The following is a 56079-nucleotide window of genomic DNA, read 5'->3' on the forward strand; positions in this document are numbered from 1 at the left end:
GTCAGTGTTGGGCCGTTGTAACGCTGGAACGGAGTGTCAAAAATTGGCCAAAATGCCATTGTTGTTTATGTTGTTTCTCATACTTTCAGGCTGCAACACCCACGTCAGAGACTCTTCCCCCAGTCTTTTAAAGGAGGGTGTCCAACTTCAGCAAAAAACGGTAACGCCAGATGCACAACACGCCAAAGTCATCATGAACTCGACAGGCTACACATACCCTGTCGAGTTCTCGGTTCGCCGGGCTTCAGATCCCGATCAACGAATGGAAGTGCTGGGTACTGTGGTGGATTCCGGGCGAGGCAAGGTGTTCGGCTGGATCGCCAAGCTTAACGAAGCGGCCAATAGCGCCACGTTCAAGCACTTCCCTCAGCTGGAAACTCAAGCCAATGCTGACGAACCCTTTGAGGTGTCGGGGCGCTCCAACGGCATGGGCACTGGCAATACATACAGCTGCGGGCCGCTGATCAGTACCTTTACGCCGGAACGAAGCAAGGTCTACCTGGTCGAGTTTCAGTTTGTCGGGCAGGGTTGCGAGCAGCATGTTTACGATGTTAGCCGGCCGGATCAACGTGTTCTCATCGGAGCCCCACCCGTTTGAAATTAACCATAGATTTCCCTGAAAACCTGATCACTTATGATTTGCTCAAACAGCGACGAATTCCGTGCCTTTGCAAAGTTTCAACGCAATTCGAAATCTCCTTCTCGGATACAGTTCCTGAATCGTCCGGGGATCGTATCTGGCTGGAATCGTGAGGAGCTGGAACGACATGCGGTCGCCGGGGCGGGTGGTCAATACACTCACTATGCCAATAGTCTGATTACCTTGAGCAAAATTGGCGAAGGCCTTTACCAGATCATTGATCTTGAAATGTTCTGCCCAAGTTTTGGTTGGTGCGCCGTTTTCCGAGATGGACAATATGCGCCTGCCGGAAATTTTTGGGACGATGAGCCACGTAAAACTAAAACGCCCCGAACTCTCCCGGGGCGTTTTCATTTACCGGGCTGAACCAGCCATGTGTTTACCGAAACGCCGGCACCACATCCCTGATAAACAACTCCAGCGATTTCTTCTTCTCCGCATGCGGCAAACTGTTGTCACACCAGAAACTGAACTCATCCACCCCCAATTCCTGGTAGTACTTGATCCGCGGAATAATCTCTTCCGGCGTACCAATCATCGCCGTCTGGTGCAAACTCTCTAGCTCAAACTCCGGGCGGCCAGCAAACTTCTCTTCCGGGCTCGGAGCCAGGAAGCCGTTGACCGGTACTTCCTTGTTGCCGAACCACGCATCGAAGGTGCGGTAGAAGCGTGAGATCGCCTTGGCGCCGACTTTCCAGCCGTCCGGGTCATCAGCGGTGTGCACGTGGGTGTGGCGCAGCACCATCAGTTGCGGGCGCGGCACATCCGGGTTGTTGTCGAGTGCGGTCTGGAACTTGTTTTTCAGGTCGACGACTTCTTCGTCGCCCTTCATCAATGGCGTGACCATCACGTTGCAGCCGTTGGCTACGGCGAAGTTGTGCGAGTCCGGATCGCGGGCGGCGATCCACATCGGTGGGTTGGGCTTCTGAATCGGCTTCGGCACGCTGGTCGAGGTCGGGAATTTCCAGATGTCGCCGTCGTGGGCGTAGTCGCCTTGCCACAGGGCGCGGACTACCGGAACCATTTCGCGCAGGGCCTGGCCGCCGCTGGAGGCGGGCATGCCGCCGGCCATACGATCGAATTCAACCTGATAGGCGCCACGCGCCAGGCCGACTTCCATGCGTCCGTTGCTGATGACGTCGAGCAGTGCGCATTCACCGGCAACGCGCAGCGGGTGCCAGAACGGCGCGATGATGGTGCCGGCGCCGAGGTGAATGGTGGTGGTTTTGGCGGCGAGGTAGGCCAGCAGCGGCATCGGGCTGGGCGAGATGGTGTATTCCATCGCGTGGTGTTCGCCGATCCACACGGTGCTGAAACCACCGGCCTCGGCCATCAGGGTCAGTTCGGTCAGGTCTTCGAACAGTTGGCGATGGCTGACGCTTTCGTCCCAGCGTTCCATGTGGATGAACAGGGAAAATTTCATGACGCTTCCTCGGATCTTTTATTGTTGAGGCTACAAAACCTGTAGGAGTGAGCCTGCTCGCGATAGCGCTGTGTCAGCAAACACATCGACATCTGATAAACCGCTATCGCGAGCAGGCTCACTCCTACAGTTATTCCGTTCAGGCCAGAACGGGCAGGGCGCCCATCTTGCCGTGGCAATACACCAGCGGCCCGGTGTGCTGCTCCGGGACGATCAGATTCTTCACCGCGCCGACCATGATCGCGTGGTCGCCACCTTCGTATTCGCGCCACAACTCACACTCGATGATAGCCGTCGCGTTGGCCAGGATCGGGTTGCCCAGCTCGCTCAACGTCCACTCGATGCCTTGTGCCTTGTCCTTGCCTTTACGGGCGAAGGCGTAGGCTTCGCTCTGTTGGCCACCGGACAGGACGTGGATCGCGAAGCGCTTGTTCTTGATCAGCACAGGGTAGGAGTCGGAACTGTAGTTGGGGCAGAACAGCACCAGCGCCGGGTCCATCGACAGTGAACTGAAGGCGCTGGCGGTGAGGCCGACGATCTGGCCGTCATCGTCCAGCGTGGTGATAACAGTGACGCCGGACGGAAACGAGCCCATGACTTGTTTGTAGATGGCAGCATCGATCATTGGACGGTCCTCGGGTGTTGTGACGCGATTTTTATGTATTTGTTGGTCTGATGGTATACCAGTATTTTTTCTTTGCAAGGGCTTTTAGGCTGAACCGATAAACGTGGTGCTTTCGTCGGAAACTCAGCGTTTATTGGGCTTTAGGCTGGCCTGCAGGCCGCAGTATCAGTGAGGATGGCGGATCAGATCGCGCCGCAAACTACGGATCAGTCTTGTGAAATGTTTGGAATACCATAATATGGTCTGCATCTGAGGGGCGGCCACAGAGTCCCCCCGGTTTGGCTTCATACAAAGATAAGAACAGACAAACTCGAGTTCATGCATATGTCCCAGATGTCCTGGCAAGATCCGTTGATCGAGAATCACACGGTCGACTACGTCCCACTCGCGGAACGCCACGGGAAGGCCCGCGACCTTTTCACCTTATGGTTCAGCACCAACATCGCGCCACTGCCCATCGTCACCGGCGCCATGGTGGTTCAGGTGTTCCATCTCGACTTGCTCTGGGGGCTGCTGGCCATTGCGCTGGGGCACCTGATCGGCGGGGTGGTGATCGCTCTGGCGTCGGCGCAAGGTCCGCGCATGGGCATTCCGCAAATGGTTCAGAGTCGTGGCCAATTCGGGCGTTACGGCGCACTGCTGATCGTGTTCTTCGCGGCGCTGATCTACATCGGTTTTTTCATTTCCAACATCGTGCTTGCCGGTAAATCGATTGTCGGCATCGCACCGTCGGTACCGGCACCGCTGAGCATTCTGATCGGCGCACTGGCGGCCACGGCGATTGGCGTGATCGGCTACAACTTCATCCACACGCTGAACCGCATCGGCACCTGGGTGATGGGCAGTGCGTTGCTCGCCGGTTTCATCTACATCTTCGCCCACGACTTGCCGGTGGACTTCCTGACGCGCGGCAGCTTCAACCTGTCGGGCTGGCTGGCGACGGTGTCGCTGGGAATCATCTGGCAGATCAGCTTCTCGCCGTACGTGTCCGATTATTCGCGTTACCTGCCGGCGGATATCGGCATCGCCAAACCGTTCTGGGCCACTTATCTGGGCGCGACGCTGGGGACGATTCTGTCGTTCAGCTTTGGCGCCGTGGCGGTGCTGGCGACCCCGGAAGGCACCGAGGCGATGGCGGCGGTCAGGCAGTCCACCGGGTGGCTGGGGCCGATTCTGATGGTGCTGTTTTTGCTCAACATCATCAGCCATAACGCGCTGAATCTGTATGGCGCGGTGCTGTCGATCATCACCTCGATCCAGACATTCGCCAGTCAATGGACGCCGAGCATCAAGGTGCGTGTGCTGTTGTCGAGCGTGGTGCTGGCAGGTTGCTGCGTGGTGGCGCTGGGTGCCTCGGCAGATTTCATTTCGCAGTTCATCGGACTGATTCTGGCGTTGCTGCTGGTACTGGTGCCGTGGGCGTCGATCAATCTGATCGACTTCTACCTGATCAAGCGCGGCGCGTATGACATCAGCTCGATTTTCCGCGCGGACGGCGGCATTTACGGGCGCTTCAATCTGCACGCGATCATTGCCTACTTCATCGGGATCATTGTGCAACTGCCGTTCGCCAATACATCGCTGTACGTCGGGCCGTACGCCAATCTGGTCGACGGCGCCGATCTGTCGTGGCTGTTCGGCCTGGTGGTGACGGTGCCGTTGTATTACTGCCTCGCCACACGCGGGCAGACCCGGCAGAGCAGGGCGGCGCGGTTGAGTTATACCGACTGACTGATCATCAATAAAACCGTGGCGAGGGAGCTTGCTCCCGCTGGACTGCGGCAGCAGGCCTCTGCTTTTTTGAATCGAAGAGCGAGGTCCGCTGCGCGGCCCGGCGGGAGCAAGCTCCCTTGCCACAAGTGATGTTCGCCAAGCCCTTGTGCATTCCAGTGGTCATTCAAATTGGCCATTTCGATCCCCTTTTGGCCCATCCCCCACTGTGCCGCGACCGCGCGGTCGGCAAGAATCAAAGTCATAACGAAACGCTGGACTTTGCTTGCCCTTGGCTACCTTTACAGCCGCTGCCGTGTACAGAACATAAAAACCATCGATCTCACGTCGCAATCCGGGGAAACAACCATGGTCACGATGAAACGCATTCTGGGTGCCACCGTGTGTGGGCTGACGCTGCTGGCCAGCGCGGTACACGCCGAACAGCGCGAGCTGCGGGTGTACAACTGGGCGGATTACATTCTGCCGTCGGTGCCCAAGGATTTCGCCGCAAAGACCGGCATCAAAGTGACCTGGGACACCTTCGACACCAATGAATCGCTGGAAGCCAAGTTGCTCACCGGCAACTCCGGCTACGACCTGGTAGTACCGTCGAACCAGTTCATCGACACCCAGATCAAGGCCGGGGTGTTCCAGAAACTCGACAAGTCGAAACTGCCGAACTGGAGTCATCAGGATCCGGCGCTGCTCAAACTGCTCGACGCCAACGACCCCGGTAACCAGTACGGCGTGCCCTACATGTACGGCACGGTACTGATCGGTTTCAACCCGGCCAAAGTCAAGGCAGCGCTCGGCGACAACGCGCCGGTCGACAGCTGGGATCTGGTGTTCAAGCCGGAGAACATGGAGAAGCTCAAATCCTGCGGCGTAGCGATGCTCGATTCGCCGTCGGAAATTCTGCCGCTGGCCCTGCATTACCTCGGCCTCGACCCGAACAGCCAGAATCCGGCCGACTATGAAAAGGCCAAGGACCTGATGCTGAAGATTCGTCCGTACGTGACCTACTTCAACTCGGCCAAGTACATGACCGACATCGCCAATGGCGACATCTGCGTGGCCATCGGTTACTCCGGCAGCTTCTATCAGTTTGGCAACCGTGCGAAAGAAGCGGGCAACGGTGTGGTGGTCGACTGGCGTTTGCCGAAGGAAGGCGCGCCGATCTGGTTCGATACCTTCGCCATTCCGAAGAGCGCGAAGAATGTCGAAGAGGCCCACGAATTCCTCAACACCTTGCTCGATCCGAAAGTCATTGCGCCGATCAGCGACTTCCTTGGTTATCCGAACGTGAACAAGGACTCGATGCCGCTGGTGAACAAAGACATCACCGGCAACCCGAACCTGACGCCAACGCCTGAAGCCCTGAAAACCCTCTACGTCGTCCAGCCACTACCGCAGAAACTCGAACGCGTGCGCACTCGAGTGTGGACCAGCATCAAGTCCGACAAGTAACCGCACCCCCCTGTAGGAGCTGCCGAAGGCTGCGATCTGTTGATCTTGTTTTTCAGGATGCAAAGTCAAAAGATCGCAGCCTGCGGCCGCTCCTACAGGGATTGGGTTTGGTCTTCCTTGCGGGTGACGATCAGACTCAACACCACCGACCCCAGAATCACCCCGCCGACCACCGCCAGCGACCACTCCACCGGCATGTGAAACCACGGCATCAGCGTCATCTTGCCGCCGATGAATACCAGCACGATCGCCAGTCCGTACTTGAGTAGATGAAAGCGGTCGGCCATGTCTGCCAGCAGGAAGTACAGCGCCCGCAGGCCCATGATCGCGAAGATGTTCGAAGTGAAGACAATGAACGGATCGGTGGTGACTGCGAAGATCGCCGGGATGCTATCGACCGCAAACATCAGGTCGCTGGCCTCGATCAGCACCAATACCAGGAACATCGGCGTGGCCCAGCGCACGCCGTTCTGCAGCACGAAAAAGCGCTCGCCGTGAAATCCCTGAGTGATCCGCATGTGCCCGCGCACCCAGCGCAGCAGCGGGTTTTTGTCGAGGTCCGGTTGCTGCTCGGCGAACATCAGCATCTTGATCCCGGTGATGATCAGGAACACCCCGAAGGCATACAACAACCACTCGAACTGCGACACTAGCCACACCCCGGCGAAGATCATCGCCGCGCGCATCACGATCGCCCCGAGTACGCCGTACAGCAGCACCCGGCGCTGTAATTCCGGTGGCACGGCGAAGTAGCTGAAGATCATCACGAAGACGAACATGTTGTCGATCGACAGTGACTGCTCGATCAGATAACCGGTGAGGAACTCCAGCGTCTTGCGTTGGGCAATTTCGGCGCCGAACTCGCCGTGCAAATACCACCAGAGCAATCCGGCGAACGCCATGGCCAGTGCGCACCAGGCGATCACCCAACAGGACGCTTCCCGCACTGAAACACGGTGCGCCTTGCGTCCGCCGAAGACGAACAGGTCCAGTGCAAGCATGGCGAGAACGAAGACGATAAACGCGCCCCACATCCATGGTTCGCCGATATTGATGTTGGTGGTTGGCATGGCTGGCTCCCTGGCTTTTATTGAATTAGGGTCAGGCAGGGCCATGCTATCGGCGATTTTGGTTGTAAGAAAAATCGCTTATTTCTGAGAGACAGTTCGGGAATAACGAAGTGTCGCGATCAGGGAGGGGGGCAGCCACGACGGGCATTGAGACCTTTTGCGGTCTCAACCCCGCCGTTCCGATTACTTGCCGGCAGTCAACGCCGGAGTACGCGGCGGCACCTGACGCTTCGAACCGGTGGCTTCAAACGCCGAGGCCAGACGCAACAGGTTTGAGTCATCGTAGGCGCGACCGGCGAAGGTCAGGCCAACCGGCATGCCGATGTCGGCCATGATCCCCATCGGTACGGTGACAGTCGGCACGCCGAGGTGCCGGATCGCCAGGTTGCCGTTGGCGACCCAGATGCCATTGCTCCAGGCGATGTCTGCCGATTCCGGATTGATATCGGCATCTGCCGGGCCGACGTCGGCGTTGGTCGGGAACAGCACCGCGTCGAGTTTCAGCGTATCCATCCAGTCTTCGAGGTCGAGCTTGCGGGTCTTTTCCAGGCCGCGCAGGCCGTCCGGCAGGGTCGGGATCTGATCCCACGGGGTGATGCCGCGCTCGGCCATGCGCACGTATTCGTCCATGCCGGCGGCCAGATCACCTTCACGGTTGGGCAGGGTGCCCGGGTCGTGCGGGAAGATCTTCGGCCCGTCGACGTCGGCCAGTCGATTGAGCTTCGGATCGCCGTTGGCGCGCAGGAAATCGTCGAAGGCCCAGGCCGACAGATCCCACAGTTCGTGGTGCAGAAATTCCTTGGAGACGATGCCGCGATTGAACACGGTCGGTGCGCCGGGGCGGTCGCCCTCGCAGTTGGAGACCAGCGGGAAATCCACTTCGATGACTTCGGCGCCGGCCGCTTCCAGAGCGGCGCGGGCCTGTTTCCACAAATCGACCACCGAGGGGCGGGTGTTGATGCGCTGCCCGGTCGGGCCGCCGATACCCGGTGCTTCACTGGTGCCGGCTGCGGGGTCGGCGTTGATGTACATCTTCGGCACACCGAGGCGTTTGCCGGCCAGTGCATTGGGTTTCGCAGCCAGTTCGGCGTAGGAGGCCGGGCGCACCGAGGCAACGCTCGGGATCGGTACCCACGGCTGCAGGCGCCACAGATCGCCACGGGTGTCGGGGTCTTCGGCAACCACCACGTCGAGCACTTCGAGCAGGTCGGCCATGGTGCGGGCGTACGGCACCACCACGTCCATGGTCGGCGTCAGCGGCCAGTTGCCGCGCACCGAAATTACCCCGCGCGACGGCGTGTAGGCGCACAAACCGTTGTTCGACGCCGGGCCGCGACCGCTTGACCAGGTCTCCTCTGCCAGACCGAAGGCCGAGAAGCTCGCGGCGGTGGCGGTGCCGGCACCGTTGGACGAGCCGGAAGCAAACGGTGCAGTCAGATAAGCAGCGTTGTACGGGCTCTCGGCGCGACCATAGACGCCGCGCTGCATGCCGCCATTGGCCATCGGCGGCATGTTGGTCTTGCCCAGACAGATGGCCCCGGCAGCGCGCAGGCGTTCGATGGTGAAGGCGTCGCGATGCGCCACCAGATCGGCGAAGGCCGGGCTGCCCGAGGCGGCGGTCAGACCCTTGACCAGATAGCTGTCCTTGGCGGTGTAAGGGATACCATCGAGCGGGCCGAGGGTTTCGCCCTTGGCCCGGCGCGCGTCGGACGCCTGCGCTTCGGCCAGTGCTTGGGGATTGCGCACCACCACGGCATTCAATGCGGTGGCGGTGTTCGGGCCGTCGTAGGCGTCGATCCGGGCCAGATAGGCCTGCACCAGTTCAACCGCGGTGGTCTGGCCGGCGTCGAGCGCCGCGCGTAATTGAGCAATGGAGACTTCAGTGACTTCGATCATGCTGTTACCGCCGACAGGTTCGCTAAAGGGGTGGGTCATTATGGTTATCGTCGAAACGTGTGAAGAATTACCGATGGGCGAAACTCTACCCTGAACTTAGTCGAATGGCATGTTCTAATTCGATAAATATCGACAAAATTCAACGAAAAAACTCGCCCGGGGTCTCGCCAAACTGTTGCCGGAATGCCGCGATGAACGCCGAGGTCGAGTCATAACCGCAGGCCAGAGCCACGTCGGTGACCCGTTCGCCGCGTTCCAGCGGGGTCAGCGCACCCAACAGACGCAAGCGCTGGCGCCAGGCGCGGAAGGTCAGCCCGGTGTCGCGTAGAAACAGGCGGCTGAGGGTTTTCTCGGTGACACCGAATTTTTCGCTCCAGTGCTGCAGAGTCGTCTGCTGTTCCGGATGTTGCTCCAGGCTTTGATAGATCTGCCGCAGACGGCTGTCCTGCGGCAGCGGCAGCATCAGGTCGATCTGCGGCGCGTCGGCCAATTGATCGAGGATCACCTGGGCCAACCGGCCATGCGCGCCGCTCTCGTTGTATTCCACCGGAACCAGACTGAACGCGCGGATCAGCTCGCGCAACAGGTCGCTGACGCCCAGCACATGACAGCGCTCAAGCGCCCAGCCGGCCACGCTGCAATCGATATACAAACTGCGCATTTCGGTGTGTGGCGAGCTGAACACTCGGTGCGGCACGCCCGCCGGAATCCACACTGCGCGCTCCGGTGGCGCGACGAAACGTCCGGCGCTGGTCTGTACTTCGAGCACGCCTTGAATCGCGTACGACAATTGCACCCACGGGTGGCTGTGACGCCGGGTCAGTGCGCGATTGGGCAGCGATTCGGTGCGCCCGTACAGCGGACGCGGCAGGCTGGGTAGCCCGGGAATGCTGCGCCGGAAGCTTTTCTCATGTCCTTTGGGCGGCATCTGTTGGCTCTTCGGCGTTAGTCGGTAATTTCTACTCACGTTAGAGTCGCAATCACGTACTGGCAACCCCGGATGAGCAAACCCATGACCCGCCCAAGATTCCTGCCCGATAACTTCACCCTGACCCTGATCGGCGTCGTGCTGCTGGCCAGTTTTCTGCCGGCCAGCGGGCAGGTCGCGGTCGGGTTCGGCTGGCTGACCAACATCGCCATCGCGCTGCTGTTCTTCCTCCACGGCGCCAAACTGTCGCGTGAATCGATCATCGCCGGCGCCGGGCACTGGCGCCTGCACCTGTTGGTGTTCGGCCTGACCTTTGTGCTGTTCCCGATCCTTGGGCTGGCGCTGAAACCGCTGCTGTCGCCGCTGATTGGCGACAAGCTGTACATGGGCATGCTGTATCTCTGCGCGCTGCCGGCCACCGTGCAGTCGGCGATTGCCTTCACCTCGCTGGCCCGAGGCAATATCCCGGCGGCGATCTGCAGTGCGGCGGCGTCGAGTCTGTTCGGGATTTTCCTCACGCCGTTGCTGGTGACGCTGCTGTTGGATGTGCACGGTGACGGCGGTTCGACCCTCGATGCGATTGTGAAGATCAGTGTGCAATTGCTGCTGCCGTTCATTGCCGGACAGATCGCTCGGCGCTGGATCGGCGCGTGGGTGGGGCGCAACAAGAACTGGTTGAAGTTTGTCGATCAGGGTTCGATTCTGCTGGTGGTGTACGGCGCGTTCAGCGAGGCGGTCAACGAGAGCATCTGGCATCAGATTCCAGTCGTTGATCTGCTGGGGCTGGTGGTGGTCTGCTGCATCCTGCTGGCGCTGGTGCTGTTGGCGTCGACCTTGCTCGGTAAGGCGTTTGGCTTCAGCCAGGAAGACCGCATTACCATTCTGTTCTGCGGCTCGAAGAAGAGCCTGGCCACCGGCGTGCCGATGGCGCAGGTGCTGTTTGCAGGCGGCACGATTGGCGTGTTGATCTTGCCGCTGATGCTGTTCCATCAGATTCAATTGATGGTCTGTGCGGTGCTGGCGCAGCGTTATGCCAAGCGTCCGGAATCGGTGCCGGAGTTGATGGCGCAGGTAGATCCATAAACACCGCATTCCCTGTAGGAGCTGCCGCAGGCTGCGATCTTTTGATCTTGAAAGATCGCAGCCTGCGGCAGCTCCTACAGGGGATGTGTCAATCCTGCGTAACGTGTTTCGGGCCGGCCAGTGCCCAGGCAATCAGGCCAAACAGCGGCAGGAACACGATGGCGATAATCCATACGCCTTTGTTGCTGCCTTTGCCTGCGCTCTTGCGCACGCGGTTGATCGCCCACAATTCGATGATCACAAGAACGACGGCGAGTACGATCCAGACGGGTTCAATTTGCATGGGCTACCTCCTGATGGTCTTTCAGTTAGGTGAGCCCAAGCGCGCAGGGTTCATTTAAATTGCGCCACTGCCTCCCGAATATTTCACCGCAGCGGCCGCCCGCGACGGCACATTGAGCGTGCGCAGCAACGACGACACATGGATGCGCACGGTGAACGGCGAAATATCCAGTTCCCGGGCAATCTCTTTGTTGGTCTTGCCTTGGGCGATCAGCCGCAACACATCCTGCTGACGCGGTGTGAGGGCGGTGCCGGTCTCCAGCGGCAGCAGCCCGGAAGGGGCGAACCTGACCAGCACTTCGCCTTCGCGGATCGCCAGAATCGCCTCGCCGATCTCATCCGGGGCGATGTTCTTGCCGATGAAACCATCGATGCCGGCCGCCATCACTTCGCCGATCAACGCCTCGTCGTCGACCATCGACACCACAATCAGCGTGGTGCGCGGCAGTTTTCGGCGCAGCTCGGCGAGTTGGCTGATGCAGGTCAGGCCGGGAAAGCGCAGGTCGAGAATCAGCGTGTCCGGCTCGCTGCCGTCGGGCAGCAAGGCCAGCACGGCGTCGAGCTCGCCGGCCTCCTCGATGGTCGCCTCGGGCAGCAGGCGCTGTACGGTGCGCAGCATGGCCTCGCGAAACAGCGGGTGATCGTCGGCTATGATGATGCGGCATGTCATGACGTGATCCTCCCTGGATCAGCGTGGCTTACGGCATGCACCTTAGCACCGCAAACGCAGATTGCCTGCCGACCGTTGCTGAATCTGACGACTGTCGCACAAGGACGTTGCCCATGAAGTTCGAGAAAAACACCGAGCTGGATCAGGCCAATCTGCGCATCATCATCGCCAGCATTGCCATGGTTTACATCTGCGTGCTCGGTGTCTTGCCGGGGCAGCGCTTCGATACGTATCTGCCGGTGGTGGTCTACATCGCGCTGTTTCTGTTGGCGTCGATTGTCTTGCGCCAGGCCATCGCGCGCTGGCCCGGGCATTACCCGGCGCGGCGGATTTTCGCGATGATCCACGATTACACCGGCACCTGTTTCGGCCTGGTGCTCGGCGGTGAGGCGGCGTTGCCGCTGTACGCGGTGATCATCTGGGTCAACCTGGGCAACGGCATGCGCTATGGCTCGCGCTATCTGGCGATTGCCACCGGGTTGGCGCTGCTGGCGTTGCTGGCGGTGTATCGGTTGACGCCGGTGTGGCAGGCGCAACCGTATATGGTGCTGATGTTGATGCTCACCAGCACGGTGATTCCGTTCTACGCGCATTTGCTGCTGGAGCGCACGCGCAAGGCCTCTGAGGAGGCGGTTGCGGCCAATCTGGAGAAATCGCGGTTTCTCGCCCAGGCCAGCCATGATCTGCGCCAGCCGATTCACTCCATCGGTCTGTTCACGGCGTGCCTGCGTGAGTCGCGGCTGGGCGAGCAGGAGCGGCAACTGGTCGACAACATTGACCGTTCGCTGCTCAACGTCTCGCAGTTGTTCCGTTCGATTCTTGATCTCTACACCCTCGACAACGGGCGCATCCTGCCCAGATTGCAAGTGTTCAATCTCGGCGAGTGGCTGGCCGACCTGATCCGCCAGAACGCCGAGGCGGCGCGCTGGGCTGGCGTGGAGTTGCGTCTGCGCCCTTGCCGGCACTGGGTGCAAAGCGATCCGGCGTTGCTCGCGACCATGGTGCAGAACGTGCTTTCCAACTGCTTCAAGTACGGCGCGCAACGCCCGGTGCTGATCGGCGTGCGCAGACGCGGTACTGGGCTGGCCATCGTGATTTATGACCGCGGCAACGGCATTGCCGAGGAGCATTTGCCGAAGGTCTTCGAGGAGTTTTATCGGGTGCGTCAGGTGCGCGACAAGGACGTGGAAGGCGTCGGCCTCGGTTTGTCGATCGTCAAGCGTCTGGGGCAGTTGATCGGCGTCCATGTTGCGTTGCGCTCGCAGCTTGGGCGCGGCACGGCGGTCACGCTGTATGGCTTGCCGGTGGCCGTGGCGCCGCAGGTGCCGGCCATGCGTGACGATGTGCGGCAGGCCGGCCTGTTGACCGGACTGAAGGTGTGCCTGGTGGAGGATGATCGCAACGTCTTGCTGGCAACGTCGGCGCTGCTCGAGCGCTGGGGCTGCGTGGTGCAGGGCGAGTTGAGCGGGCAGGGTCTGGTCACCGATTGCGACATCATCGTCGCCGATTACGATCTGGGTACGCATTCCACGGGCATCGAGTGCATTGACGAGGTGCGGCGCCAGCGTGGTTTTGCGGTGCCGGCGATGATCATCACCGGGCATGACATGGAAAAAATACAGGCGGCCTTGCACGACCGCCAAATTGCCATCCTGTCCAAACCGGTACGCCCGGCCGAGCTGCGCGCGACCTTGCGCAGCCTGCGCGACCGGCAAACCGAGCCGGCCGAGCAGGTTTGACTCAACGCTTGCAGAGGTAGTCTTGAGTGATGGTGGTTTGCAGGCAGTTGTACTGGCCCATGGTGCGGCAGATGTTTTTCTCGGAGCCGGTCACCTCGGCATTCTTGTAGCCCCAGGTCTTGCAGCGCTCTGAGGCGACGGTCAGGCCTTGTGCGGCGCTGGTCTGGCCGCTTTCAAACTGGCCCAGTTCATACGAGACCTGAACCACGCCGTCGTTCTTGCTGCCACCGGTGGCTTCCCACTGTTTGGGCGTGGCGCAGCCCGTCAGGGCGAGGGCGGTGAGGGTGAGAGTTGCGAGCAGGGTTTTCATGATGAAACGTCGTCCTTTACCGGAGAAAATCAATTACTGAACGGGGATCGGTGAGGCGCCTTTGGGCAGGCACGACAGCGGCGGGGTCATGATGCCCATGCTCGCCACGGCGATAATCGCGCCGCTGGGCAACTCGCAGTTGTACTCGCCGGCCGGGGTGTACGCGGTGTAGTAGGTGAGGGTGCTGTCGCTGCGGATGTTGTCGATTTTCGACACCGGCTTGCCGATGACTGTCTGGGCGCGTTCTTTCATGCTGGCTTCGGTGGGTTTGGCGGTCTGGCAGCCGCTGGCGCCAAGCAGCAGAGCGCTGACGATGGCCACTTTGCACAGGTTGGAATGCAGTTTCATGGTGTTTCTTCCTTGGTGTTGTTCTGATTTCCAGGCACAACGATCCCGCGCACTGCACAGCGGCAATGTTGGGGAGCATCGGGGGTTGCGAGGGAATATAACGCCGGGTGGCAGGGCGGTCGATTAGCACAAATGTGCTAGTGCGGCGGAGAGAGAGGCGACCCAGTGGGTCGCCCCGCGCCGATTACTGAGGGGAGTTGAACTGGTCGGAATAGCTGCCGGTCATCAGCGCCGAAGCGACGCGATCAGAACCGACGCCGACGCGTGAGTAGGCATAGCGATTGGCGCCGACCTTGTCGGTGCCATCGGAAGCGACGGTATTGGCGCCGACGTGATCGGAGCCATCGGAGGCGACTGCACCAGCGCCGACGTGATCGGAGCCATCGGAGGCGACTGCGCCAGCGCCAACGTGATCGGAGCCATCGGAGGCGACTGCGCCAGCGCCGACGTGATCGGAGCCATCGGAAGCGACTGCACCAGCGCCGACGTGATCAGAGCCATCAGAGGCGACTGCACCAGCACCAACGTGATCCGAACCGTCCGAGGCCACAGCGCCGGCTCCGACATGATCCGAACCATCAGAGGCCACCGCCTGCGGCTGCGCTGCCCAAACCGTTGGCAACATCACGGTCGCCGCGACCACAAGGATGGCGCCTGATAAAAGCGTGTGTTTCATGATTTTCTCCACGACCCATCAGCCACACAGCATTCCGTTGGCCCGGGGTTGACCTGATTGGCGATTGGCACGGGCGCACGGTAACGCGCACGGGTGTCGACGTATTGCATGAAATCGCGAAAGCGAGCTGAAAAGTATAGATCGTCAAACACGGGCCATGGGTGGCCGGGGGAGCAAGCGATAGTCGGTTAACTTCCTTGCGCAGGGTCGCTAGAAGAAAATCAGTCTAAAAACACCGCCCGGGGCTCGACGGCTTTTGCTAGCCTCAAAGGTGTAGGCGAAGACGCAGACTGATGCGCAAGCGGATAGCAAGGGGACGTGGGGCGCGTTCCGAAGGGTACACGGTTAGAAAGATCTCCGCGCTGAGATCCAGCCCTTATGCCGTGTGAGGCAGCAAAGCACCGCTCTTTTTCCATGGTTGCTTTTGTACTGTGAGAGGCCCGATAAACCTTGTAAGCCAGAGACCAGCACTGGCCGCCTGCACGAACACCAAAGCCCGCATTGCTGCGGGCTTTGTCGTTGTTGCAGGATCAGATTTTCGTCAGCGCGTACGCCAGATCGGCGCGCAGGTCTTCGAGGTCTTCGACCCCCACCGACAGACGCACCAGGCCATCGCCGATGCCCAGTTTGGCGCGGGTTTCAGCTGGAATGGTCGCGTGGGTCATGATCGCCGGGTGCTCGATCAGGCTTTCGACGCCGCCCAGGCTTTCGGCCAGGGCAAAGATCTTCACGTTTTCCAGAAAGCGTCGTGCGCCCTCCAGATCACTGTTCAGATCCACCGAGATCATCCCGCCAAAACCATGCATCTGCCGCTTGGCCAGCTCATGCTGCGGATGCGACGGCAGGCCCGGATAGTAGACGCGTTTGACCTGCGGTTGCTGCTCCAGCCACTTGGCCAGCTCCAGCGCGTTGCTGCAATGACGCTCCATGCGCAGCGCCAGGGTTTTCACCCCGCGCAACGTCAGGAACGCATCGAACGGGCCGGAAATCGCACCGACCGCGTTCTGCAGGAAACCGAGTTTGTCCGCCAGTTCAGGGTTCTGCCCAACCACCGCGATCCCACCGATCACGTCGGAGTGACCGTTCAGGTACTTGGTGGTCGAGTGCAGCACGATGTCGAAACCCAGCTCCAGCGGCCGCTGAATGTACGGACTGGCAAAGGTGTTGTCGGCGACGCTGATGATCCCGTGTGCGCGGCAGATGCGCGCAATCGCGGCCAGATCCGACAGGCTCAGCAGCGGGTTGGTCGGCGACTCGACAATCACCAGGCGAGTGTCGTCCTGCAGCGCCGCTTCGAACGCCGACAGGTCAGTCAGATCGACGTAGCTGAAACGATGCCCGGCACTGCGTTGACGGACCTTGTCGAACAGGCGGAACGTGCCGCCGTACAGGTCATTGCCGGAGATCACGTGCGAACCGGCATCGATCAGTTCGAGCACGGTGGAAATCGTCGCCAGCCCGGAAGCGAAGGCGAATGCGCGGGTGCCACCTTCCAGATCCGCCACGCAACGCTCCAGCGCAAAACGCGTCGGGTTGTGCGAGCGCCCGTAGTCAAAGCCCTTGTGCACGCCGGGGCTGTCTTGCAGGTAAGTCGAGTTGGCGTAGATCGGCGGCATCAGCGCGCCAGTGGTTGGATCAGGCTCTTGCCCGGCGTGGATCACCCGGGTCGCGAAGCCTTGGGAATTCTTGTCGTGCTGACTCATGCGAGGGATCTCCGTAATTGGTTGAGCATGTCGGTGCGGGTGATCAGGCCGTGGAAGCCCGAGGCGTCGGCGATGATCGCCACGAGGCCGCGACTGAGCACCGCTTCCAGCTCGACGAGGTTGGCACCGGGGGCGAGGGTTTGCAGCTTGTCGGTCATCACGCTGGAGACCGATTGACTGAAGCGTGCGGCGTCTTCGTGCACCGCCAGCAGGATGTCGGATTCGTCGATCACACCGACCAGTTGTTTGCCTTCCACCAGCACCGGCAGTTGCGAGACATCGGCCAGGCGCATGCGCTGGAACGCGGTCAGCAGGGTGTCGTCGGGGCCGACGCTGATCACGCGGCCATCTTCGAAACGCCGGGCGATCAGGTCGCGCAGGTCGCCATAGCGTTTGCGCTGCAACAGGCCCTGATCGGTCATCCACTGGTCGTTGTAGACCTTCGACAGATAGCGCGTACCGGTGTCGCAGACGAAGCTGACCACGCGTTTCGGCTCGGTCTGTTCGCGGCAGTAACGCAGCGCGGCGGCGAGCAGGGTGCCGGTCGACGAGCCACCGAGAATGCCTTCGGCGCGCAGCAACTGGCGGGCGTGGTCGAAGCTTTCTTCGTCGCTGATCGAGTAGGCGTGGCGCACGCTGCTGAGGTCGGTGATCGATGGAATGAAATCTTCGCCGATGCCTTCCACCGCCCACGAACCGGGCGTCGGCATCGTGCCGTCGCGGCTGTACTGAGCCATCACCGAACCCACCGGGTCGGCGAGGATCATTTGCAGATCCGGCTGTACGCGTTTGAAGAAGCGGCTCAGCCCGGTCAGGGTGCCGGCGGAACCGACGCCGACCACGATCGCGTCCAGATCATGTTCGGTCTGCGCCCAGATCTCCGGCGCGGTGCTGCACTCGTGTGCCAGCGGGTTGGCGGGGTTGTTGAACTGGTCGGCGAAGAACGCGCCGGGAATGTCTTTCGCCAGTCGTGCGGCCACGTCCTGGTAATATTCGGGGTGACCCTTGCCGACATCGGAGCGGGTGATGTGCACTTCGGCGCCCATGGCTTTCAAGTGCAGGACTTTCTCGGTGGACATCTTGTCCGGGACTACCAGCACCACGCGGTAGCCTTTGGCGCGACCGACCAGCGCCAGGCCCAGACCGGTGTTGCCGGCGGTGGCCTCGACGATGGTGCCACCCGGTTGCAGGCGGCCATCGCGTTCAGCGGCATCGATCATCGCCAGACCGACGCGGTCCTTGATCGAGCCGCCGGGGTTTTGTGATTCCAGTTTGAGAAACAGTGTGCAGAGGCCGGTATCGAAGCGGGTAACTTGTACCAGCGGCGTATTGCCGATCAGCCCAAGTACGGCAGGGCGTGAATCCTTTGACATTTCTTCACCTCTTGTAGTGGTGTTGATCGCGTTCCATTCGCGGGGAAAAGCTCGCGTGCAACATAGGCTCAGACCTGATCCGTCGCAACCTTTAGTCGGCCGCAGATACAGCCATTTCGATCTAACCATAGAACAGAATCGCAGACTGCAAGGGCCCGGTTTCAGAGGGTTTACATCAAGGCGCCATTGAGTATTCAAAGGGCGTCGCAAGCGCCCCTCACCGCTTGATCTGCGGATGAATATCCTGCAGGGCAAACGGTGTTTTCAGCGGGCATACAGCTGACATCTGATCATGAGGAAAATTTGTGATCATCAAGATCAAAATGAGTTTGTCTCACTAGCGCTCGATCCCGACAATGGCCGCCATCAACAAGACATTGGAGTTGTTTGTCATGGCACTGGCCCATTCCCTCGGATTTCCGCGCATCGGTCGCGACCGCGAACTGAAAAAAGCGCAAGAGGCGTTCTGGAAAGGAGAGCTGAACGAGGCCGGCCTGCGTGATGTTGGCCGCGAGCTGCGCAAGGCTCACTGGGCGCTGCAGAAGGACGCCGGCATCGAGCTGCTGCCGGTGGGCGATTTCGCCTGGTATGACCAGGTGCTGACCCACTCGCTGATGTTCGGGGTGACCCCCGAGCGTTTCCGTCCGCAAGACGGCAAAGCCAGCCTGCAGACCCTGTTCGGCATGGCCCGTGGCGTCAGCGACAGCTGTTGCGGCGGTGCGCACGCCCAGGAAATGACCAAGTGGTTTGACACCAACTACCACTACCTGGTCCCGGAATTCAGCGTTGATCAACAGTTCCAGCTCGGTTGGGAACAGTTGTTCGAAGAAGTCGAAGAAGCCCGCGCTCTGGGGCATAACGTCAAACCGGTGATCATTGGCCCACTGACTTATCTGTGGCTGGGCAAGGCCAAAGGTGCCGAGTTCGACAAGCTGGAACTGCTTGATCGCCTGCTGCCGCTGTACGGGCAGATCTTCGCGCGGCTTGCCGCCCTTGGCGTGGAATGGGTACAGATCGACGAGCCGATTCTGGTGCTCGACCTGCCGCAGGAATGGAAGAACGCTTTCGAGCGTGCCTACAACCAGATCCAGCGCGATCCGCTGAAGAAACTGCTCGCCACCTACTTCGGTGGTCTGGAAGAAAACCTCGGGCTGGCCGCCAATCTGCCGGTCGACGGTTTGCACATCGATCTGGTGCGCGCAGCGGAACAGTACCCGACCATCCTTGATCGCCTGCCGGCCTACAAAGTGCTGTCGCTGGGTGTGGTCAATGGCCGCAATGTCTGGCGCTGCGATCTGGAAAACGCGCTGGCGACGTTGCAGCATGCGCATGAACGTCTGGGTGATCGGCTGTGGGTCGCGCCGTCCTGCTCGCTGCTGCACAGCCCGGTGGATCTGAACCGCGAAGACCAGCTCGATGCCGAGCTGAAAAGCTGGTTGGCGTTTGCCGTGCAGAAGTGCGAAGAAGTCGCCGTGCTGGCTCAGGCCGTTAATCACCCGGAGGCGCCGAAAGTGTTGCGGGCCTTGACCCAAAGTCGCTCGGTACAGACCAGCCGTGCCGCCTCGCCACGTATTCACAAACCGGCAGTGCAGGCTCGTGTGGCGGCCATTAACGCGCAGGACAGCCAGCGCCAGTCGCTGTTTACCCAACGTATCGCCAAACAGCGCGCCGGCCTCGATCTGCCACTGTTCCCGACCACCACGATCGGTTCGTTTCCGCAAACTGCGTCGATCCGGCTGGCGCGTCAGTCGTTCAAGCAAGGCAAACTGAGCGAGGCCGAATACACCGAAGCCATGTACAGCGAAATCCGTCACGCCGTGCACATCCAGGAGCAACTGGGTCTTGATGTGTTGGTGCACGGAGAAGCCGAGCGCAACGACATGGTCGAGTACTTCGCCGAGCAACTCGACGGCTACGTGTTTACCCGTTTCGGTTGGGTGCAGAGCTACGGTTCGCGCTGCGTGAAACCGGCGGTGATCTTCGGTGATTTGAGTCGTCCGCAAGCCATGACCGTGGACTGGATTCGCTACGCGCAAGGCCTGACCGACAAGGTGATGAAAGGCATGCTGACCGGCCCGGTGACCATGCTGATGTGGTCGTTCCCCCGCGAAGACGTCTCCCGTGAAGTGCAGGCGCGGCAACTGGCGCTGGCGATCCGTGATGAAGTGGTGGATCTGGAAGCCGCCGGGATCAGGATCGTGCAGATCGACGAGGCCGCATTCCGTGAAGGCTTGCCGCTGCGCCGCGCGCAATGGCAGCACTATCTGGACTGGGCCACTGAAGTGTTCCGCCTGTGCGCCTGCGGTGTGCGTGACGAAACCCAGATCCACACCCACATGTGCTACAGCGAGTTCAACGATGTGATCGAGTCCATCGCGGCGATGGATGCCGACGTGATCACCATCGAAACCTCGCGCTCGGACATGGAACTGCTCGATGCCTTCGAAGCCTTCGACTACCCGAACGAGATCGGCCCTGGCGTCTACGACATCCACTCGCAGCGGGTGCCGGATGCTTCGGAGATGGCCAACTTGCTGCGCAAGGCCGCCCAGCGGATTCCGCCAGAGCGGTTGTGGGTCAACCCGGATTGCGGACTGAAAACCCGTGGTTGGCCGGAGACTGAAGCGGCGCTGGTGCACATGGTTGCCGCTGCCCGGCAACTGCGCAAAGAACTGGCCTGAGAAGATAACTCAAAACCCGGTGGGAGCGAGCCTGCTCGCGAAGGCGGCGTGTCAGTCGAATAATGTTTCTCTGATACACCGCTTTCGCGAGCAGGCTCGCTCCCACAATGGGTTCAGTGATCGGTCAGTGACGGCTCATCAGTCCATGCAGCACGCCTAAGCGCAAACCCGGTTCCGACGGCACCATCTGCGAAATGCCGAACACCTTGAACGCCGCCAGCATCAACACCAAACCGCCGGGCAAAATGCTCTGGCGGTGTGGCTGCAAGCCTGCGAGCTTCAATTGCTGAACGTTCTTCACCTTCAGCAGCAACAGCGACAGACGCAACAGTCCGCCATAGGTAATGCCGTCCTGGCCGAAATCGTTCAAGCGATTGGCCTTGAGCACTTTCGCCAGCATCCGCGCCGTGCCGGAGGATCCGATGGTCTGTTGCCAGCCCTGCGCGCGATAGCGGCGGGCGACTTTCTCGAATTGCAGGATCGCCACGCGCTCGGCTTCCTGTAGTGCACCGGGAGCAATGTGCCCGTCGGAGAAGTAGCGCGCGCCCAGCGTACCGCTGCCGATGGCGATGCTTTCGGTGAGCAGTGGCTGCGAACCCTGGCCCAGAATCAGCTCGGTGGAACCACCGCCGATGTCGACCACCAGCCGCATGTCCTCCGCGCTCGGCAGAGAATGGGCGACGCCGGCATACACCAGTTGCGCCTCCTCATGGCCGGAGATGACGTCGATGCGAAACCCCAGATGGCGTTCGGCACTGTGCAGAAACAACTGCGCATTGTCGGCCTCGCGCACCGCGCTGGTCGCCACTGCCCGCACCTTGCCGGCCTCGAACCCGCGCAGTTTCCTGCCGAACCGCGCCAGCGCCTGCCAGCCTCGATCCAGCGCCATTTCGTCAAGAGCACCGCCGTCGAAGCCCTCGGCCAGACGCACCGGTTCACGCAGGGTTTGGACTTCCTGAATCATGAAGCCTTTTCGACTGCGAACCGACTGGCCGATCATCAGGCGAAACGCATTCGAGCCCAGGTCGATGGCGGCAAACAGCGAGGCGTCTACTTTCATGGGGATCCCTGCAAAACATCCGTCGAAGGCTCAAGACGGTTTGCGAGGATTCTGCGATGCGGTTGATGACATCCTGATGACGGGGCAGGGGAGGTTCAGTGAATTGTCGGCTGTCATGACACTGTCATTATTCGACGTCTATCCTGAACCCAATACATCGCGTGTTCTTAAAGTTTTTGCTGCCTCTTTTGGCAGCTTTTTTTTGCCTGAAATTCGGCATGCCCCCCCAAACCAACACCACATCCTGTAGGAGCTGCCGCAGGCTGCGATCTTTTGATTTTGTTTTTGAAGATCAAAAGATCGCAGCCTGCGGCAGCTCCTACAGGGTTATGTGAGTAGGTTTGCGGAGTGTATTTGCAATTCTTAGTGAGGGTTGGCTAATATACGATCCATATACACTTCGTATCGGATTCGCATATGGGTATCGTAAAAATTTCAGAAGACATGCACGAGAACCTGCGCATCTCCAGCAATGCACTCAGTCGCTCGATCAACGCGCAGGCCGAGCACTGGATGCGCATCGGCATGCTCGCCGAGCTGCACCCCAACCTCGACCACAGTGCCATTTGCCGCTTGCTGATCCGCGCCGAACAGAACGGCGGGCTGGATCTGCATCAACTGACTCAGGAAGCCGTCAGCGCATGAGAAACCAGATCAAGATAAACACCCCCGGCGAAATCGCCCAGTCCCGTGCTGCCGGCAAGCTGGCCGCCGAAGTGCTGGCAATGCTGGTGCCGCATGTGAAGGCCGGGGTGACTACCGATGAGCTGGATCGGTTGTGCAACGATTACATCGTCAACGTGCAGAAAGCCATTCCGGCCAACGTCGGTTATCACGGGTTTCCGAAAACCGTCTGCGCTTCGGTCAACGACGTGGTGTGCCACGGCATCCCGTCGGGCACACCGCTGAAAGACGGCGACATCGTCAACCTCGACATCGCGGTGATCAAGGACGGCTGGTTCGGCGACACCAGCCGCATGTACGTGGTCGGTGAGGCGACGCCTGAGGCACAGCACCTGATCAAGACCACCTACGATGCGATGTGTGCCGGCATTCGCACGGTGCGTCCGGGCGCGACACTGGGTGATATCGGCCATGCGATCCAGAGCCTGGCGGAGAAGGAAGGTTTCAGCGTGGTGCGTGAGTATTGCGGGCATGGCATCGGCAAGGTTTACCACGATGAACCGCAGATCCTGCATTACGGTTTTCCCAATCAGGGCATGAAGCTCAAGGCGGGGATGATCTTCACCGTCGAGCCGATGCTCAATGCCGGCAAACGCCATGTGAAGAACATGCCGGATGGCTGGACCGTGCTGACCAAGGATGGCTCGCTGTCGGCGCAATGGGAGCATATGGTCGCGGTGACCGACACCGGTTTCGAAATCCTCACCGCCTGGCCGGACGAGATCGAAGGTTTCACCCCGATCGTCTAGCGCCACCAAACCTCTGTGGGAGCGAGCCTGCTCGCGAAGAGGCCATGTCAGTCAACATCAACATTGAACGACACACCGCATTCGCGAGCAGGCTCGCTCCCACCGTTGAAATGCAATCTCATGCAGCCTGCGGCAGCGCCTACAAGGGTTCTCAGTGGGAACCGGCGGCTTTGTTAAGGTCGCTTTCAGCCCATTCGGTGTAGACGCAGGCATCCGCCGTAGCCCAGCGCACTCGCACCGGGTCGCCAGCCTTGAGCGGCATTCCCGCCGCCGACAGCGCTTTCACCGTCATCGAAGTACCGCCCGAAGTCACCACGCTGCAGGTCAGGCTCTCGCCAAGAAACAACACCTCCACCACCTGCGCCGACACCTCGTTCCAGCCCGCTGCCAGCGGCTCGTCGTTCGCCTGCTGCACGCTCAACGCTACAGCCTTTTCCGGCCGCACCATCAGCAGCACGTCCTGATCGGGGTGCAAGCTGGCGGTCAGGCGAATCGACAACGACTGCCCCTCGAAACTCGCCGCCGCATTGCCTTGGGCCTTGAGCTTGAGGAAGTTCGAATTGCCGAGGAACGACGCGACAAACGCGTTCGGCGGATTCTGATACAGGTCATAACCGCTGCCCAGACCGACAATCTTGCCGTGACTGAAAATCGCGATGCGCTGCGACAGGCGCATGGCTTCTTCCTGATCGTGGGTCACGTAGACGATGGTGATGCCCAGGCGCCGATGCAGTTGGCGCAGTTCATCCTGCAGGTCTTCACGCAGTTTTTTGTCCAGTGCACCGAGGGGTTCGTCCATCAACAGGATGCGTGGCTCATAGACCAGCGCCCGGGCGATGGCAACGCGTTGCTGCTGGCCGCCAGAGAGTTGCGAAGGGCGGCGATGAGCGAATTGTTCGAGCTGCACCAGTTTCAGCATCGCATCGACACGCTTGTCACGTTCGGCGGCGGCGAGTTTGCGGATCGCCAGCGGGAAGGCGATGTTGTCGCGCACCGACAAATGCGGGAACAACGAATAACGCTGGAACACCATGCCGATGTCGCGCTTGTGCGGCGGCACGTTGACCAGCGACTGACCGTTGACCAGGATCTCGCCGCTGCTTGGGGTTTCGAACCCGGCGAGCATCGACAGCGTGGTGCTTTTGCCCGAGCCGCTGGAGCCGAGGAAGGTCATGAACTCGCCGTCCTTGATGTCCAGCGAGATGTTGTCGACGGCGGCAAAGTCGCCGTAGTGCTTGTTCAGATTGCGCAGGCTGACCAGGGGTTTGTCGTTCTGCTGGGATGCGTCTTTGATCACGGCACTCATGTCGTACTCCTGGGCGCTCAGGCGCTGATTTCGTTGCGCCGGCGCAGCGCGGCGGCGATCACCATGACCAATACCGACAGGCCGATCAGCAGCGTCGAAGCGACGGCGATCACCGGGGTCAGGTCCTGGCGCAGGGTGGTCCACATTTTCACGGGAAGGGTTTGCAGGGTCGGGCTGGCCATCATCACGCTCAGCACCACTTCGTCCCACGAAACCAGAAAGGCGAAGAGGGCGCCGGCAACCATGCCCGGACGGATCGCCGGGAACGTCACCTTGAACACCGCTTGCAGGCGTGAGGCGCCGCAGATCACCGCCGCGTCTTCAATCGACTGATCGAACAGCTTCAGCGAGTTGATGATCGAGATGATGGTGAACGGCAACGCGACGATCACATGGCTGACCACAAACGCGAACATGGTCCCGGTGTAACCGAGCTTGAGAAACAGCGCGTACACCGCCACCGCGATGATCACCAGCGGCACGATCATCGGCAGGGTGAACAGGCCGTAGAGCATTTCCCGACCGGGGAAGCGCCCGCGCACCAGGGCGAAGGCAGTGGGCAAACCAAGGGCCACTGCGCAGATCGTGGTCAGCACGGCGACCTTGAGGCTGGCCGCGGCAGCGTTCATCCAGTCGGCGTTGGAGAAAAACTGGCCGTACCATTTCAGTGTCCAGCCCGGCGGCGGGAACACCAGCCACTGCGACGAACCGAACGACAACAGCACGATGAAGACGATCGGCAACAGCAGGAACAGGCCGATCAAACCGGTGGTGGCGTAGAGCCCGAAACGCATCCGCCGGCTCATGGCATTGGGAGTCAGGAGCATCTCGGCTTACCTCGCATTGCTGGCGCCAACCGGGGATTCCGGCTGAAGCTTCAGGTAGAAGTAGAACAGCACCAGCGTGATCGCGATCAGCAACGCGGCGCCGGCACTGGCCAGGCCCCAGTTGAGGAACGATTGCACCTGCTGAATGATGAACTCCGGCAGCATCATGTTCTGCGCCCCGCCGAGCAGCGCCGGGGTGACGTAGTAACCGAGCGACATCACGAACACCATCAACCCGCCGGACGCCAGGCCCGGCCGGCACAGCGGCAGGAACACCCGGAAGAAGTTGGTCCACGGGCTGGCGCCGCAGATCGAGCCGGCCTGCAGGATCATCGGGTCGATGGCCTGCATGGTCGCCTGCAACGGCAGCACGATGAACGGGATCATGATGTAGCTCATGCCGATCACCACGCCGGTCAGGTTGTGCACCATTTCCAGTGGCTGATCGATGATCCCCAGCGCCATCAGCGCCTTGTTGATCACCCCCGAGGCCTGCAGCAATACCAGCCACGAATAGGTGCGGGCGAGCAGGCTGGTCCACATCGACAGCAGCACGATGTTGAGGATCCAGCGGCCCCAGCCGCGCGGCACCAGAGTGATCGCCCAGGCCAGCGGAAAGCCCAGCAACAGGCTGAAAATCGTCACCAGCCCGGCCACCGAAAAGGTGTTGAGCAGCACCCGTGCATACGCCGAGTTGGCGAACAGTTGTTCATAGTTGCCAAGGCCCGGGGTCGGTTCGAGCACGCCGCGCAACAGCAGGCCAATCAACGGCGCGAGAAAGAACAGGCCGAGGAACAGCAGTGCCGGGACCAGGTTGCCGGCGCCGCGCCAGCGTTGTCTGAAGGTGGGGGTCGAGCCGGCAGCGCCCGTGGCGCTCCCGGTCACCGTTGCAGGACGGGGCGCAGCGGCCGCCATTTTCATTTGACCAGCCATTCGTTCCACCGTGTCGCGATGGCTTGACCGTTCTTGGCCCAGTACGCGAAATCAAGAGTGATCTGATCCTTGGCGTAGGCCGTCGGCAGGTTCGGGGCCAGCACCGAGTCCAGGCGCGCCACGCTGTCGACGTTGACCGGGGCGTAGGCAGTCAGGTTGGAGAAGTCGGCCTGGCCTTTGGCACTGCTGGCGTTGGCCAGGAACTTCATCGCCGCGTCCTTGTTTTTCGAGCCCTTTGGAATCACCAGGATGTCGGCCATGACCAGGTTCTGTTTCCAGCTCACGCCGACTGGCGCGCCGTCTTCCTGCAGGGCGTGAATCCGGCCGTTCCAGAACTGGCCCATGCTCGCTTCACCGGAGGCCAGCAGTTGCTGCGACTGCGCGCCGCCGCCCCACCAGACGATGTCTTTCTTGATGGTGTCGAGTTTCTTGAAGGCGCGATCCAGATCCAGCGGGTAGAGCTTGTCAGCCGCTACGCCGTCGGCCAGCAGCGCCAGTTCGAGCACGCCGGGGCTTGGCCATTTGTACAGGGCGCGTTTGCCAGGGTAGGTCTTGGTGTCGAACAGCGCGGTCCAGTCTTGCGGCTTGGCAGCGCCGAGCTTGCCTTCGTTGTAGCCGAGGACGAAGGAGAAGAAGAACGAGCCGACGCCGTAATCGCTGACGAAACGCGGGTCGATCTTGTCGCGCTGGATGACGTTGAAGTCGAGGGGTTCGAGCAGACCCTCGGCGGCGGCGCGCAGGGCGAAATCGGCTTCAACATCGACCACGTCCCACTGCACGTTGCCGCTTTCGACCATGGCCTTGAGTTTGCCGTAGTCGGTCGGGCCGTCCTGCACCACAGTGATGCCGCTGGCCTTGCTGAACGGATCGGCCCAGGCCTGTTTCTGTGCATCCTGGGTGCTACCGCCCCAGCTGACGAAGTTCACGCTTTCGGCGGCCATTGCAGCCTGGCCGGTCACGCTCAGCAGTCCCGCAAAAAGGATTGCGGTTGCAGCTTTGTTCAACACCATTTTTACGCCCTCATTGTTGTGTTTTTGAGCGGGCTTGCGTTGTTGCCCGCCTGTCGGGAGCAGTAGCCGGAAGGTTTTTCAGGTCGTCCGGTCTATGGAATATCATATTATGGTATTCCAAGCTTTGTGCAAGCACTTTGCCTTACCGGTTATCTGGCGAACGTGCTTTTTGTGAGCTCGGGTGAATCAATTTGAAGTGCAAAACCCTGTAGGAGTGAGCCTGCTCGCGATAGCGGTGTGACGTTCAGCGATGATGTTGGCTGATCCACCGCTATCGCGAGCAGGCTCACTCCTACAGTTGGAATTGTGGTTGGCGTGGGTTATTCGCTGAAGGGAATGCTCTCGACCACCTCCAGGTCATACCCGGTCAACCCCGCATATTTGAGCGGCGGCCCCAGATGCCGCAGCTTGCCCACCCCCAGGTTCTGCAGAATCTGCGCCCCGGTACCGACCTCGGAATAAATCCGCGATTGCGAGCGACTGAACTGCCGTGGCGGCTGGGTCAACTGCGGTACGCGCTCCAGCAACGCCTGCGACGATTCATGATTGGCCAACACCACGACCACGCCATGACCTTGCGCCGCGACCCGTTGCAGCGCCGCCCACAACGTCCAGTTGCTCGGCCCGCTGTACTCGGCGCCGACCAGATCACGCAGCGGATCAATCACATGCACGCGCACCAGCGTCGGCTCCTCGCGACGCAAATCACCCATGACCATCGCCATGTGCACGCCGCCCTCGATGCGGTCTTCAAAGGTGATCAGGCGGAAGGTGCCGTGCACCGTCGGCAGCTCGCGTTCGCCGATGCGTTCGATGGTGTGCTCGGTGCTCAGACGGTAGTGGATCAGGTCGGCGATGGTGCCGATCTTGATCCCGTGCTTGCGCGCGAAGACTTCCAGATCCGGACGCCGGGCCATGGTGCCGTCGTCGTTCATCACCTCGACGATCACCGAGGCGGGCGTGAACCCGGCCAGACGCGCCAGATCACAACCAGCCTCGGTGTGACCAGCGCGTGTCAGCACGCCACCTTCCTTGGCGCGCAGCGGGAAGATATGGCCGGGCTGCACCAGGTCTTCTGCGCGAGCGTTCGGCGCCACGGCGGCGGCAACGGTGCAAGCGCGGTCGGCAGCAGAAATGCCCGTAGTGACGCCGACCGCCGCTTCGATGGAAACCGTGAACGCGGTGCTGAACACGCTGCCATTGCTCGGCACCATCTGCTCCAGCCCCAGACGCTGGCAATGATCGTCAGTCAACGTCAGGCAGATCAGCCCCCGAGCCTCACGGGCCATGAAACTGATCGCCTCGGGCGTGCAACGATCGGCAGCCAGCAGCAGATCGCCTTCGTTTTCCCGGTCTTCGTCATCGACCAGCAACACCATTTTGCCGAGGCGATAATCTTCGATGATTTCTTCGATGCTGTTGAAGGCCATGCTGGACTCTCGATAGGGATGAAATTCGTGGTATACCATAATACAAATTCAACCAAGAGGTCACTATGAAGGCGTACTGGATTGCTCACGTGGACATCACCGATCCCGATCACTACAGCCAATACACCCAGCGCGCGCCGGCAGCGTTCGCCGAGTTCGGCGCGAAGTTTTTAGCCAGAGGCGGGCGCAGCGAAGCGCTGGAGGGCAGGGCTACTCCTCAGCGCAGCGTGGTGATTGAATTCGAGAGCTACGAGCAGGCACTGGCGTGCTACCACTCGGCGGCGTATCAGGAGGCGAAACGTTATCGCGAGGAGTGGGCGAGGGCAGAAATCATCATCGTAGAAGGCATCGCCCCACTTTAAGCAATACCCCACCCTGTAGGAGTGAGCCTGCTCGCGACAGCGGTGTGTCAGTCAGCAGTTCTTTACCTGATACACCGCTATCGCGAGCAGGCTCACTCCTGCAAAAAGCGAACTGCCGTCAGCGGATGAAGTGGATCTTGCCGCTGTCATCATTACCCATATAGATCCCATAAACACCGGCCTGACGCTCCTCGATGTAACGCTCGAGAATCTGCCGGATCGCCGGGTAGTAGATCTGCTCCCAGGGGATGTCTTCGGGGGCGAAGAATTTGTAGTCGAGGGTTTCCGGGCCGTACTGCCCGGTGATCTCCAGCGCGATCGCGCGGAAGATGATGTACACCTCGCTGATCTTCGGCACGCTGAAAATCGAGTACGGCGAGACGATTTCCGCACGCACGCCGCTTTCTTCCCAGACTTCGCGCAGCGCCGCCTGTTCGGTGGTCTCGCCGCTTTCCATGAAGCCGGCCGGCAGTGTCCAGGTGCCCGGGCGCGGTGGGATTGCCCGTTGGCACAAAAGGTATTTGCCGTCCTGCTCGATGATGCAGCCGGCGATGATCTTCGGATTGACGTAGTGGATGTAGCCGCAGCCGCGGCACATCAGGCGCTCGTGCGTATCGCCCGGCGGGACTTGCTGACCGAGGTCAGGGCCGCCGCATTTCGGGCAAAAGCTCGGGCTGAACATGTCAGTGACCTATGCGCGGTTCTTTCAGCGCGATCGGCAGGGTGATGTTCGGCGTGGCGCCGGTCTCTTCCTGTTTGCGCTTGAGGTAGTCGAGGGCCACGGCGGCGGCCGCGCGTACGTGATCGACGCAGGCCTGATGCGCCGCCAGTGCATCACCGCTCTTGATCGCCTCGACCATTTTTTCCATTTCCTGATTACTCGCGCCGCGACGGTTTTCCTGGGACACCGAAGTCGCCCGCAGGTAGCTGATGCGTGCCTGCAACTGGCGCAGCTGCGTGGCCGCAACATGGTTGCCCGAACCCTCGAGCAGCACGTCGTAGAAGCCCTGCACCGAGTCGATCACCTGTTGCAGTTCGCCGTCCTTGAGCGCCTTGCGGTTCTCGTCGAGGGCTTTTTCCAGGGCCTTGATGTCCTTGGCCTTGGCACGCAGGGTGAACAGCTGGACGATCAGGCCTTCGAGCACGCAGCGCAGCTCATAAATGTCGACTGCATCGGCGAGGGTGATGATCGCCACCCGTGGGCCTTTGGCATCGGCGAACTCGACCAGACCCTCGGACTCCAGGTGACGCAAGGCCTCGCGCACCGATGTGCGGCTGACACCGAGGCGATCGCACAGATCGCGCTCCACCAGACGATCGCCGGGCATGAGCTGGAAATTCATGATCGCGCTACGCAGTTTGTCCAGCACGATTTCGCGCAGGGTAACGGGGTTGCGATTGACCTTGAAGCTGTCGTCGAGTGGCTGGCGTTTCATGGGGTCCGCTCTTTAAGTTGGCTGTCCATGCCAGACGGGCATCTAAACAGCCGAGGGGTTAACTGGAGGCCTCGGCGTCGGCTTCGGCGAAGGCTTCACGGGCGAGCCGGAAACTGTCCACGGCTGCCGGGACGCCGCAATAAATACCGACCTGAAGCAGAATTTCGCGTATTTGCTCACGACTCAGGCCGTTACGCAAGGCGCCGCGCACATGCAGCTTGAGTTCGTGCGGGCGGTTGAGCGCCGAGATCATCGCCAGGTTGATCATGCTGCGCTCCTTGAGCGACAAACCCTCACGCCCCCAGACATGGCCCCAGCAGTATTCGGTGACCATTTCCTGCAGCGGGCGAGTGAAGTCATCGGCGCTCTCAATCGAGCGCTGCACATAGGCTTCGCCCAGCACCTGAGTGCGGATCTTCAGGCCTTTTTCGTACTTTTCGTTACTCATCATTCCTCCTCACACACATTGCCCTGTAGGAGCTGCCGAAGGCTGCGATCTTTTGATCTTGCTCTTGAAAATCAAAGTCAAAAGATCGCAGCCTTCGGCAACTCCTACAGGGATTGTGTTTATCCATCAGGCCAGGGTCGGCAACGGCCCGAGCTTGCCCTTGTGGTAAATCATCGGCGTCACCGGTTGTTCGGGCAGGATCAGGTGCTTCACCGCGCCGACGATGATCGCGTGATCACCACCGTCGTACTCGCGCCACAACTCGCACTCGATGATCGCCGTGGCCTTGGCGAGGATCGGGTTACCCAGTTCGCTCAAATGCCATTCGATGTGCCTGGCCTTGTCCTTGCCTTTACCGGCAAAGGCGTAGGCCTCGGCGGTCTGGTCGGCGGACAGCAAATGGATCGCGAATTTCTTGCTGTCGCGCAGCACCGGGTAGGTGTCGGAAGCGTAGTTGGGGCAGAACAGCACCAGGGCCGGATCAATCGACAGCGCGCTGAAGGCACTGGCGGTGATGCCGACGATGGCGCCCTCCGGGTCGAGGGTGGTGACCACCGTGACTCCGGACGGAAACGAGCTCATGACGTCTTTGTAAATGCCGGGTTCGATCATGTCGCAGTGCTCCTAGCGCATCACAAACGGATCAGGCATCGGTGCCTGAGAGAGATTGATCCACACCGTTTTCAGTTCGGTGTAGGCCAGCACCGAATCGATGCCGCTTTCGCGTCCATAGCCACTGTTCTTGAAGCCGCCGATCGGCGCCATGGCCGACACTGCGCGGTAGGTGTTGACCCAGATGATTCCCGAACGCACGTCCCGCGCCAGGCGATGGGCGCGGCCCAGATCGCGGGTCCAGATGCCGGCGGCGAGGCCGAACTGCGAGTCGTTGGCGATCGCCAGCGCCTCGGCTTCATCTTTGAAGCGAATCACCGAAGCCACCGGGCCGAAGACTTCTTCCTGCATGATCTTCATCGAGTTGCGGTCACACTCGAACAGCGTCGGCTCGTAGAACCAGCCGTCACCAAGATCCGTCGGACGCTTGCCGCCGGTGCGCAGCCGCGCGCCTTCGGCGATGGCATCGGCGACCAGGCCTTCAACCACCGCCAGTTGCTGCGCGGTGGCCATCGGGCCCATTTCGCTGTGGTCTTCCTGCGGGTTGCCGATGCGGATGCGCTGGGCGCGTTCGACCAGTCGGTTGACGAACTCGTCGTAGATTTCGTCCTGCACCAGCAGGCGTGAGCCGGACACGCAGCTCTGGCCCGAGGCCGCGTAGATCCCGGCGATGGCGCCGTTGATCGCGCTGTCCAGATCGGCGTCGGCGAAGATGATGTTCGGCGATTTGCCGCCCAGTTCCAGTGACAGCTTGGCGAAGTTCTCGGCGCTGCTGCGCACCACATGCCGCGCCGTGGCCGCGCCGCCGGTGAAGGCAATCTTGCGGATCAGCGGATGGCGGGTGAGGGCGGCACCGGTGCTCGGGCCGTAACCGGTGACAACGTTGACCACGCCCGGCGGGATCCCGGCTTCGAGGGCCAGTCGCGCCAGCTCAAGGATGGTCGCCGAAGCATGTTCGGACGGCTTGATCACGATGGTGTTGCCGGCGGCGAGGGCCGGCGCCAGTTTGATCGCGGTCAGGTACAGCGGGCTGTTCCACGGAATGATCGCGGCGACCACACCCATCGCTTCGTGCACGGTGTAGGCAAACAGGTCGGGTTTGTCCAGCGGCAGGGTGCCGCCTTCGAGCTTGTCGGCGAGGCCTGCGGTGTAGTGGAAGAACTCCGGCAGATAGCCGACCTGACCACGGGTTTCGCGGATCAGTTTGCCGTTGTCGCGGCTTTCCAGCTGCGCCAGTTGTTCCTTGTTTTCTGCGATCAGGTCGCCAAGACGCCGCAGCAGTTTGCCGCGAGCGGTGGCGGTGAGACCGCGCCAGGCCGGGCTGTCGAAGGCGGATTGTGCCGCCTGCACGGCGCGTTCGACGTCGGCTTCATCGGCATCAGGCAGCTCGGCCCAGGCCTGGGCGCTGGCCGGGTTGAGGCTTTCGAAAGTCTTGCCGGAGAGGGCGTCGACCCATTCTCCGCCGATGCACATCTGGAAGCGTGCGAGTGTCATGCAACGATCCCCTTTATATGGTTTTGTCGGGAGTGTGCGTAGTCGAGAAATTCCAGCAGCGTCTGGTTGACCAGGCGCGGCGACTCTACTGGCATCATATGCCGTTGCTCGGGCAGCACCGCAACCTTCGCACCGGGGATGCGCCGGGCCAGTTGCTCGGCCATTTCCGGGGTGGAACCGGGGTCGAGTTCACCGGTGGCGATCAGCGTCGGCGCCAGGATGCTGCCGAGGTCGTCGGCGCGGTACATGTCCTGAGTGGCGAACAGTTCGTAAGTGGTCAGGTAACCCTGCGGATCGTTGCCGGCCAGGGTCTGACGAATGGCCGCGATCTGCGCCGGGTTGGCCGCCTGATATTCACGGCTGAACCAGCGCGACAGCGCCGCTTCGGCGTTGGCATCCGGCCCGTGTTCGGCGGCCTGCGCGGTACGGGCGATAACCCCGGCGCGCTGTTCTTCACTGCGATTGAACACGCTGTTAAGCACCACCAGGCTTTGCAGGCGCTCCGGGTAGTGCAGAGCAAACGCCCGCGCCACCAAACCGCCCATGGAAAAACCGATCACCGCAGCCTGAGGCAGATTCAGGTGATCGAGCAACTCCAGCAACTGATCGGCATAACCGAGCAGGCCGATGCCGCTGGCCGGACGCGGGCTGGCGCCGTGGCCGAGCATGTCGTAGGCGATCACCCGGTATTGGGCAGACAGGCCAACGATCTGGCCGCCCCACATTTCTTTGTTCAGGCCCACGCCGTGGATCAAGACCACGGGCTGGCCTTGGCCGGTCGCCAGGTAACTGGTGCCAGCCGGGGTGAGTTCAGCGGTGAGCCGAATCATGGAGCGCTCCTGCAATGCCTTTTTATTGTGATTACTGGGCTTTTTCGGCGGCCAGTTCTTCCAGATCGATGTAGCGGTTGCCGATGCGCGGGTGCAGGCGACCACCGTCTGCGCACCCGAGCACCACGACGATTTCGTCGGCACGCGGCGCGTCTTCGATCTGCATTTCCAGAGTGATGTAGTGCGAACGCAGGCCTTCGTCGTCCTTGTGCATCATCGGGATCTGGATCGACGTGCCCGGGCCGCCGCGCTTGTTGGTGAAGCTCAGGTAGCTCTTGGCCTTGACCGCTTCGCGGTAGTGGTTGCCGAAGCGCAGGGTGTGGATCACCGCCGAGGCGTGTTCGATCTCGCCGTCGGCGCCGACCACTGCCGCTTTGCCGTATGCCTCGATCTTCTCGGCGCCGCCGATGATGCCCACCAGACGCTCGACCATCATTGCGCCGAGGTCGGAGCAATTGGCGCGGATCTGCGGTTTCAGATCCTCGACGAAGCCGTTGCCGACCCACGGGTTCTTCATCACCACGGCCAGCCCGACCATGGTCACTGGCTGGTCCGTGGCCTTGCCGCCTTCGATGAAGGTTTCTTCGACATAGCTGACGATCTTGCGAATTTCGAAACTCATGAGCTGCTCCGTAGGGAATTAAGAGTGTCTGTGCGTCTGATGGTATACCATAATACCGATCGTGCAAGTCCCCCACGCAAGATTTGCCGGATCCATCCGGCGAATGGCAGTGCATTCACCTGCCATCCTCATCAATCCGCCACGACGCGATATCGATGTAGGCGCTGCGGCACGCTGCGATCTTTTGATCTTGTTTTTAAAGACCCGGATCAAAAGATTGCAGCGTGCCGCAGCGCCTGCAGGGGTTTGTGTCGGGGGCATTTGGTTAACAAAAGATAACGTGGCGCCGATTGTCAGACGTTTCCAAAGCCCGATAGGATGAGCCAGCTTCCCAAGGCGCTCTGGACTGCGGGTTTCACGGCTATGCTTGTGACCTGTCAGTCACCATGAGCACCCTTGCGGCGCCCTAAGGCCCAATGGCCTAACAATAATAAATAGGGGAAGGTCTATGAGTCGTTGCCGCCCGCCGGCGTTTCGCAACACCGCGTTGCTGGCCACAGCCCTCACACTGCTGGGCTGTGCTGCCTTGTCGGCACCCGTGCTGGCCGCCGAAGCGCCCGCCGACGGGGTGTATTCCACCGAATCGGCCAAAGCCGCCAAAAGCCTGATACTCGATGTCGTCCACGCCGGCACCCGGTTGGTGGCGGTGGGTGATCGCGGGCACATTCTCTATTCTGACGACCAGGGCAAAACCTGGACCCAGGCCAAGGTGCCGACCCGGCAACTGCTGACGGCGGTGTACTTCGTCGATGACAAGCACGGCTGGGCGGTCGGCCACGACGCGCAGATCCTCGCCAGCGAAGACGGCGGCCTGACCTGGAATAAACAGTTCGAAGACCTCAAGCGCGAAGCGCCGCTGCTCGACGTCTGGTTCCAGGACGTCAATCACGGCATCGCGGTCGGCGCTTACGGTGCGCTGCTGGAAACCACCGATGGCGGCAAGAACTGGCAAGACGTCAGCGACCGCCTCGACAACCAGGACCAGTTCCACCTCAACGCCATCGCGGCGGTCAAGGACGCCGGGCTGTTCATCGTCGGCGAGCAGGGCAGCATGTTCCGCTCCCCCGACTGGGGCCAGACCTGGGAAAAACTCCAGGGCCCCTATCAGGGCTCGCTGTTCGGCGTGATCGGCACCGCGCAAGCGCAAACCCTGTTGGCCTACGGCCTGCGCGGCAACCTCTACCGCTCCAGCGACTTCGGCAGCACCTGGCAGCAGGTCGAACTCAAAGCCGCACGCGGTGCGCTGGAATTCGGCCTGTCCGGCGCCACGCTGCTCGCCGACGGCTCGATCGTGATCGTCGGCAACGGAGGCTCGGTGATCAGCAGCAGCGACAACGGCGAAACCTTCAGCGTCTTCAACCGCCCGGACCGCATCTCGCTGTCCTCGGTGACGGCGGCCGGCGACGGCAATCTGATTCTGACCGGGCAGGGCGGCGTGCACACCACGCAGCCCAACGGCGCCGAGATCAATAATAAGAAGGCGGGGCTATGACTTCCTTGAGCACTCATCATCAGGACAAGGCGACGTTCCTCGAACGTCTGATTTTCAACAACCGCCCGGCCGTGATCCTGATCTGCCTGGTGGTCAGCGTTTTCCTGTTCTGGCAGGCCACGTTGATCCGGCCGTCCACCAGTTTCGAAAAAATGATCCCGCTCAAGCATCCGTTCATCGAGAAGATGATGGAGCACCGCAACGATCTGGCGAACCTGGGCAACACCGTGCGCATTTCGGTGGAAGCCAAGGACGGCGACATCTTCTCCAAGGAGTACATGGAGACCCTGCGGCAGATCAACGACGAGGTGTTCTACATCTCCGGCGTCGACCGTTCCGGCCTCAAGTCGCTGTGGAGCCCGAGCGTACGCTGGACTGAGGTAACCGAAGAGGGCTTTGCCGGCGGTGAAGTGATTCCGCAAAGCTACGACGGCTCGCCGGACAGCCTCGACATGCTGCGCAACAACGTCCTCAAGTCAGGGCAGGTCGGGCGTCTGGTGGCCAACGACTTCAAGTCGAGCATCGTCGACATTCCGCTGCTGGAGTCCTACCCGGACCCGCAGGACCAGGGCAAGTTGCTCGCCCTGGACTATCGGAAGTTCTCCCATGAGCTCGAAGACAAGATCCGCAACAAGTTCGAAGCACAGAACCCCAACGTCAAGATCCACATCGTCGGCTTCGCCAAGAAGGTCGGTGACCTGATCGACGGGTTGGTGATGGTGGTGATGTTCTTCGGCATCGCTTTCGTCATCACCCTGATTCTGCTGCTGTGGTTCACCAACTGCCTGCGCAGCACCGTCGCGGTGTTGAGCACCACGCTGGTGGCGGTGGTCTGGCAGCTCGGACTGATGCACTTCTTCGGTTTCGGGCTGGATCCGTATTCGATGCTGGTGCCGTTCCTGATCTTCGCCATCGGCATTTCCCACGGCGTGCAGAAGATCAACGGTATCGCCCTGCAATCGAGTGAAGCGGACAACGCTCTGACCGCGGCGCGGCGCACCTTCCGGCAACTGTTCCTGCCGGGGATGATCGCGATTCTCGCCGACGCCGTCGGCTTCATCACCCTGTTGATCATCGACATCGGGGTAATCCGCGAACTGGCGATCGGCGCGTCCATCGGGGTGGCGGTGATCGTGTTCACCAACCTGATCCTGCTCCCGGTGGCGATTTCCTATGTCGGCATCAGCAAGCGCGCGATTGCCAGGAGCAAGAAGGACGCGAACCGCGAACATCCGTTCTGGCGCTTCCTGTCGAACTTCGCCAGCCCGAAAGTCGCACCGATCTCCATCGCCCTGGCGCTGATCGCCTTCGGCGGCGGTCTCTGGTACAGCCAGAATCTGAAAATCGGCGACCTTGACCAGGGTGCGCCGGAGCTGCGTCCGGACTCGCGCTACAACAAGGACAACAACTTCATCATCAATAACTATTCCACCAGTTCCGACGTGCTGGTGGTGATGGTCAAGACCGCCACCGAAGGTTGCTCGCGCTACGAAGCCATGGCGCCGATCGACGAGCTGATGTGGAAGATGCAGAACACCGAGGGCGTGCAGTCGGCGATCTCGCTGGTGACTGTGTCCAAGCAGATGATCAAGGGCATGAACGAGGGCAACCTGAAATGGGAAACCCTGTCGCGCAACCCGGACGTGCTGAACAACTCGATCGCCCGTGCCGACGGTCTGTACAACAACAGCTGTTCGTTGGCGCCGGTGTTGATCTTCCTCAACGACCACAAGGCCGAAACCCTCGACCGTGCGGTACACGCGGTACAGGAATTCGCCAAGGCCAACAACAAGGACGGCCTGGAGTTCATCCTCGCCGCCGGTAACGCCGGCATCGAAGCGGCCACCAACGAGGTGATCAAACAGGCCGAGCTGACCATCCTGATCCTGGTGTACATCTGCGTCGCAGTGATGTGCATGATCACCTTCCGCTCATGGGCGGCGACCCTGTGCATCGTCCTGCCGCTGGTGCTGACCTCGGTGCTGGGCAACGCGCTGATGGCGTTCATGGGCATCGGCGTCAAAGTCGCGACCCTGCCGGTGGTGGCGTTGGGCGTGGGGATTGGCGTGGACTACGGGATCTACATCTACAGCCGTCTGGAGAGTTTCCTGCGCGCGGGTCTGCCGTTGCAGGAAGCTTATTACCAGACCCTGAAATCCACCGGTAAAGCGGTGCTGTTCACCGGTCTGTGCCTGGCGATTGGCGTGTGCACCTGGATCTTCTCGGCGATCAAGTTCCAGGCCGACATGGGCCTGATGCTGACCTTCATGTTGTTGTGGAACATGTTCGGTGCGCTGTGGCTGCTGCCAGCGCTGGCTAAATTCCTGATCAAACCGGAGAAACTGGCGGGGCAGAAGGGCAACTCGCTGTTTGCCCACTGATCCGGATGCCTGAAACAACAAAGCCGCAACCTTAGGGTTGCGGCTTTGTTGTAGGGCAAGATCAAAAGATCGCAGCCTTCGGCAGCTCCTACATGAGGCCACATCAGTAATCTACGGGTGTATCCAATCCCTGTAGGAGCTGCCGAAGGCTGCGATCTTTTGACTTTGCTTCAAGAGAGCTCGGTACCAAGCACAACACTCAACGCACTACGCGCATCGTCCAGTTGCACCAGCGTCGCATGGCGGGCACCCAGAGCATCACGGTTCTCGATCGCCGTAAGAATTGCCTTGTGCCTCGGCAGCGCCAGTTCATGCAGGTTCGGTCGCTGGTTGGAATGCTTCAATGCCTCGGCAATCGCCACCGAGAGCATGTTGCACAGGTTGGCCAGCAGATCGTTGTGGGTCGCGTCAGCGATGCGGCTGTGGAAGTCCAGATCCGGTTGCAACAAGGCTTCCGGCGTCGGCGCTGCTTCCATACGTTGATAGGCCTCGCCGATGGCCGCGATGTCGGCCTCGGTCGCGTGCTGGGCGGCGAGGGCGGCAGCGGCCGGTTCGATGATGCTGCGCACACTGGTCAGCACATTGAAAAATTCATTCTGCGGGCTGCTTTGCATCAGCCAGTGCAGCACATCCGGATCGAGCATGTGCCATTCACGACGGGCCTTGACCACCGTGCCGACGCGCGGTCTGGAGTACACCAGCCCCTTGGCCACCAGCACCCGCGTGGCTTCGCGCAACACCGGCCGGCTCACCGCGTATTCCTCGCACAACAGCGCTTCGGCGGGCAGTTTGTCGTCGGGCAAAAAGCGTCCGGAGACGATCTGCATGCCCAGTTCCTGGACAATGCGCGAGTGCATGCTTTTACGGTCGGAGGGTTTGCGGTAATCCATGGGGAGCGGCGCGATCCTGAGCGATGGAGATGCCGCGCATCATAGCAGGCGTGCGGCGATCTTGAGGCCGATGCATAGCAAATGTAGGAGTGAGCCTGCTCGCGATGGCGGTGTGTCAGTCAGCATGTGTAACAACTGGCGGACCGCTATCGCGAGCAGGCTCACTCCTACAGTAGATCTGCGGGGTTAGTGGGAATGGCGCGGGACTTCCGCACCTCGGCAACCCACCAGGAAGTCGAAATCGCAGCCCTGATCCGCCTGCAGCACATGGTCGATGTACAGCTGACGATAGCCACCCACCAACAACTGCTGCGGCGGCTGCAGATCCGCCATGCGCGCTGCCAGTTCGGCATCCGGAATGTCCAGATGCAAACGCCCGCTGGCGCAATCCAGCTCGATCCAGTCGCCTTCCTGCACCACCGCCAACGGCCCGCCGGCCGCCGCTTCCGGGGCAACGTGCAAAACCACCGTACCGTACGCGGTGCCGCTCATCCGCGCATCGGAGATGCGCACCATATCCGTCACGCCTTGAGCCAGCAGCTTGGCCGGCAGGCCCATGTTGCCCACCTCGGCCATCCCCGGATAACCTTTCGGCCCGCAGTTCTTCATCACCAGGATCGAATCTTTATCGACCTCCAGTTCCGGATCATTGATCCGCGCCTTGTACATGTCGAAGTTCTCGAACACCACCGCACGTCCACGATGTTGCATCAGCTCAGGCGTAGCGGCGGACGGCTTGAGCACGGCACCGAGTGGCGCCAGATTACCGCGCAACACACAGATGCCACCGTCAGCGCGGATCGGATTGTCGAGGGTGCGGATCACTTCGTCCTCGCCGTAGATCGGTGCGTCCTTGGTGTTCTCGCCCAGTGATTTACCGTTGACGGTCAGCGCATCGGGATTGGGGATCAGATTGGCCTCGCCGAGACGGCGCAGCACCGCCGGCAAGCCACCGGCGTAGTAAAACTCTTCCATCAGGAAACGCCCGGACGGTTGCAGGTCGACGATGGTCGGCATGCCACGGCCGATGCGTGTCCAGTCGTCCAGATCCAGTTCGACGCCGATGCGTCCGGCGATGGCTTTCAGGTGAATCACCGCGTTGGTCGATCCGCCAATAGCCGCGTTGACCCGAATGGCGTTTTCAAAGGCTTCCTTGGTCAAAATCTTCGACAGACGAAGGTCTTCGCGCACCATCTCCACTGCACGCATGCCGGACATGTGCGCCAGCACGTAACGCCGCGCATCCACCGCCGGAATCGCCGCATTGTGCGGCAACGACGTGCCCAGTGCTTCGGCCATGCAGGCCATGGTCGATGCGGTGCCCATGGTGTTGCAGGTGCCTGCCGAGCGTGACATGCCGCCCTCGGCTGCAAGGAAATCATCGATGGTGATGGTGCCGGCCTTGACCTGTTCGCTGAGCTGCCAGACCACCGTGCCCGAGCCGATGTCCTTGCCCTTGTGTTTGCCGTTGAGCATCGGCCCGCCGGTAACGACGATCGCCGGCACATCGCAACTGGCGGCGCCCATCAGCAGCGCCGGGGTGGTCTTGTCGCAACCGGTCAGCAGCACCACGCCGTCAATCGGGTTGCCGCGAATCGCTTCTTCAACGTCCATGCTCGCCAGGTTGCGGGTGAGCATGGCGGTAGGGCGCAGGTTTGACTCGCCGTTGGAGAACACCGGGAATTCCACCGGAAAGCCACCGGCCTCGATCACCCCGCGTTTGACGTGCTCCGCGATCTGGCGGAAATGCGCGTTGCACGGGGTCAGTTCCGACCAGGTGTTGCAGATGCCTATGATCGGCTTGCCATGAAACTGGTGGTCGGCGATGCCCTGATTCTTCATCCAGCTGCGGTACATGAAGCCGTTTTTGTCGGCAGTGCCAAACCATTGGGCCGAGCGCAGGGTGGGTTTCTTCTCAGACATGATCGATTCTCTTATTGTAAGACTATTGTTTGCGAGTCACGGCTAAACATAAGCGCAAAATCGCCGCTTTGGAAGTGTTGTTGGGTAATTAGTATTACTATATAGTCGTTTTCGACGGAGGGATTGGCCCTGGCGGTGTTCCGCGAGAGGCGTCCCCCGAGGTTCTATAAAAACAACAATCGGAGACCGACCCCATGAGCCAGGAACTGCGGCTTGTTCGCCGCATCACGCTGAAACTGATTCCCTTCCTGATCCTGCTGTACCTGATCGCCTATGTGGATCGCTCCGCCGTCGGCTTCGCCAAGCTGCACATGGGCGCCGACATCGGCATCGGTGACGCGGCCTACGGTCTCGGTGCCGGGCTGTTTTTCATCGGCTACTTTCTTCTCGAAATCCCCAGCAACCTGATGCTTGAACGCTTCGGTGCGCGGCGCTGGTTCGCGCGAATCATGATCACCTGGGGCGCGATCACCATCGGCATGGCGTTCGTCCAGGGGCCGCACAGTTTCTACGTGATGCGCTTTCTGCTCGGCGCGGCGGAGGCGGGGTTCTTCCCCGGCGTTCTGTACTACATCACCCAATGGTTCCCGGTGCGCCATCGCGGCAAGATCCTTGGCCTGTTCATCCTCTCCCAACCGATCGCGATGATGATCACCGGCCCAGTGTCCGGTGGCTTGCTGGGCATGGATGGCATTCTCGGGCTGCACGGCTGGCAGTGGCTGTTCATCGTCATCGGCACCCCGGCGATCCTGCTGACCTGGCCGGTACTGCGCTGGCTGCCGGACGGCCCGCAGAACGTGAAGTGGATGGATCAGGCCGAGAAAGACTGGCTGACCGGCGAACTGAAAAAGGATTTGCAGGAATACGGCCAGACCCGTCACGGCAACCCGCTGCATGCACTCAAGGACAAACGCGTATTGCTGCTGGCGCTGTTCTACCTGCCGGTGACCCTGAGCATTTATGGCCTCGGCCTGTGGCTGCCGACGCTGATCAAACAGTTCGGCGGCAGCGATCTGGTGACCGGTTTTGTCTCGGCGGTGCCGTACATTTTTGGCATCGTCGGTCTGCTGATCGTGCCGCGCAGTTCCGACCGCATGAATGACCGCTACGGCCATCTGGCGGTGCTCTATGTGCTGGGCGCGATCGGTCTGTTCCTCAGTGCATGGCTGTCACTGCCGGTGGCGCAACTGGCGGCGCTGTGTCTGGTGGCGTTCGCGTTGTTTTCCTGCACGGCAGTGTTCTGGACCTTGCCCGGACGGTTCTTCGCTGGGGCGAGTGCGGCGGCGGGGATCGCGCTGATCAACTCGGTAGGGAACCTCGGCGGGTACATCGGGCCGTTCGTGATCGGGGCGTTGAAGGAGTACACCGGGAACCTGGCTTCGGGGCTGTATTTCCTCAGCGGGGTGATGGTGTTCGGTTTGATTCTGACAGGAATCGTCTATCGAGTGCTTGAGCGCAAACACGTGCTCCCGGTCGAGCAGTTCGCCGCCAGTGCACGCGGTGCCACTCGAACCTGACTGACTGACACCGACCCTTGTAGGAGTGAGCCTGCTCGCGATGAGGCCGGCACATTCAATATTTATGGTGATTGATACACCGCATTCGCGAGCAGGCTCACTCCTACAGGGGGCTGCGGTGTTCCGACTAAAACAGGAGAGGACATATGCATCTGGTTCAATTCGAATTGATTGACGGCAAGCGCCGCGTTGGCGTGGTCGACAACGGGCTGATCCGCGAAGTGCAGGACGCCCGCAGCGTACGCGATCTCGCGCTGGCCGCGATTGAGGCCGGCGGCACTCTGGAGCAGCAAGTACAAACCCACGGCCTGGGCATCAGTCATGACTATGCGCAGTTGCTCAAAGACCTGCGCATCCTGCCGCCGCTGGATCACCCGGATCCGGCACACCTGCTGGTCAGCGGTACCGGCCTGACGCACCTGGGCAGCGCTTCGGCGCGGGACAAGATGCATCAGCAGGCCGGCGACGAAGCACAAATGACCGACACCATGCGCATCTTCAAATGGGGCGTGGAGGGCGGCAAACCGGCGGCGGGGCAGGCGGGCGTGCAGCCGGAATGGTTCTACAAGGGCGACGGCAGCATCGTCGTGCGTCCGGGCGAAGCGTTCCCGTTGCCACCGTTTGCCGAAGACGCCGGCGAGGAACCGGAAATGGCCGGGCTCTACGTCATCGGCCACGACGGCAAACCGTATCGCCTCGGTTTCGCGGTGGGCAACGAGTTCTCCGATCACGTCATGGAACGCAAAAACTACCTGTACCTGGCCCACTCGAAACTGCGCAGTTGCAGTTACGGCCCGGAACTTCGCACGGGTGAATTGCCTCAACATCTGGCCGGCAGCAGTCGCATCCTGCGTAACGGCGAAGTGCTGTGGCAAAACGAATTCCTCAGCGGCGAAGCCAACATGTGCCATAGCCTCGCCAACCTTGAATACCACCATTTCAAATACCGCCAGTTCCTGCGTCCCGGCGACGTGCACATTCATTTTTTCGGCACCGCGACCCTGTCGTTCGCCGATGGCATTCGCACCCAACCGGGCGACCAGTTCGAGATCAGCCAGGCCGAATTCGGCGCACCGCTGGTCAACGGCATCGCCCCGGCGGCAGCGGCTTTTCAACCGGACAGCATCGGCACCCTTTAAGGAGCTCCCATGACTCAGATTCTCGGTCACAACTACATTGGCGGACAGCGCAGCGCAGCGGGCAACGTCAAACTGCAAAGCGTCGACGCAACCACCGGCAAACACCTGCCGTACGATTTCATTCAAGCGACTGCAGCCGAAGTCGATGCCGCCGCCAAAGCCGCCGCCGCAGCGTACCCGGCCTATCGCAGCCTCAGCGCCGAACGCCGCGCGCAATTTCTCGACGCGATTGCCGATGAACTGGATGCCTTGGGTGATGACTTTGTCGCGCAGGTCTGCCGCGAAACCGCGTTGCCTGCGGGGCGGATTCAGGGCGAGCGCGGGCGCACCAGCGGCCAGATGCGCCTGTTCGCCAAAGTCCTGCGGCGCGGTGACTTCTACGGTGCGCGAATCGATTTGCCGTTGCCGGATCGCCAGCCGCTGCCTCGCCCGGATCTGCGTCAATACCGCATCGGCCTCGGCCCGGTGGCGGTGTTCGGTGCGAGCAACTTTCCGCTGGCGTTCTCAACGGCCGGTGGTGATACCGCTGCGGCGCTGGCCGCCGGCTGCCCGGTGGTGTTCAAGGCGCACTCGGGTCACATGGCGACCGCTGAACTTGTCGCCGATGCACTGATTCGTGCCGCCGAAAAATCGGCGATGCCAGCCGGTGTGTTCAACATGATCTACGGCGCTGGCGTCGGTGAATGGCTGGTCAAGCACCCGGCGATTCAGGCCGTCGGCTTCACCGGTTCGCTCAAGGGCGGTCGAGCACTCTGCGACATGGCGGCGGCGCGGCCGCAACCGATCCCGGTGTTCGCCGAGATGTCGAGCATCAACCCGGTGATCGTTCTGCCTCAAGCCTTGGCCGAGCGCTCGGAAACCATCGCCCGCGACCTGACCGCTTCGGTGGTGCAGGGCTGCGGCCAGTTCTGCACCAATCCCGGGCTGGTCATCGGTATCCGCTCGCCGCAGTTCAGCGCCTTCGTCCAGCAACTCGCCGGGCTGATTGGCGACCAACCGGCGCAAACCATGCTCAACGCCGGCACCCTCGGCAGCTACGGTAAAGGCTTGCAGAAACTCTTGGTGCATTCCGGGATCGAGCATTTGGCGGGCCAGCCGCAGCAGGGTAATCAGGCGCAGCCGCAATTGTTCAAGGCCGATGTCAGTCTGTTGATCAACGGCGATGAAGTGCTGCAGGAGGAAGTGTTCGGCCCGACCACGGTGATCGTCGAAGTGGCGGACAAGGCCGAGTTGAGCGCAGCGCTGCAGGGGCTGCACGGCCAACTGACGGCGACGATTATCGGCGAGCAGGCCGACTTCGAACGCTTCCCGGAACTGACGCCGTTGCTCGAGCAAAAGGTCGGGCGGATCCTGCTCAACGGTTATCCGACCGGGGTCGAGGTGTGTGATTCGATGGTGCATGGCGGGCCGTATCCGGCGACATCCGATGCGCGCGGCACCTCGGTGGGAACGCTGGCGATCGATCGCTTCCTGCGTCCCGTATGTTTCCAGAACTACCCGGACAGTTTGTTGCCGGAGCCGCTGAAAAACGCCAACCCATTGCGTATCCAGCGCCTGGTCGACGGCAAGCCCTCACGCGACGCCCTCTGACACACAAACCCTGTAGGAGCTGCCGAAGGCTCGGGCCGCGTTCGGACGATCTTTTGACTTTGATTTTAAAAAACAAGATCAAAAGATCGCAGCCTTCGGCAGCTCCTACAGGGGGAATATGGATCTTTGGGCTATCATTGCCGGTTTCCCCCCTGAAAGACTTGATTGCCATGACTGCCCAAACCCTTCTCGACGTCCTCGAACACTGCGATATGGTCGAAATCGATGGCTTGCACGCCTTCGAATTCGCCCTCGACGAAGACGACAACCTGCACATCGAATGCATCGACGGCCGAGCGGCCAAGCATTGGGAATTCACGCCGGCGCAGGTTACGGCGGCGACGTTTGACGAAGATCTGCAGAGCTGGCTGATCATTGGCTACGCCAGCGACACCAAAACCACCGGCGAGCACCGTCTGGTTTGCCTCGGTGATGTAGTCAGCAGCAGCGACGACGAGGATGACAATTGATGAACATGCGTAAATTCTGGCCGCTGCTGATGGCCGGCGGCGTCGGTGCGATGGGCCTTTCCAGTGCCAGCGCCGAGAGCTATCAATTGCTGGTTGGCTCCTACACCGCGGGCACCAGCCAAGGCATCTATCGAATGAGTTTCGATAGTGCTACCGGCCAGATTGCCGCCAAGCCGCTGCAAGTGGTGAAGAGCGAAAACCCGTCGTGGCTGACCTTGTCCAAAGACCAGAAACAGCTGTTCGTGGTCAACGAAAACGGCCCCGGCCAGAAAGATCCCGTCGGCCGCGTCAGCAGCTACTCGATCGATCCGAAGACCCACGCCCTGACCCTGATCAATCAAGTGCAGAGCCTGGGCAACGAGCCGACCCATTCGAGCCTCAGCGGCGATGCCAGCCATCTGTTCGTCAGCAACTATTCGGTGGTGGAAGATCCGGGTGGCACCCTCGCGGTGTTGCCGGTCGGCGCCGATGGCAAACTCAAACCCGTGGTGCAGATGAGCGCGCACCCGGCGAGCCGGGTCAATCCAGAGCGTCAGGCCTCGAACCACGTGCACTCGACGGTGTCTTCGCCGGATGGTCGCTACGTGTTCTCCAACGACCTCGGGGCGGACAAGGTCTTCATCTACCAGTTCGACCCGAAGGCCAATCCGGACCTGCCGCTGACCCCGGCGAAAACCGCTTCGGTGAGCCTGCCGGCCGGCAGCGGCCCGCGTCATCTGCTGTTCAGTGCTGACGGCAAACATGCCTGGCTGAGCATGGAAATGAGCGCGCAGATCGCGGTGTTCGACTACCACGACGGCGTGCTGACTCAGACACAAATGGTCGATCTGGCTGCCGGTCAGCCGACCTCGGACAAAGCCGCCGCCGCGCTGCATGCGTCGGCCGATGGCAAGTTCCTCTACGTCAGCAATCGCGGCACTGCCAATCAATTGGTGGTATTGAGCATTGACCCGGCGGCCGGTCAGCTCAAGGAGCTGCAAAAGCGTTCGGTGGAAGGTGATCACCCGCGTGAGTTCAGCCTTGATCCGAGTGGCAAGTTCCTGCTGATCGCCAACCAGAAGAGCAACGAAATTGTCGTCGTCGAGCGCGATGCCAAGACCGGTCTGCTCGGCAAAACTGTGCAAAAACTGCCGATGGACGCCCCGAGCGACCTGAAGTTTCTGGTGCGACAATAAGCCACAGGTCCCGGTTTGCGGGGCCTGACTTGTTGTATTAATCGCGCTGATATCCGGTAATGCTACAAAGCATTTCAAGCGATCAACCCTCGAGCGTTAAGTTTGCTTCACGGCCCTACCGGGCAAAGCAAGCCAACCGAACACGAGGGTTACCGCCATGAACTTCAATCTCTTCTCCATCATCGCCGCTTCCGCCATCTCCGCCACCGTCGCACTGCCAGCCAGTGCCAACGTTGAAATCGCCGGCAAAAAATCCCACACCCAGAGCTACACCCAGAAATACCTGCAACAGAGCGCCAACTTCTACGCCGCACTGGATCACAAAGCCCAACACTGAAATGCCCGCTTCGAACAACTCCCTGTAGGAGCTGCCGAAGGCTGCGATCTTTTGATCTTGAAAGTCAAAAGATCGCAGCCTTCGGCAGCTCCTACACGTTTGTGCGTTGGACGACTTGATAGGTTTCTTCAAACACGCGAATAGAAGGCCTAAATAATCAACCAGGCTGATGTTTACTATGGCAAACCCTGAGTGGTTACCGCGGTTTTTTTGATTGATCCTGACGGCACTGAAACATGCCCACGGAGCACATCATGGCCAGTTCAATCATCACCTCAGCCAAGCGCGGCGCCTACCTGGCCATCGGTCTTTACCTGGCACTGGTGCTGTTTGTCAGCATCGCCGCGCAAACCCAACACAGCTTCGATGCACCGATCGAGGTCGCACACCCCGGCATCCAGTTCGAACACCGCGCAGACGTGCTGGTTGATCGTACTGAACTCGCAGGAGTGGGCGGCGCATGAAAGGTTACAGACTTTGGGTCATCGCCGGACTGGCACTGATGACCAATGGTGCTGCGTTACTCGGCTTCGGCCAAGGTTCGGTTGGCGCCCTGGCTCGGGCCATAGAGGCCAATCACAGCATCGCGCACAACATCGAACGGGCCAACTCGCAGGGGTTGCTGGCGGGTAATCCGCCGATCAAGGCTGAGGTCGACTTTCTTGGGCCGTTTGAAGTGGATTGCATGGCACTGGGCATGTGCAACGCCCTGGCCTGAAACACACTTCCCTGTAGGAGCTGCCGCAGGCTGCGATCTTTTGATCTTGTTTATTAAGATCAAGGTCAAAAGATCGCAGCCTGCGGCAGCTCCTACAGGGGTTACTTCTTCATGATTGAGGTGAAGAGGTTGGATTCGAGCTGGCGCTGCAACCAAGCCTGCAGCCGCACGTAAGGCGTCTGCGCAAACCACTCGCGATCAACATGCGCAAACTGCCGAACGAACGGCAGCAAAGCGATATCCGCAAGACACGGATGATCGGCCAGCAAGTAATCGCGATCCGTCAGCAACTCATCCAGCTGCTGCAAAAACAACGCCCCCGCAGCCCGATAAATTTCCATCGGCTGCTCGGGATAACGCTCGGCGTATTTATAGCGGTTCAAATGCACCTTGAACCCCTGATCGTTAGCCTCGATCAACTCGGCAATCCGTGAATCCCCGTCGAGCAGCCAATCGTCCGGATCATGCTGCGCCAACGCCCAGCGCATGATCTCCAGGCTCTCATCGATCACCCGGCCATCCGCATCCAGCACCGGCACCGTGCCTTTGGGTGAGATCGCCAGCATCTCGGCCGGTTTGGCCTTGAGGCTGACTTCGACGATCTCCACCGGTACGCCCGAATAACGCAGGGCCATCCGCGCGCGCATCGCATACGGGCAGCGGCGGAATGAATACAACGTGTTCATTTCACCTCCAGGGTACTCAAACCGTTGCCCAGGCGTTGCACTTGAATCTGCACCGGAATCCGTTCGTGCATTTCCTGCACGTGGGAAATCACTGCGACCTTGCGTCCCTGCGCCTGCAAACCGTCGAGGGCGTCCATCGCCAGTTGCAGCGATTCCGGATCGAGGCTGCCGAAGCCTTCGTCGATGAACAACGATTCGATTTTCAGCGTGCTCGAGGCCATCGATGCCAGCCCCAGTGCGAGGGCCAGCGACACCAGGAAGGTCTCGCCGCCGGACAGCGAATGCACCGAGCGCAATTCGTCGCCCATCTCGGTATCCATCACCAGCAGGCCGAGCATGCTGCCGCCGCGTTTCAAGCGATAGCGTTTGACCAGTTGGCGCAACTGCACGTTGGCATGATGCACCAGCAAGTCGAGGTTGTAGGCCTGGGCGATCTTGCGGAACGTGTCGCCGGTGGCCGAGCCGATCAACGCATTCAGGCGCGCCCAGCGCTGGTACTCGGCATAGGCGTCGGCAATCTGCTGCGCGAGTGCCTGATTGGCGTTTTGCCGGCGCTGATCTTCAGCCTGTTCGGCGCGCAATTCGGCGCACTGTTGCTCGCCGAGGTTGAACTGGTTCTGCAGGTCGGCGAGGGCGCTGGCGAGTTGCTCGGCATCGAGGTTGCCGTTGTGTTGCGCCTGATGATCGGCCAAGCGCTGATCCCGCTCCTGCAGCAGCACCTTGGCCTGTTCGATGGCTTTTTCGTTGTGCTGCAGGCGTTGGCGCAGTTCGCTGAGCTGCGTGTCATCGACGCGCAGCAGGTCTTCGAGACCGCCGTCATCCAGTTCAGGATGGCGTGCGCGCCAGTCGGCTATCTTCTGCGTCAGTTCGCGGTCTTCGTTTTGCAGCGCCTGCAGGCGTTCTTGCTGAGCCTTGAGTTCGGCACTGATCTGCACCCGTTGCGTGCGCACGCTCTGCAGTTCCGCAGCCGTGCTGGTTTCGGCGTTGCGCGCCTGCTCCACGGCCTGTTCCAGTTGCTGCTGCCAGTGCTCGGCGCTGCTGTGTTCGCCCAGCAGTTGCGCGAGTTTCCCCTGGCAGGCCTGTTGCTGCTCGGCCAGTGCGCTGAATTGCTGCTCGGCGCTTTGCAGCTGCTGTACGCGGCTGAGCTGGCGGTCCTGCTCTTTCTCCAGCGTCTGCTGGCGTTGCTGCTGTTCGGCCAATTCTTCCTTTTGCTGCTCGACCTGCGCCAGGCGTTCGGCAATCTGCCGATCGAGCTGCATGAAGGTTGCCGCCGGCTCGACGCGCAAGGCTTCGAGGGTGTCGGCCGGCAGCAAACTGGCGAACGCGGTCAGTTCCTCGTCGAGACGCTGACGGTCGCTGCTCAGCTCGCGTTGTTGGTTGCTCAGGTGCTGGGCCGCTTGCTGATGCGCGGTTTCGGCGTTACGCAGTTGCTGGGTCAGGCGCGCCGCGTCCTGTTGCAGGGTGAGCAGGGCGCTCTGGCGTTGTTCGTCCTGAGTGATGCTCTGGTTCAGTTGATCGTTCTGCCGGGTCAGCCAGGCGTCACGCTTGTCGGCGTCCTGATTCAGCAACTGAGGCGCCAGCGGATGCGCCTCCAGACTCGGCGCCAGTGCCTGGAGCTGGGCGCTCAATTGTTCTTGCTGTTGCAGCAGCTCTTTCTGACGGGCGATCACGCCACCGACATCGGCGCGCAGCTCGGTGAGCTTTTCCTTGAGCTGATCCACCGCGAGCTGCGCGCTGGCCTGCTCGGATTCATCGTGACGGCCGAGGCTTTGCAGCAGCGCTTCCGGTTGATGATACGGATGCTCGTTGCTGCCGCAGACCGGACACGGCTGATCGTCCTGCAACTGCGCACGCAACTCTTCGACACTGGCGCTACGGGCCAGGCGCTGGCGCTCGAGGAGTTCACGGGTGACGTTGAGGGTTTGCTCGGCGACGGTCAGCTCGGCCTTGGTTTTCACCCCGTCCTGGGTCAGGCGTTCGCGCTCCTGTTGCGCATCGAGCAAGCGCTGCTGGAGCTCGGCACCGCGTTTTTCCAGTTCCTGCTGACTGGCCCAGAGCCGCGTCAGGTCTTCGATGGCGCGCAGTTGTTTACGGTTGTCCTGCAACAGATTGCCGAGGATACCGATCTGCTCGGCGACCGCATCCGGCTCGGCACCGGCCTCTTTGAACAGTACTTCCAGTTGCTGTTTTTGCGTGGCCAACGCGTCGGCGCTGAGCGCGGCGTTCTGTTCGAGGGTCGCCAGTTCGGCCTGGCCCTTGTTCAGGCGATTGCCGATCAGCATCAGCTGTTGCAGGCGATCGCGATAGGCATTCCACGCATCGCTGAGCGGTGCCAGCGGGGCGCTGTGTTCCAGCTCGACGGCAATTTTTTGCAAGCGCTCGGCGACTTGCACCTGTTTATCCTGCAAGGCCTGAATCGCGCTCTGGCCCTCGCTGCAGGCCTGCTCGGCGGCTTGCCGTGCTTCGGCGCCGAGGGCGGTGTCCTTGGCGAGGCGGGCGAGGGTACTTTGCTCTTCGAAGGCCTGACGCAGTAGCGGGGCGCTTTCGCTGTGCCGCTGCTGCGCTTCGCTCAGGGCGATGTTTGCCGTATTGAGCGCCTGTTCCAGTTGCGTCTGGCGCTCGTTGAGCTCGCCGTGCTGCTGGGTGTGCACGGCGATCTGTGCCGCCAGGGGCGTCAGTTGCGCATCGAGTTCGGTCTTGCGCGCGAACTGGTGACGTTGTGGGGCGAGTTGCTCCAGGCGCGTCAGCTTCAGGCGCTCGCCAGCCAGACCTTCCCACTGTTGCTGCGCACTGTGCAGTTGCTCGGCGGCGGCTTGCTGCGCGTCCTGCAACTGGCGCAAATCTCTGAGCCAGCTGTGCTGTTGTTCCAGTTGCTTGAGCTGCGCCTGCTGCAACTTCAATTGTTGCTGGGCGGCGTGGAAACGTTCGTCCAGCTCGGCCCGCGCCTCGGGCGCCAGCGGGGTAACCCCGGTGGCCTGATCCTGCAGCAGCTTGTGCGCTTCGCGGGCCTCTTTGGTCTTGTCGAAGGCGCGGCGGCCGAGACGGGTGTAGAGCGCAGTGTCGGTGAGTTTTTCCAGCAGTTCGCTGCGGTCGTTGTCGTCGGCCTTGAGAAACGCACTGAACTCGCTCTGGGCCAGCAGCACGGCGCGGGTGAACTGTTCGAAGTTCAGGCCGAGCGCGGCTTCGAGTTGGGTCTTGTACTCGCCTTTCTGACTGGCTAGCAGTTGATCCTGATCGATGTCACGCAGGCTCTGACGGCTGATCTGCAACTTGCCGCCAGCCTTTTCCCGGGCGCGGTTGGCTTCCCAGCGCGCGCGATAACGCCGACCATCGACGCCGACAAAATCCACTTCGGCATACCCTTCACCGGTGCCACGGCGCAGCAAAGTGCGCGGGTCGCCAGTGGCGATTTCGCCGTCGGCATCCGGAACCTTGGCGTCGCGCCCGGTATTGTTCAGACGCGGCACCGCGCCGAACAGCGCCAGGCACAACGCGTCGAGCAAGGTACTTTTACCGGCGCCGGTCGGCCCGGTGATTGCGAACAGCCCGGCACTGGCCAGCGGCTCGGCGGTGAAGTCGATTTCGAACGGACCCGCCAGCGAAGCGAGGTTCTTCAAACGAATGGCGAGAATCTTCATGGCTGCTCGCCCTCCATCTGTACGTCCTGCAGCAGTTCGGCGAAGTCCTTGAGCGTCTGCTCATCGACCTCGTTGCCATAATTGTCGAGCCAGGCACGACTGAACAGTTCCTGCGGAGTGAGTTGATCCAGTTCGACCAGCGCGCTGCCGTCGTCGCTACCCTCGGCGCCACGGTTGCCGGCGTACTCGGCGGCGATCCGCACCAGGCGCACGGCTTTGCCTTGCAGGGCGTTTTCCACCTGATGGCGCAGGTCCGGCTGCGGCTCGTCGAGGGTCACGCGCACTTCCAGCCATGGCTGGCGCTGGGTTTCAGCGAGCAGATCGATGTTCGGCAGGTCAGCCAGTTGCAGCAGAATCTCTGCCAGTGGCGCCGGGCCGATGCGTTGCAGGTTGACCGAGCGCGGGATCAGTTTCGGTTCGACGCTGACCAGGGTTTCGCCGTCGAGGGTGACGTCGAGAATCTGGTGCTGATAACCGATTTCCGAGAACGACAGCGGAATCGGCGAGCCGCTGTAGCGGATGCGTTCTTCACCGTTGACCTTCTGCGGCTTGTGCAAATGACCGAGCGCAACGTAGCTGATGCTCGGCCCGAACAGGCTGGCGGGCAGCGCTTCGGCGTTACCGATGATCAGGCTGCGCTCGGAGTCTTCCGAGACCGAGCCACCGGCCATGTGCGCGTGGCTGATGGCAACCAGCGCCTGACCCGGCTGACGCTTGGCATTCGCCGCTTCGATCAGCCACTCATGCACCTGACCGATACCGCGCAGATAGTTGTCGCCCAGATGCGCACCGGTCACCTCGGCTGGACGCAGGAATGGCAGCGCCAGGCACCACGCGGCGATCTCGCCTTGGGCATTCGGCAGCGGCAGCAACAGCCGTTCGGCGTCGAGCTGGCCGTCATCCAGCCACAACACCCGCCCCAGCGCATGGGTGCGCAAGCGGCGCATCAACGGCGCCGGCAGTTCGATGCGCGAGCCGGAATCATGGTTGCCGGCAATCATCACGATGGTCAGCAGCGGCTGCTGCTCGTGAGCGCTGACGATGAAGTCGTAGAGGCGTTCCTGGGCTTTGACCGGCGGATTGACCGTGTCAAAGATGTCACCGGCAATCAGCAGCACATCCGGCTGCGCCAGTTGCAGTTGGCGCAGCAGCCATTCGAGAAAGCACGCATGCTCGAAATCGCGCTCCTGGCCGTGCAGGTTTTGCCCAAGGTGCCAGTCGGAGGTGTGGAACAGACGCAAGGTGGACTCCGCAACAAATAAAGAGGTGATGGCCGCAGGAAAATGATGGGCGGCTAAAGAGAGGGGAGTTTACAGATTATTGGGGAGTGAGGGCTTGTCTGGGTAGGTCGAGGCTGGGCATTTCGATGATGCCAGAAAGCGGTTATCGGGTGTTTGGCCATTATATTGATATCATTTGCGGCGAGTGCGGTACGGATGGCGCCGAGGAAACTCCGCCTTTGCCCAGTCCAGGGGGGGTAAAAAGTGATCACTGAAGATATAAAGATCGTCGAGGAAATTTTCCAGGAAGTCGAAGTCGGTATCGTCTATGGCTATGACGCTTTCCGCTACGGTGTTGAACTGGGAGAGGGCTACATAGAAACGGAATTGGCCGTCGAAAAAGATGGAGTTGAGGACTGGAATGCCGAAACCGACATAAACGACGCGAAAATTCTCCGTCTGGTGGACCAGTTACAGGCAGCCGCCGTCAGCCGCGGTGAACCATGGAAGTCATTTGTCCTGTCTTATCGCGAAGGCGAACAAGTGAAAATCAAATTCGACTACTGATTTCAGCGTCTGATTGAGGCGGGGACCGATGACGAGGAACTGAAAGCCATTCAGTCACTAATGAGAATTCGGTCTGTCGTGTCCCGAATAATGAAAGACCCTTTCCGCAGGAAATAGAGTGATTACTGAAGAATTTGAAATCGTCAAAGCAATTTTTCAGCTGGTTGAAGGCGGAATTGTTCACGGTTATGACGCCTTTCGATACAGCGTCGAGTGGGGGGGCAACTATATGGAGGCAGACCTCGCCGTTGAAAAAAATGGTTCAGAAATCTGGGACGCTGAGACTGATTTCAACCATTCGAAAATCTATGCGTTTGTAGAAAAATTACACGCGAATGCAGTCGCTCGCGGCGAGCCATGGATATCCTTTGTCCTGTCCTATCGCGAAGGCGGGCAAGTGACAACGAAATTCAACCATTGATTTGATAAAAAACGTGATCTGTCCCGGTTTTACCGGTTTTATTGCCAGGAAATGATAGGCCGCTAAAGAGTGGAGTGTCTGCTGGCAAATTAAAGACTTGAAAATCAAAAGATCGCAGCCTGCGGCAGCTCCTACAGGGAATAAATGTCCACTCTGTAGGAGCTGCCGCAGGCTGCGATCTTTTGCTTTTACTTCGGGTAAAGCGGCGGCAACCCGCTGTCCCCGACCGGATCCTGCACCCGCTCGGCCGCCGGAATGGTACGGATTGCCCGCCACAGGTCCTCGCCCTGCCAATGCTGCCCCGTCTCGCTGTACAGCGCTCCATTGAGCCCGTCCAGCGCATCCGACAACGGCACAAACCGCGCTGCCATGTCCGCCAACGTTTCCGGCTGCTGTCGCGCCCACGCATCGAGTGCCTGCCGGGTCGCTTGCGGATCGTTGGCCTGGCTCGCGCGCTTGATGTCGTCCAGCAATGTGCGCGGGCTTGGGCCGGTTTGGGCGGCACGATGCACCGCCGGTTGCCAGCGTGCACGCCACCACAGGCCGAAGCCGAGCAGGGTGGTGCAGGCGAGGATCAGCGTGCTGAGTTTCCACCACCACAACACATCGTTATCGGCGGCGTTCACTTGCAGGGTACCGGCCGGGGTATCGACCTGCAGGCTCGGGTTGTTTGCCACTTGCAGGGTGCGCGCCGGCAGGCTGGTGTGTTCCAGATGATCTTCGAAGGTGTTCCACCAGATCACGTCGACGGTCGGCAACTCGATCGCGCCGCTGCGGCTGGGTACCAGCGCTTCGCGTTCTTCACGGCTGCCGATCAGGCCGCGCTCGCCGCTCTGGTTACTCAGCACCGGCTGATCCGGGTAACGGCGCAGGCCGTTGGCTTCAGTGCCGGGCAAGGCCGGCAACTGCGAACTGGCCAGGCCTTCGGCTTTCAAAGTCAGGCTGCGAGTCAGGGAGTCGCCGACCTGAAGATGATCCGGCTCCGGGTTCCAGCTTTCGCTCAGGCTCAGGCTGCGTGCGGGTAACCACGGCGCATCGGCCGGGTAGGTCAGCGGTTTCGGTTTGACCGTCAGTGCGATCTCGGCGGAATTGACGCGCAACAGCTTGCCCGGTTTTGGGCCTTGCGCAGTCGCGTCCTGGGCGGGTTGAGTGTCGACCAGAGTGGCGCTGAAGGTCTGCGGGGCGATGAGCAGCAAGCCGCTGTGCTGCGGGTAGATCGCATAGCGCATCTCGATCACGCCATGGCGCACGCCGTTGATGTCTTTCTCGTAGGTGCGCGTGTCGCCCAGTTGCTCGATACGCGCATCGGCGATTTGCAGCGGGGTCAGGCTGCTGTCGTCATACAGCGACACCGAATGGTAGATGCGCAGGGTCAGGATCGCCTGGGCCTGCACGTACACGCTGGACTGGTCGAGGCTGGCTTCGATGAACACCGGATCCAGGTTGTTTTTCTCTTCGCGGGTGTCGCTCTCGACCACTTGCACG

At 60.9% G+C, this 56079-nt stretch carries 53 protein-coding genes (1 of these 53 only partly in view); 21 read left to right on the forward strand and 32 right to left on the reverse strand.

Annotated elements, in window-relative coordinates; genetic code table 11:
* The first annotated feature begins 52 nt into the window (after window positions 1–52).
* Complete coding sequence (locus BW33_RS08665) at window positions 53–598, forward strand: hypothetical protein (protein WP_442965398.1); 546 nt, start codon at window positions 53–55, stop codon at window positions 596–598.
* Window positions 599–643: 45 nt separating this feature from the next.
* Here the strand turns inward: BW33_RS08665 and BW33_RS29860 are convergent, their stop codons facing one another.
* The 3 genes from BW33_RS29860 to BW33_RS08680 all read right to left on the reverse strand — a co-directional run bounded on the left by BW33_RS29860 (window position 644) and on the right by BW33_RS08680 (window position 2688).
* The gene (locus BW33_RS29860; RefSeq protein WP_047598360.1) at window positions 644–994 is read right to left on the reverse strand and encodes a hypothetical protein; all 351 of its coding nucleotides are present in this window, start codon (window positions 992–994) and stop codon (window positions 644–646) included.
* A 25-nt stretch (window positions 995–1019) separates the two neighbouring features.
* Window positions 1020–2063, reverse strand: a complete 1044-nt coding sequence (locus BW33_RS08675) for an LLM class flavin-dependent oxidoreductase (RefSeq protein WP_047598361.1) — start codon at window positions 2061–2063, stop codon at window positions 1020–1022.
* 139 nt (window positions 2064–2202) lie between these two features.
* The gene (locus tag BW33_RS08680) at window positions 2203–2688 is read right to left on the reverse strand and encodes a flavin reductase family protein (RefSeq protein ID WP_003225754.1); all 486 of its coding nucleotides are present in this window, start codon (window positions 2686–2688) and stop codon (window positions 2203–2205) included.
* A 324-nt stretch (window positions 2689–3012) separates the two neighbouring features.
* Between BW33_RS08680 and BW33_RS08685 the strand changes: the two genes are divergently transcribed.
* Both BW33_RS08685 and BW33_RS08695 read left to right on the forward strand, forming a co-directional pair.
* A complete protein-coding gene (locus BW33_RS08685) occupies window positions 3013–4419 on the forward strand; it encodes a purine-cytosine permease family protein (protein WP_047598362.1) in 1407 nt (468 codons plus the stop codon).
* Window positions 4420–4767: 348 nt separating this feature from the next.
* The gene (locus BW33_RS08695; protein WP_047598364.1) at window positions 4768–5868 is read left to right on the forward strand and encodes a polyamine ABC transporter substrate-binding protein; all 1101 of its coding nucleotides are present in this window, start codon (window positions 4768–4770) and stop codon (window positions 5866–5868) included.
* 92 nt (window positions 5869–5960) lie between these two features.
* On the opposite strand, the gene BW33_RS08700 is transcribed toward BW33_RS08695, so the two are convergent.
* The 3 genes from BW33_RS08700 to BW33_RS08710 form a co-directional block, all read right to left on the reverse strand.
* The gene (locus BW33_RS08700) at window positions 5961–6938 is read right to left on the reverse strand and encodes a TerC family protein (RefSeq protein ID WP_047598365.1); all 978 of its coding nucleotides are present in this window, start codon (window positions 6936–6938) and stop codon (window positions 5961–5963) included.
* Between the two features lie 183 nt (window positions 6939–7121).
* The gene (locus tag BW33_RS08705; protein ID WP_177327470.1) at window positions 7122–8834 is read right to left on the reverse strand and encodes an amidase; all 1713 of its coding nucleotides are present in this window, start codon (window positions 8832–8834) and stop codon (window positions 7122–7124) included.
* A gap of 139 nt (window positions 8835–8973) precedes the next feature.
* Entirely contained in the window at window positions 8974–9762 is a 789-nt protein-coding gene (locus BW33_RS08710; RefSeq protein WP_047598367.1) for an AraC family transcriptional regulator, read from the reverse strand.
* Between the two features lie 84 nt (window positions 9763–9846).
* Between BW33_RS08710 and BW33_RS08715 the strand changes: the two genes are divergently transcribed.
* Window positions 9847–10845: a bile acid:sodium symporter family protein gene (locus BW33_RS08715; protein ID WP_047598368.1), complete on the forward strand. Its 999-nt coding sequence runs from the start codon at window positions 9847–9849 to the stop codon at window positions 10843–10845.
* Window positions 10846–10933: 88 nt separating this feature from the next.
* Here the strand turns inward: BW33_RS08715 and BW33_RS08720 are convergent, their stop codons facing one another.
* Window positions 10934–11128: a PLDc N-terminal domain-containing protein gene (locus BW33_RS08720; protein ID WP_041062599.1), complete on the reverse strand. Its 195-nt coding sequence runs from the start codon at window positions 11126–11128 to the stop codon at window positions 10934–10936.
* Between the two features lie 54 nt (window positions 11129–11182).
* Window positions 11183–11797 carry a LuxR C-terminal-related transcriptional regulator gene (locus tag BW33_RS08725; RefSeq protein WP_047598370.1) on the reverse strand — a complete coding sequence of 205 codons (615 nt, stop codon included), beginning with the start codon at window positions 11795–11797 and terminating at the stop codon, window positions 11183–11185.
* Between the two features lie 113 nt (window positions 11798–11910).
* Here BW33_RS08725 and BW33_RS08730 point away from each other — a divergent pair, with 113 nt between their 5' ends.
* Window positions 11911–13536: an ATP-binding response regulator gene (locus BW33_RS08730; protein ID WP_047598371.1), complete on the forward strand. Its 1626-nt coding sequence runs from the start codon at window positions 11911–11913 to the stop codon at window positions 13534–13536.
* 1 nt (window position 13537) lies between these two features.
* On the opposite strand, the gene yecR is transcribed toward BW33_RS08730, so the two are convergent.
* The 5 genes from yecR to BW33_RS08755 all read right to left on the reverse strand — a co-directional run bounded on the left by yecR (window position 13538) and on the right by BW33_RS08755 (window position 17946).
* Window positions 13538–13846: a YecR family lipoprotein gene (yecR, locus tag BW33_RS08735; RefSeq protein ID WP_047598372.1), complete on the reverse strand. Its 309-nt coding sequence runs from the start codon at window positions 13844–13846 to the stop codon at window positions 13538–13540.
* Between the two features lie 33 nt (window positions 13847–13879).
* On the reverse strand, window positions 13880–14194 hold the full coding sequence (locus BW33_RS08740; RefSeq protein ID WP_007965731.1) for a hypothetical protein: 315 nt from the start codon (window positions 14192–14194) through the stop codon (window positions 13880–13882).
* A gap of 184 nt (window positions 14195–14378) precedes the next feature.
* A complete protein-coding gene (locus tag BW33_RS08745; RefSeq protein ID WP_236645206.1) occupies window positions 14379–14870 on the reverse strand; it encodes a phage infection protein in 492 nt (163 codons plus the stop codon).
* A 530-nt stretch (window positions 14871–15400) separates the two neighbouring features.
* Window positions 15401–16573 (reverse strand): cystathionine gamma-synthase, encoded by a 1173-nt coding sequence (locus BW33_RS08750; protein ID WP_047598373.1) that lies wholly within the window; start codon window positions 16571–16573, stop codon window positions 15401–15403.
* Window positions 16570–17946 carry a pyridoxal-phosphate dependent enzyme gene (locus tag BW33_RS08755; RefSeq protein WP_047598374.1) on the reverse strand — a complete coding sequence of 459 codons (1377 nt, stop codon included), beginning with the start codon at window positions 17944–17946 and terminating at the stop codon, window positions 16570–16572. Before BW33_RS08755 ends, BW33_RS08750 begins: the two co-directional genes overlap by 4 nt.
* Window positions 17947–18338: 392 nt before the next feature.
* Here BW33_RS08755 and metE point away from each other — a divergent pair, with 392 nt between their 5' ends.
* Window positions 18339–20627, forward strand: coding sequence for a 5-methyltetrahydropteroyltriglutamate--homocysteine S-methyltransferase (gene metE / locus BW33_RS08760; RefSeq protein WP_047598442.1), 2289 nt, complete (start codon window positions 18339–18341; stop codon window positions 20625–20627).
* 124 nt (window positions 20628–20751) lie between these two features.
* Here the strand turns inward: metE and BW33_RS08765 are convergent, their stop codons facing one another.
* The gene (locus tag BW33_RS08765) at window positions 20752–21687 is read right to left on the reverse strand and encodes a Ppx/GppA family phosphatase (RefSeq protein WP_047598375.1); all 936 of its coding nucleotides are present in this window, start codon (window positions 21685–21687) and stop codon (window positions 20752–20754) included.
* Window positions 21688–22104: 417 nt separating this feature from the next.
* Here BW33_RS08765 and BW33_RS08770 point away from each other — a divergent pair, with 417 nt between their 5' ends.
* On the forward strand, window positions 22105–22332 hold the full coding sequence (locus BW33_RS08770; RefSeq protein ID WP_003225727.1) for a ParD-like family protein: 228 nt from the start codon (window positions 22105–22107) through the stop codon (window positions 22330–22332).
* Window positions 22329–23120: a type I methionyl aminopeptidase gene (map, locus tag BW33_RS08775; protein ID WP_047598376.1), complete on the forward strand. Its 792-nt coding sequence runs from the start codon at window positions 22329–22331 to the stop codon at window positions 23118–23120. Before BW33_RS08770 ends, map begins: the two co-directional genes overlap by 4 nt.
* Window positions 23121–23271: 151 nt before the next feature.
* On the opposite strand, the gene BW33_RS08780 is transcribed toward map, so the two are convergent.
* The 5 genes from BW33_RS08780 to ribBA form a co-directional block, all read right to left on the reverse strand.
* Window positions 23272–24426 (reverse strand): ABC transporter ATP-binding protein, encoded by a 1155-nt coding sequence (locus BW33_RS08780; RefSeq protein ID WP_047598377.1) that lies wholly within the window; start codon window positions 24424–24426, stop codon window positions 23272–23274.
* A gap of 17 nt (window positions 24427–24443) precedes the next feature.
* Window positions 24444–25253, reverse strand: coding sequence for an ABC transporter permease (locus BW33_RS08785; protein ID WP_025111627.1), 810 nt, complete (start codon window positions 25251–25253; stop codon window positions 24444–24446).
* A gap of 6 nt (window positions 25254–25259) precedes the next feature.
* Window positions 25260–26174, reverse strand: a complete 915-nt coding sequence (locus BW33_RS08790; protein WP_047598378.1) for an ABC transporter permease — start codon at window positions 26172–26174, stop codon at window positions 25260–25262.
* Window positions 26171–27196, reverse strand: a complete 1026-nt coding sequence (locus BW33_RS08795) for an ABC transporter substrate-binding protein (RefSeq protein WP_047598379.1) — start codon at window positions 27194–27196, stop codon at window positions 26171–26173. The genes BW33_RS08790 and BW33_RS08795 overlap by 4 nt, the downstream gene beginning before the upstream one ends.
* A gap of 320 nt (window positions 27197–27516) precedes the next feature.
* Complete coding sequence (gene ribBA, locus BW33_RS08800) at window positions 27517–28626, reverse strand: bifunctional 3,4-dihydroxy-2-butanone-4-phosphate synthase/GTP cyclohydrolase II (RefSeq protein ID WP_047598380.1); 1110 nt, start codon at window positions 28624–28626, stop codon at window positions 27517–27519.
* 65 nt (window positions 28627–28691) lie between these two features.
* Here ribBA and BW33_RS08805 point away from each other — a divergent pair, with 65 nt between their 5' ends.
* Window positions 28692–28988: a DUF1330 domain-containing protein gene (locus tag BW33_RS08805; protein WP_047598381.1), complete on the forward strand. Its 297-nt coding sequence runs from the start codon at window positions 28692–28694 to the stop codon at window positions 28986–28988.
* 118 nt (window positions 28989–29106) lie between these two features.
* Here BW33_RS08805 and BW33_RS08810 read toward each other — a convergent pair whose 3' ends face one another.
* From BW33_RS08810 to BW33_RS08840, 7 genes are all read right to left on the reverse strand, one after another.
* Window positions 29107–29670, reverse strand: coding sequence for an NUDIX hydrolase (locus BW33_RS08810; RefSeq protein WP_041062549.1), 564 nt, complete (start codon window positions 29668–29670; stop codon window positions 29107–29109).
* Between the two features lies 1 nt (window position 29671).
* Window positions 29672–30424 (reverse strand): GntR family transcriptional regulator, encoded by a 753-nt coding sequence (locus tag BW33_RS08815; RefSeq protein WP_045122494.1) that lies wholly within the window; start codon window positions 30422–30424, stop codon window positions 29672–29674.
* 58 nt (window positions 30425–30482) lie between these two features.
* On the reverse strand, window positions 30483–30872 hold the full coding sequence (locus BW33_RS08820) for a carboxymuconolactone decarboxylase family protein (protein ID WP_047598382.1): 390 nt from the start codon (window positions 30870–30872) through the stop codon (window positions 30483–30485).
* A gap of 126 nt (window positions 30873–30998) precedes the next feature.
* On the reverse strand, window positions 30999–31484 hold the full coding sequence (locus tag BW33_RS08825; protein WP_047598384.1) for a flavin reductase family protein: 486 nt from the start codon (window positions 31482–31484) through the stop codon (window positions 30999–31001).
* Window positions 31485–31496: 12 nt separating this feature from the next.
* Window positions 31497–32978 carry an aldehyde dehydrogenase gene (locus BW33_RS08830; RefSeq protein WP_047598385.1) on the reverse strand — a complete coding sequence of 494 codons (1482 nt, stop codon included), beginning with the start codon at window positions 32976–32978 and terminating at the stop codon, window positions 31497–31499.
* Complete coding sequence (locus tag BW33_RS08835) at window positions 32975–33808, reverse strand: alpha/beta fold hydrolase (protein ID WP_047598386.1); 834 nt, start codon at window positions 33806–33808, stop codon at window positions 32975–32977. Before BW33_RS08835 ends, BW33_RS08830 begins: the two co-directional genes overlap by 4 nt.
* Before the next feature lie 31 nt (window positions 33809–33839).
* Complete coding sequence (locus BW33_RS08840) at window positions 33840–34430, reverse strand: amino acid synthesis family protein (protein ID WP_047598387.1); 591 nt, start codon at window positions 34428–34430, stop codon at window positions 33840–33842.
* A gap of 448 nt (window positions 34431–34878) precedes the next feature.
* Between BW33_RS08840 and BW33_RS08845 the strand changes: the two genes are divergently transcribed.
* Both BW33_RS08845 and BW33_RS08850 read left to right on the forward strand, forming a co-directional pair.
* On the forward strand, window positions 34879–35922 hold the full coding sequence (locus BW33_RS08845) for a WD40/YVTN/BNR-like repeat-containing protein (protein WP_047598388.1): 1044 nt from the start codon (window positions 34879–34881) through the stop codon (window positions 35920–35922).
* Window positions 35919–38303 carry an efflux RND transporter permease subunit gene (locus BW33_RS08850; RefSeq protein ID WP_047598390.1) on the forward strand — a complete coding sequence of 795 codons (2385 nt, stop codon included), beginning with the start codon at window positions 35919–35921 and terminating at the stop codon, window positions 38301–38303. The genes BW33_RS08845 and BW33_RS08850 overlap by 4 nt, the downstream gene beginning before the upstream one ends.
* 170 nt (window positions 38304–38473) lie before the next feature.
* Here the strand turns inward: BW33_RS08850 and BW33_RS08855 are convergent, their stop codons facing one another.
* Window positions 38474–39193 carry a FadR/GntR family transcriptional regulator gene (locus tag BW33_RS08855; protein ID WP_047598391.1) on the reverse strand — a complete coding sequence of 240 codons (720 nt, stop codon included), beginning with the start codon at window positions 39191–39193 and terminating at the stop codon, window positions 38474–38476.
* Between the two features lie 186 nt (window positions 39194–39379).
* Window positions 39380–41116, reverse strand: a complete 1737-nt coding sequence (locus BW33_RS08860; protein WP_047598394.1) for an IlvD/Edd family dehydratase — start codon at window positions 41114–41116, stop codon at window positions 39380–39382.
* 194 nt (window positions 41117–41310) lie between these two features.
* Here BW33_RS08860 and BW33_RS08865 point away from each other — a divergent pair, with 194 nt between their 5' ends.
* From BW33_RS08865 to BW33_RS08900, 8 genes are all read left to right on the forward strand, one after another.
* Complete coding sequence (locus tag BW33_RS08865; RefSeq protein WP_047598395.1) at window positions 41311–42633, forward strand: MFS transporter; 1323 nt, start codon at window positions 41311–41313, stop codon at window positions 42631–42633.
* 146 nt (window positions 42634–42779) lie between these two features.
* The gene (gene araD1 / locus BW33_RS08870) at window positions 42780–43772 is read left to right on the forward strand and encodes an AraD1 family protein (protein ID WP_047598397.1); all 993 of its coding nucleotides are present in this window, start codon (window positions 42780–42782) and stop codon (window positions 43770–43772) included.
* Between the two features lie 9 nt (window positions 43773–43781).
* Window positions 43782–45362, forward strand: a complete 1581-nt coding sequence (locus BW33_RS08875; protein ID WP_047598399.1) for an aldehyde dehydrogenase (NADP(+)) — start codon at window positions 43782–43784, stop codon at window positions 45360–45362.
* A gap of 170 nt (window positions 45363–45532) precedes the next feature.
* Complete coding sequence (locus BW33_RS08880) at window positions 45533–45832, forward strand: DUF5629 family protein (protein WP_047598400.1); 300 nt, start codon at window positions 45533–45535, stop codon at window positions 45830–45832.
* Entirely contained in the window at window positions 45832–47007 is a 1176-nt protein-coding gene (locus tag BW33_RS08885) for a lactonase family protein (RefSeq protein WP_047598401.1), read from the forward strand. The genes BW33_RS08880 and BW33_RS08885 overlap by 1 nt, the downstream gene beginning before the upstream one ends.
* Before the next feature lie 157 nt (window positions 47008–47164).
* The gene (locus tag BW33_RS08890; RefSeq protein ID WP_047598402.1) at window positions 47165–47344 is read left to right on the forward strand and encodes a hypothetical protein; all 180 of its coding nucleotides are present in this window, start codon (window positions 47165–47167) and stop codon (window positions 47342–47344) included.
* A 254-nt stretch (window positions 47345–47598) separates the two neighbouring features.
* The gene (locus tag BW33_RS08895) at window positions 47599–47808 is read left to right on the forward strand and encodes a hypothetical protein (RefSeq protein ID WP_047598403.1); all 210 of its coding nucleotides are present in this window, start codon (window positions 47599–47601) and stop codon (window positions 47806–47808) included.
* The gene (locus BW33_RS08900) at window positions 47805–48062 is read left to right on the forward strand and encodes a hypothetical protein (RefSeq protein ID WP_047598405.1); all 258 of its coding nucleotides are present in this window, start codon (window positions 47805–47807) and stop codon (window positions 48060–48062) included. Before BW33_RS08895 ends, BW33_RS08900 begins: the two co-directional genes overlap by 4 nt.
* A 101-nt stretch (window positions 48063–48163) precedes the next feature.
* On the opposite strand, the gene BW33_RS08905 is transcribed toward BW33_RS08900, so the two are convergent.
* From BW33_RS08905 to BW33_RS08915, 3 genes are read right to left on the reverse strand one after another with little or no spacing between them, the layout of a single operon-like run.
* Window positions 48164–48748: a glutathione S-transferase gene (locus BW33_RS08905; protein ID WP_047598407.1), complete on the reverse strand. Its 585-nt coding sequence runs from the start codon at window positions 48746–48748 to the stop codon at window positions 48164–48166.
* A complete protein-coding gene (locus BW33_RS08910) occupies window positions 48745–52386 on the reverse strand; it encodes an AAA family ATPase (protein ID WP_047598409.1) in 3642 nt (1213 codons plus the stop codon). Before BW33_RS08910 ends, BW33_RS08905 begins: the two co-directional genes overlap by 4 nt.
* Entirely contained in the window at window positions 52383–53627 is a 1245-nt protein-coding gene (locus tag BW33_RS08915) for an exonuclease SbcCD subunit D C-terminal domain-containing protein (RefSeq protein WP_047598411.1), read from the reverse strand. The genes BW33_RS08910 and BW33_RS08915 overlap by 4 nt, the downstream gene beginning before the upstream one ends.
* Window positions 53628–53870: 243 nt before the next feature.
* Here BW33_RS08915 and BW33_RS08920 point away from each other — a divergent pair, with 243 nt between their 5' ends.
* The gene (locus BW33_RS08920) at window positions 53871–54173 is read left to right on the forward strand and encodes a hypothetical protein (protein WP_047598412.1); all 303 of its coding nucleotides are present in this window, start codon (window positions 53871–53873) and stop codon (window positions 54171–54173) included.
* Between the two features lie 118 nt (window positions 54174–54291).
* A complete protein-coding gene (locus BW33_RS08925; protein WP_047598413.1) occupies window positions 54292–54594 on the forward strand; it encodes a hypothetical protein in 303 nt (100 codons plus the stop codon).
* A 188-nt stretch (window positions 54595–54782) separates the two neighbouring features.
* Here the strand turns inward: BW33_RS08925 and BW33_RS08930 are convergent, their stop codons facing one another.
* Window positions 54783–56079 carry the 3' portion of a BatD family protein gene (locus BW33_RS08930; RefSeq protein WP_047598414.1) on the reverse strand. The gene runs 341 nt beyond the window's last position, so the window shows 1297 of its 1638 coding nt (coding positions 342–1638); its start codon lies off the right edge, out of view; the stop codon is at window positions 54783–54785.

It is taken from the genome of Pseudomonas sp. RIT288, assembly GCF_000631985.1.
Classification (GTDB): Bacteria; Pseudomonadota; Gammaproteobacteria; order Pseudomonadales; family Pseudomonadaceae; genus Aquipseudomonas.

What these genes read in the sequence shown, in the direction of transcription:
- BW33_RS08665 (WP_442965398.1), top strand. Translation starts at nt 53, where the DNA reads ATGCCATTGTTGTTTATGTTGTTTCTCATACTTTCAGGCTGCAACACC.
- BW33_RS29860 (WP_047598360.1), bottom strand. Translation starts at nt 994, where the DNA reads ATGAAAACGCCCCGGGAGAGTTCGGGGCGTTTTAGTTTTACGTGGCTC.
- BW33_RS08675 (WP_047598361.1), bottom strand. Translation starts at nt 2,063, where the DNA reads ATGAAATTTTCCCTGTTCATCCACATGGAACGCTGGGACGAAAGCGTC.
- BW33_RS08680 (WP_003225754.1), bottom strand. Translation starts at nt 2,688, where the DNA reads ATGATCGATGCTGCCATCTACAAACAAGTCATGGGCTCGTTTCCGTCC.
- BW33_RS08685 (WP_047598362.1), top strand. Translation starts at nt 3,013, where the DNA reads ATGTCCCAGATGTCCTGGCAAGATCCGTTGATCGAGAATCACACGGTC.
- BW33_RS08695 (WP_047598364.1), top strand. Translation starts at nt 4,768, where the DNA reads ATGGTCACGATGAAACGCATTCTGGGTGCCACCGTGTGTGGGCTGACG.
- BW33_RS08700 (WP_047598365.1), bottom strand. Translation starts at nt 6,938, where the DNA reads ATGCCAACCACCAACATCAATATCGGCGAACCATGGATGTGGGGCGCG.
- BW33_RS08705 (WP_177327470.1), bottom strand. Translation starts at nt 8,834, where the DNA reads ATGATCGAAGTCACTGAAGTCTCCATTGCTCAATTACGCGCGGCGCTC.
- BW33_RS08710 (WP_047598367.1), bottom strand. Translation starts at nt 9,762, where the DNA reads ATGCCGCCCAAAGGACATGAGAAAAGCTTCCGGCGCAGCATTCCCGGG.
- BW33_RS08715 (WP_047598368.1), top strand. Translation starts at nt 9,847, where the DNA reads ATGACCCGCCCAAGATTCCTGCCCGATAACTTCACCCTGACCCTGATC.
- BW33_RS08720 (WP_041062599.1), bottom strand. Translation starts at nt 11,128, where the DNA reads ATGCAAATTGAACCCGTCTGGATCGTACTCGCCGTCGTTCTTGTGATC.
- BW33_RS08725 (WP_047598370.1), bottom strand. Translation starts at nt 11,797, where the DNA reads ATGACATGCCGCATCATCATAGCCGACGATCACCCGCTGTTTCGCGAG.
- BW33_RS08730 (WP_047598371.1), top strand. Translation starts at nt 11,911, where the DNA reads ATGAAGTTCGAGAAAAACACCGAGCTGGATCAGGCCAATCTGCGCATC.
- yecR (WP_047598372.1), bottom strand. Translation starts at nt 13,846, where the DNA reads ATGAAAACCCTGCTCGCAACTCTCACCCTCACCGCCCTCGCCCTGACG.
- BW33_RS08740 (WP_007965731.1), bottom strand. Translation starts at nt 14,194, where the DNA reads ATGAAACTGCATTCCAACCTGTGCAAAGTGGCCATCGTCAGCGCTCTG.
- BW33_RS08745 (WP_236645206.1), bottom strand. Translation starts at nt 14,870, where the DNA reads ATGAAACACACGCTTTTATCAGGCGCCATCCTTGTGGTCGCGGCGACC.
- BW33_RS08750 (WP_047598373.1), bottom strand. Translation starts at nt 16,573, where the DNA reads ATGAGTCAGCACGACAAGAATTCCCAAGGCTTCGCGACCCGGGTGATC.
- BW33_RS08755 (WP_047598374.1), bottom strand. Translation starts at nt 17,946, where the DNA reads ATGTCAAAGGATTCACGCCCTGCCGTACTTGGGCTGATCGGCAATACG.
- metE (WP_047598442.1), top strand. Translation starts at nt 18,339, where the DNA reads ATGGCACTGGCCCATTCCCTCGGATTTCCGCGCATCGGTCGCGACCGC.
- BW33_RS08765 (WP_047598375.1), bottom strand. Translation starts at nt 21,687, where the DNA reads ATGAAAGTAGACGCCTCGCTGTTTGCCGCCATCGACCTGGGCTCGAAT.
- BW33_RS08770 (WP_003225727.1), top strand. Translation starts at nt 22,105, where the DNA reads ATGGGTATCGTAAAAATTTCAGAAGACATGCACGAGAACCTGCGCATC.
- map (WP_047598376.1), top strand. Translation starts at nt 22,329, where the DNA reads ATGAGAAACCAGATCAAGATAAACACCCCCGGCGAAATCGCCCAGTCC.
- BW33_RS08780 (WP_047598377.1), bottom strand. Translation starts at nt 24,426, where the DNA reads ATGAGTGCCGTGATCAAAGACGCATCCCAGCAGAACGACAAACCCCTG.
- BW33_RS08785 (WP_025111627.1), bottom strand. Translation starts at nt 25,253, where the DNA reads ATGCTCCTGACTCCCAATGCCATGAGCCGGCGGATGCGTTTCGGGCTC.
- BW33_RS08790 (WP_047598378.1), bottom strand. Translation starts at nt 26,174, where the DNA reads ATGAAAATGGCGGCCGCTGCGCCCCGTCCTGCAACGGTGACCGGGAGC.
- BW33_RS08795 (WP_047598379.1), bottom strand. Translation starts at nt 27,196, where the DNA reads ATGGTGTTGAACAAAGCTGCAACCGCAATCCTTTTTGCGGGACTGCTG.
- ribBA (WP_047598380.1), bottom strand. Translation starts at nt 28,626, where the DNA reads ATGGCCTTCAACAGCATCGAAGAAATCATCGAAGATTATCGCCTCGGC.
- BW33_RS08805 (WP_047598381.1), top strand. Translation starts at nt 28,692, where the DNA reads ATGAAGGCGTACTGGATTGCTCACGTGGACATCACCGATCCCGATCAC.
- BW33_RS08810 (WP_041062549.1), bottom strand. Translation starts at nt 29,670, where the DNA reads ATGTTCAGCCCGAGCTTTTGCCCGAAATGCGGCGGCCCTGACCTCGGT.
- BW33_RS08815 (WP_045122494.1), bottom strand. Translation starts at nt 30,424, where the DNA reads ATGAAACGCCAGCCACTCGACGACAGCTTCAAGGTCAATCGCAACCCC.
- BW33_RS08820 (WP_047598382.1), bottom strand. Translation starts at nt 30,872, where the DNA reads ATGAGTAACGAAAAGTACGAAAAAGGCCTGAAGATCCGCACTCAGGTG.
- BW33_RS08825 (WP_047598384.1), bottom strand. Translation starts at nt 31,484, where the DNA reads ATGATCGAACCCGGCATTTACAAAGACGTCATGAGCTCGTTTCCGTCC.
- BW33_RS08830 (WP_047598385.1), bottom strand. Translation starts at nt 32,978, where the DNA reads ATGACACTCGCACGCTTCCAGATGTGCATCGGCGGAGAATGGGTCGAC.
- BW33_RS08835 (WP_047598386.1), bottom strand. Translation starts at nt 33,808, where the DNA reads ATGATTCGGCTCACCGCTGAACTCACCCCGGCTGGCACCAGTTACCTG.
- BW33_RS08840 (WP_047598387.1), bottom strand. Translation starts at nt 34,430, where the DNA reads ATGAGTTTCGAAATTCGCAAGATCGTCAGCTATGTCGAAGAAACCTTC.
- BW33_RS08845 (WP_047598388.1), top strand. Translation starts at nt 34,879, where the DNA reads ATGAGTCGTTGCCGCCCGCCGGCGTTTCGCAACACCGCGTTGCTGGCC.
- BW33_RS08850 (WP_047598390.1), top strand. Translation starts at nt 35,919, where the DNA reads ATGACTTCCTTGAGCACTCATCATCAGGACAAGGCGACGTTCCTCGAA.
- BW33_RS08855 (WP_047598391.1), bottom strand. Translation starts at nt 39,193, where the DNA reads ATGGATTACCGCAAACCCTCCGACCGTAAAAGCATGCACTCGCGCATT.
- BW33_RS08860 (WP_047598394.1), bottom strand. Translation starts at nt 41,116, where the DNA reads ATGTCTGAGAAGAAACCCACCCTGCGCTCGGCCCAATGGTTTGGCACT.
- BW33_RS08865 (WP_047598395.1), top strand. Translation starts at nt 41,311, where the DNA reads ATGAGCCAGGAACTGCGGCTTGTTCGCCGCATCACGCTGAAACTGATT.
- araD1 (WP_047598397.1), top strand. Translation starts at nt 42,780, where the DNA reads ATGCATCTGGTTCAATTCGAATTGATTGACGGCAAGCGCCGCGTTGGC.
- BW33_RS08875 (WP_047598399.1), top strand. Translation starts at nt 43,782, where the DNA reads ATGACTCAGATTCTCGGTCACAACTACATTGGCGGACAGCGCAGCGCA.
- BW33_RS08880 (WP_047598400.1), top strand. Translation starts at nt 45,533, where the DNA reads ATGACTGCCCAAACCCTTCTCGACGTCCTCGAACACTGCGATATGGTC.
- BW33_RS08885 (WP_047598401.1), top strand. Translation starts at nt 45,832, where the DNA reads ATGAACATGCGTAAATTCTGGCCGCTGCTGATGGCCGGCGGCGTCGGT.
- BW33_RS08890 (WP_047598402.1), top strand. Translation starts at nt 47,165, where the DNA reads ATGAACTTCAATCTCTTCTCCATCATCGCCGCTTCCGCCATCTCCGCC.
- BW33_RS08895 (WP_047598403.1), top strand. Translation starts at nt 47,599, where the DNA reads ATGGCCAGTTCAATCATCACCTCAGCCAAGCGCGGCGCCTACCTGGCC.
- BW33_RS08900 (WP_047598405.1), top strand. Translation starts at nt 47,805, where the DNA reads ATGAAAGGTTACAGACTTTGGGTCATCGCCGGACTGGCACTGATGACC.
- BW33_RS08905 (WP_047598407.1), bottom strand. Translation starts at nt 48,748, where the DNA reads ATGAACACGTTGTATTCATTCCGCCGCTGCCCGTATGCGATGCGCGCG.
- BW33_RS08910 (WP_047598409.1), bottom strand. Translation starts at nt 52,386, where the DNA reads ATGAAGATTCTCGCCATTCGTTTGAAGAACCTCGCTTCGCTGGCGGGT.